Below are 54,474 nucleotides of genomic sequence, written 5' to 3' on the forward strand. Positions count from 1 at the left end.
AAAATACTTCCACAACCAATAATTACTGCTAAAAATCCTAGCGTGCCACCTACTCCATTTTCTATAATAGAGCCGATTTTTGTTAAATCCACACCTGTAACAAGTGCAACAAAAATGCTTGCTAAGCTTAAAGATAAAAATGCGTGAATTTTAAGCTTTGCAATACAAAACACAACAAGAACAATAGAAGCTATTAATACTGAAATTAAAGCAAAATTGCTCATCTTTTCTCCTTTTTTAAAATAATTTAAAATATTTTATATTTAACATCTTTAATTTTTTCTTAAAATAATAAAATTTTTGATTTTTTTTAATAAAATTTTTGAAAAATTGAGAAAAATTGATATTTTTTAAAAAAAAATTATTATTTTTATAAAAATTAAAGAATTATTATTAAATATTTAGATTGTAGTTAAAATGTTAAAATATTATTGTTTTATTTTAATTTTTAATATTATTTTATTAATTTTTGTAATTATTAAGAAAATTTTATTAAAAATGATAAATAATAATTATTTTTTATAGTTTTAATAATTTTAAATAATTTTTTGTTACTATTTTGCAAAATTTTTTTTAAAAAAGGAGAAAAAAATGAATTATCCAAAGGCGATAGGTCCTTATAGTGTATGTGGAGTATCAAACGATTTAGTATTTGTAAGCGGTCAATTACCAATAGACCCAGCGACAGGAGATTTCGCAAAAGGTGATATTAAAGAACTTACAAGACAAAGTCTAAGAAACATTAAAGCTATCTTAAACGAGCAAGGTTTAGATATGAATAATGTTATTAAAACCACAGTTTTACTAGCTGATATAAATGACTTTGCAGCAGTTAATGAAGCTTATGCTGAGTTTTTTAAAGAGCCTTTCCCAGCTAGAAGTGCATTTGCCGTAGCAGCTTTACCAAAGGGTTCAAAAATAGAAATAGAAGCGATAGCTAAAAAATAATTTTCCGGTGAAATTCCGGATTTAAATTCCATAAAATATTTTAACTTTTAAAATCAAGTTTTTATTAATTATTTATAAGCTACAATCAAGTCTTTAATTTTAAGGAGTGTAATATGCTAAACAATTTATTAGTTTTTGATTACGAAGACGTGCAGTTAATCCCTGCAAAATGTATAATCAACTCAAGAAGCGAATGCGATACTAGCGTAAAGCTTGGAAATAGAACATTTAAACTACCAGTAGTTCCAGCAAATATGCAAACAATCATTGATGAAGAATTAGCAATTTCATTTGCTAGAAGTGATTATTTTTATATTATGCATAGATTTGAGCCTGAAAAAAGGTTAGATTTTGTAAGAAAAATGCAAGAAATGGGGCTTTTTGCATCAATTTCTGTTGGAATTACTCAAAAAGAATATGAATTTATAGATGAATTAAAAGCTAATGAGCTTTATCCTGAATATATTACTATTGATATTGCTCACGGACATAGCGATAATGTAATTAAGATGATTAAATACATTAAAGCAAACTTAAAAACAAGTTTCGTAATAGCAGGAAATGTTGGAACGCCTGAAGCTGTAAGAGATTTAGAAAACGCTGGAGCTGATGCAACTAAGGTTGGTATTGGACCTGGTAAAGTATGTATTACTAAACTTAAAACCGGTTTTGGAACAGGCGGTTGGCAATTAGCAGCTCTACGCTGGTGTGCTAAAAGTGCTAAAAAGCCGATAATTGCAGATGGTGGTATAAGAAATCACGGAGATATCGCAAAATCAATTCGCTTTGGAGCTACTTTTGTAATGATAGGCTCACTATTTAGCGGACACGAGCAAAGCCCTGGAAAAACTATTGAAATTGATGGCAAAAAGATGAAAGAGTATTATGGCTCAGCAAGTGAGTTTCAAAAAGGTGAGCGTAAAAACGTAGAAGGTAAAAAAATGTATGTTCCATTTAGAGGAAATATCTTTGATACCTTAAATGAAATGAGAGAAGATTTACAAAGCTCGATTTCTTATGCAGGTGGTAAAGAGCTTCGTGATATTAGAAAAGTTGATTATGTAGTGGTTAAAAACTCAATCTTTAATGGAGATACTATCTAATTAATAAATTTTCCTAATTTAGCGATAAATTAGGAAAACTAATATCCTAATTCAAATTCCAAGCTAATAATTATATTTTTTACAATAAAGAGCAATAATCACATAAATACAAGATATAAAATATAAAAATAAAAAGCTAAAAAAAGCTATTGCATTAACAATATCATAAAACAATCCAATCCTATCAAGGGTAATAAAACTAATATAATAAGTTAGAATTGAAATAACAAAAACAAATCTAAAAAATCTCTTATTTAGCTTAGAAAAATCATTAAAAATATAAAAAATCTCACAATACAAAAACGGAGTAAAAAGCACAAACATAAAAAATAAAAGCGAAGTTGTGATAGAAAGAATCAAAATATATTCTCTTGCAATAAAAGTTATTAAAATAAGCAAAATCGCAAAAAGATTAAAAAATATAAAAAACATAGGTTTGCTTTTAGCATTAAAATCAAAAATAAATGCGTTTGCAAATGAGCTTGAAGCTTTTATTTCGCTTATATTTTTATCCTTAAAACATGATAAAATTAGCATAAAAATTATATTTAAAACAAAAGTTGAAATAAAAAACAAAACAAAGCTACAAATATCAAAAATAATAAATCCAAAAATCACAAAAAACCTTAAATATTTATTAGCAATAACAGTGTTTAATCGTTGAATATTAGTTATTGTTAAAAACAAATTAATCACAAAGGCTAAATATAAATACAAATAAGGATAAATATCATTAGCAAGGTTAAAAAACGGGTCATTATTAAATGTAAAAATAGTGTATTTAGCTAAAATAAAGCGAATAAAAACTCCAAAACATTTTAAAACGAAAAATGACAAAATACATAAAATTATAATATTCATACTTGATAGAATATGGGTTGTAGAACTTATTTTTGATTTTAAATCCATATTAAGTGCAGTTATAACGCTATCTTTCATTTTAATTCCTAATTCAAATTCTTTTAAAATTTCTTAGTAATTTTGATAAAAATATTTTAATACACTAATTTAGTCTTAAAAAATTTTGCTAAGCCTAATTCCTATTTCAAATTCTTTGAAAAAATCGTGGAATTTGAAACAGGAATTTGATTTTTAAAAAAGCTTTAAATACCTAAGTATTTTTTGCGAATTTCATTATTTTCTGCTAGTTCTTCGCCCTTGCCTTCAAGAACGATTTTTCCATGCTCTAACACATAAGCTCTATCGCTTATTTTTAAAGCTTGTTTAGCGTTTTGTTCTACTAATAAAATAGTAATTCCTTCGTTTTTTAAAACCTTAATTATCTCAAAAACTTCTCCAACTATCTTAGGTGCAAGTCCTAAGCTTGGCTCATCTAGCATAAGTAGTTTTGGCTCTCCCATTAAAGCCCTTGAGATTGCTAGCATTTGGGCTTCTCCGCCGCTTAGATTTCTTGCTAGAGTGTTGTTTTTTTGCTTTAGGCGTGGAAATAATCTATACATTTGCTCTTTTAAATGCTCGTAATTATCCGCATTATAAAATGCACCCATTTTAAGATTATCTTCTATGCTAAGATTTGCAAAGATTTTTCTTCCTTCAGGAACTAAACTTATGCCTTTTTGAACTAGAGTGTGGGTTTTATGTCGCTCTATTTCATAGCCTAAGAAATTGATTTCTCCACTTCTTTTTGGAATGTTTAAAATCGCATTTAAAGTGCTTGTTTTACCTGCTCCATTGCTTCCTACTATGCTTACAATTTCGCCTGAATTAATATGAAAACTTATATCATCAACAGCTTTAATAAGTCCGTAATGAACGCTTAAATTTTTTACCCTTAGCATTAAAAATCTCCTAAATAAGCTTTTATAACTTCACTATCTTGCACAGCATCACTTGGCTTTCCTAAAAAAATACTCTTGCCATAATCAAGCACCAAAACTCTATCACACAAGCTATTTACAAACTTCATATCATGCTCAATTAATACTATGCTAAGCTCTTGCTTTAGCTTACAAATAATCTCTGCAAGCTCAATGCTCTCAGTCCCATTCATTCCAGCAGCAGGCTCATCTAATAATAATAATTTTGGCTTTAAAGCTAGTGCTCTTGCAATCTCAAGCTTTCTTTGCTCTCCATAGCTTAATTCTGTTGATTTTGCATTTGCTAGATGAGAGATTTTAAGCTCATCTAAAATGTGATATGCTTCTTCTTTTACTCTTTTTTCTTCTTTTTTGTATCTTGCAAAATGTAAAAAAGCTTCAAAAATATTATAATTTATACTTTGATTTAAGCCTATTAATACATTTTCTAAAACACTCATAGAAGCAAATAATCTAATGTTTTGAAAAGTTCTAGCAACCCCTAATCTAGTAATTTGTAATTGATTTAATTTAGTAATGTCTTTACCATCAAAAATAATTTCTCCAGCACTTGGCTTATAAGCTCCTGAAATTATATTAAATAATGTGGTTTTTCCAGCTCCATTTGGTCCAATAAGCCCAAAAACTTCGCCTTTTTTTACGCTTAAATTAGCATTATTTATAGCTTTTACTCCACCGAAATTCTTATCTATATTTTTAAGCTCTAAAATCATTTTTTAAACCTTTTAAAAATAATATCGCTTAGCTCTTTATCGCCAAAAATACCACGCCTTGCAAATAGCATTACAAGAATTAATGCGATAGAAAATACAAGCATTCTAAGACCTGGCAAGCCTTGTGTTTGATATCCAAATATATTCATAGGCTCATCTAAAAATCTTAGCCATTCACTTCCACCTATTACTAAAATAGCTCCGATAATTGCACCCGTTGTGCTACCTAAACCACCTAAAACAATTATTATTAATAATTGAAATGTGAATAAAAAGTCAAATTGCTCAGGTGTAACGCTAGTAATATAACAAGCTAAAAGTCCACCTGCAATTCCTTCTAAAAATGCACTCGTGCCAAAAGCTAAAGTCTTTATTCTAAAAGTATTAATACCCATAGCAAAAGCTGCGTCTTCATCATCTCTTACTGCTTTCATAGCTCTTCCGTATTTTGAATAAATTATATTTAAAATCAAAATAATGCTAATTATGGTAATGCTTCCAACAATATATAAGAAATTATCAGGTTTTGGGATTTCGTTTAAGCCTTGAACTCCGTTTGTAAATGCTGCAAAATTAAGTGCAATAAGCTTTATGATTATTCCAAATCCTAAAGTTACAATAGCTAAATAATCTCCCCTTACACGAAACACTGCAAAGCTAAGAATTAACGATAAAGCTAAAGCACTAAAACCACCTGCTAAAAGTGCTATTATAAAATTATCACTATGAAAAGCCAAAATAAATGGATGTGGGTCTAGTAAGCTAAATTGATCTTCTTTAGCTTCAACATCTAATAACAATAAAGCACTAACATAAGCACCAACAGCAACGAAACCATTTGGCTCTAGGCTAAATTGTCCTGTTACTCCGTTTATTAGATTGTAAGATGCTGCTAAGATTATAAAAATACAAATATTTATAAAGGTTCTTAAAGCATAATCGCTTAAAAAATATTCAGCTAGAAAAATACTAGCAATTGATAAAATGATTAAAGCAATAGAAAATACCTTTTGCATTAAAATCTACTCCTTTCATAATCTTGCCCCATAATTCCTGTTGGTTTAAACAATAAAACAAAAACTAAGAATATAAACGCAAAACCATCTTTAAAACCTGCTAAATCAGGAACAAAAGCTACTATTAAAACTTCACAAAATCCAATAATAAGCCCTCCAAGAACAGCTCCGCCAACGCTTCCAATACCGCCTAAAACAGCAGCACCAAAAGCTTTAAGACCTATTAAAACGCCCATATTTGGATCAATTTGTGGATATTTGCAAGCCCAAAAAATACCGCCTATACAAGCTAGCATTGAACCTAGAGCAAAAACAAAGGCAATGATTTTATTTGCATCAATTCCCATTAAACCAACGGTTGAAATATCAAAAGCTAAAGCACGAATTGCTATACCATATTTGCTTTTATATAAAATCGTTAAAACACAAATTAAAATTATTATTGTTAAAATCGGAATTAAAATATCTAATAAACTAAGTCTAATCCCATATAAACTAATAGGATTTACTAAAATACTAGGTGCATTAAATGGCTGTGGAGTGCTTGTAAATAATACATTTATTAAGTTTTCTAAGAAAAACGAAACACCTATTGCTGTGATTAATAAAGAAATCCTAGGAGAGTTTCTAAGTGGCTTGTAAGCAATCTTATCTATGCTAATTCCTAAAGCAATGCAAAGCAATACCGCAAAGCCAAATGCAGGAACAAATGGAAAAGTAAAAAGATTAAGAGCGAACAAACAAGCGTAAGCTCCAACCATCATAATATCTCCATGAGCAAAATTTATAAGCCTTAAAACACCATAAACCATAGTATAGCCAATAGCAATTAGCGCATACATTGAGCCTAATGAAAAGCCATTGAAAATCTGTTGAATAAGCAATGATGAACTCATTAAATAACCTTTTTTGAAAATAAAAAGAAATATTAATGAATAAAGCTTAATTTAATAATAATTTTTAAGATTAATTATGAAAATGTTTTGATTTGTAACAAAAGCATTATGAAATTAAAATCCAAATTCCTATTTCAAATTCTTTGAAAAAATCGTGGAATTTGAAATAGGAATTTGATTTTTTGTTTTGTTGAATAGTTAAATTATGAAATAGGAATATATTTTCCTATTTCATTGTTTTTAGATTATTTATTCGCAAATTCAATACTAAATGATGAACCACTTAAATCGCTTGTATTTGAAATATTTACTATTTCTTTTACATATTGTTTATTAGAATGGCTAGGATTTAATGTAACTTCTAAATCTCCTTTTTTATTAGCAAAACTAGAACCATAATCTCCTATAAATTTTAGCTCATCTATAATGTCTTTTGCACTCTTTTTATAAGTTGGAGTTTCTGGAGTAAATTTAACTTTTGAAGCTTTTTTGTTTAGATAAAATAATTCTAAATCGCTTGATTTTAAAGTAATTGTATTAGAATTTTGAATCTTACTATCTTTATAGGTTACTCCTGTATAAATAAAAGAATAATCGTCATTAGGATTAAACTTAGTTTTGCCAACTTCTCCTATGCTTGAACTTCTTAATAAAGAAAACTCTGCAACATCTGGCTTAGTAACCAAACTATTATCAAGAGTTTTATTATCTAAAGTCTTTTTATATCTTGAATAAGCTAATTCTAAATCTACTGAAATCTTATCAGGTTTTGCTCCGTATTTTTCAATAACGCCATTTATATTTGTAGTTCTTGTTTCGTTGTATAGCTCTTCTAATTTTTTATCAAATTCTTGATTTAACTTATCTTTACTTAAAATAACTTTAGTAACTTTAATATTCTTTTTAGCAACATTTACTAAATAACTACTATCAGTATAAACCTCATCAATATTTACTAAATATCTATTTTTAGCAGCGTCATCTTCATTATCAAAATTTAAATCATATTCTAGCTCTAAATTATCATTAAATTTATGATATACATAAAGTAAGCTTGCTGGATTATTTATACCTTGATTGTTTAAAACAAAAGGTATTTTTAAGCTATTTTGATCGCCTATTTCACTTTTGAAGAATACTTTTGTATTTGTATAAGCATTATTTATTATTGCATCTTTTAACACATAATCTCTTGTGCTAGAGAAATTTAATGTGATAGGATTTTCACTAGTAATTAAGCAACCTATTTTACCATCTGAACCTATTGCGTTATTTGCTGAGCCACTATTGCAAAAACCACCTAAGCTATCATCTTTTGTAAATGCACCTTCATACATTTGTAATTTTGCTTCAGTTGATAAAGGAAAATTAACATATATATCATTAATAATATAAGAATTATCGCCTTTCTTATTTATAGCTTGTGGATTAGTGCTAGAAATAGCGCTACGATTTTTGTTATTTAAATCAAAAATATATTTATTAAGCTTACTATTTTCTACAATTAAATCTGTTTTAGTAATTGCGAAATTTTCATTTGTATTAATGTCTTTTTTAGAGCTATCTTTTAAACTCACATTAAACTCGGTTAATTTACCACCGCTTAAAGCATTTTCTCCTGCTACGAAATTAGTCTTTGTTGAATACTCAATAAACGCTGGTCTTATACTAAATTTATTAGTGCAACCACTAGCTTTTCTTGGCAAATCTACAAGAGCTTTTGAGTCTTTATTATTTGCATTTTTATTTATTTCTTCTTGTATTTGTCTTTTACTATAAATGTTATAGCAAACTTCATATTTACCAACTTCTAAATTATCAATCTTTAAAACTCCATTATAAAACGGATATGAATTAATATTATTAGTCGGTTTAAAAATAGGATTTGTTAATAAGTCTTTATTTTCATTACTAACATTAACAATATTTGTTCCTAATTCATAAAAAGATATACTTTTACCTTTTACTAAATTACCATTATTATCTTTAACTTCAAAAGTAATAAAATTATCAAAATTATCTAACTTAAGCTTAGAATTATTATAAATACCCAAATACACTGGATTTGCTGCTATTCTTGTATTTGCTGAACTTGGATCATATCCTGTATTACTATCATTCATTTTAGGTAATTTTTTAGCATCACTCTTATCCCAAATAGAACCCCAGCCTAAAGCACTATCATCAAATTTTATATCACTAATAATTGCATAAAATTTACCTGCTTTTTTAGCTTTAACAATAGTGCTTGAATCTAATTCAAAAAATGGTCTATTATCATCATATTTTCCATTATTTATAGTTACTTCTAATAAAATAGAATCTTTATTTTGATAACCGATTATGTTTAATAAATTTTCATCTACCCTAAATGCCATATAATTAGTAGTATAAGTCCCTGTTTTTTCAGGTTCTTCGCCAACTATTTTATAATGTCCGTCGGTTTTTTCTAATTTATAAATTTTATATTTGAAATTTTCAAATTTAAAACTCATATTTTCACAACCTTTTTTATCTTCTACATTACACTCTTGTTTGTTTGCATAACTTAATCTATTAGGGTCTAATTTTTCACTATCATTCATAAATATTAGCTGAGCATTATTATTTACATCAAATGTAAGTGAGCTTACTTTATCAAACTCATTTATATCTTTTAAATGCGAAGGTAGGTTTTCAACTTTATATTTTAATGATTGTAATTGTTCATCAATTAAGCTCATTTTTGAATCATTCGCATCAGGATAAAAAATTAAATTATATTTAGCTTCTAATCTACCATCTTTTGTATTGCCATATCTGTTTTCATCAGCTCCTCTAAAGCTTGTAGGTCTTGTGTGTAATGAAAAAATACTGGTTTCACTTCCAGGTTTATCGCTTTTATAAATATTTTTTCTATCAATAGAATAATTAGCTATCGCATATTTTCCATCACTAGCTAAATAGTTTTGTAAAAATCTATCGTGATCTCCCCATAAAAACTTATGAGCTGTAATTGCTGGAAATGCAGTAAATGTGTTATCGCTATTCTTTCTATCATAATATTGAAGATTTGTAAAATAACACTTGCCTATACCTTGGCTTGTAAATAAATCCTTGTTAAAATAAGTTCCATTCTCTAAATTATTATTATTAAAAAATAAAAAATCAGATGATTTGCCTAAATCTCTTGTTCCATAAGTAGAAATATTCTTAACAGTCATTTCTTCTATTGCTTGCCTACAAGTCTCATTTCTTCCAATAACTCTATCAAGATTAAAATTTCTAGCTTTTCCTATACGCAATTGGTCTATTTTTGGCTGCCCACCTGTTGCATTTGCATAAGAGCGATAGTATAAAACTCTTTTATCATCAGTAATAATTCCTGCATATAAAGGCCCGCTACTAGCATAAACAACATCTACACCTTCTGAATCCAAATAATCAACCGGTCTAATAGTGCAACCATAATTTTCTAAATCATAATAAAATCTAACATATCTTTCTATTGAATGAAGTTGATTCCAATCGCTTATCCCACAACCATCTGGCTTACCATTTACAAACCCTGTTCCTTTATAAGATTTAATAGCATTACACCCTGTATATCTACTAGCATCACATCCTAAAGGTCTTGAGCTAGTTAAATTTGTAAGCCAACCTTCATAAATTGAAGTTAATTTCCAATGTTGCCTTTCTATATCTGTTTTACTTATATAATCATGACGCATTTTTCCGTTTAAAAGACCTACATAATTATTTACAAATCTTCCAAAATCTCCATTATGACCTGAGAAATTGTTTGTTAAATAAAAACTAAAAGGACTTTTTGAAGAAGCTAATGCTATAAGTCTTCCGGTAGTGCTAGCTTTTAAATTTTTATATGATTCTTGATATTCACCATCTTTATATTTATAAACACTTGTATTGTAGTTTAAATTAACACTATTTCTAAAATTATAAACATTACCATTGTTAAAAATATCTTTTTCAAATTCATTTGCACTTGGGATTTTGCTTGTTCCTAAATCACTATTAGAACTTTCCATACACCATATATTATCTCTAAATCTTACAGGATCTATTCTATAACTTGATTTATTATCTCCATATATTTGACTTAATTCAGCACAATCAGCAAATCCAATAGCATCACTACCGCCTCTATTGTGAAGACATCCTAATAAGGCATTCCATCTTCCATAATAATTTGCATCTTCTTTAGCTTGACCTAAATTTCCAAAATACAATCCATATGTTTCTACGCTAGTTTTATTTTCACTTGCATACAATATATTAATTGTAAGAAGGGATAAAATTATTCCTTTTTTCATTAACTCTCCTTAAAAAATTCTGTAATTTTACATTAATCTAATCAATTAATGTAAAATGATAAAAATATTTCATCTTAAAGGAAGATTAATGTTAAAAGAATGTTTATGTCTAGGCGTAGTTGGTAATGTACCAAACCATTTAAATCAAGCTAATGAAGCAAAAGATTTTTGTGAATTAAATACAAGTGATTTTGCACCAAAAGGAGTTTTTCCTTTTTATTCAAAGGATAGTAAAAAGGAATTTTTAAGAAGATTTTGTATTAGCGAAAATGAACTTATTTTAGATGGAGATTTTGTTCAAATAGAACCTGAATTATGTGTTATTTTTAAAGCTAGTTATAAAGATAATGAATTAAGCTCTTTAAAACCACAATATTTTGCAGCCTTTAATGATGCAAGCAAAAGAGTAAATGAAGAAAAAATTTCTTTAAAGAAAAACTTCTCAAATGCAAGCAAAGGTATAGGAAATTTAATTGCTTTAAATAATCTTGAAGAATTAAATGAATACAAAATACATTGCTATTTAAAAAGAAATAATGAATTAATAAAATACGCAAATGAAGATTATATAAAAAACTATTTTTATTACTCAGATACTCTAATCTCTTGGCTTATAAACACTATAAATAATCAAACCGATATCGCAACACTTGAAAATATTAAACCATTAATTGCAAATAAACCTGAAAATATATTAATTTGCTTAGGTGCTTTATCTTACACTCCTTTTGGAGAAAAACACTATTTAAAATCAGGTGATGAAATTTATGTAAGCGTTACAAATAAAGATGATATATTTAATTCAGGCTCAACCCTAAAACAAATCGTAAGATAATTATTTCTTACGATTTTTAATATAAAAATACAAAATACGCAGTAATTTCTCTAAAACTATCTTTAAAATATCAAATAATTGCTATTAGCTTGTAATATAGCAAAATAAAAGATAAACATAATTTTTTAATAATTTAAATTACATAGTTTTAACAAAATCAAAAGTTAATGATAAAAAAAGGAGGATTTGTTATGCTAAAGCATTCAATTTGTGCTGTTTTGTGTATAGGATATGTCTATGCAGAAGCACCACATACTTTCGCACAAAGTGCAGCAGTTAAAGCATTTTTCGCTTATCAAGAAAAATCAGGACAATGCAATAATGGTTATAAAGAAGAAGGAGATTTTTGCTTAAAGCCAATTTATCGTGCAGGTAGTGGTAAATATAATAGTTGCACCATGAGTGAAGTTACCTATGGCACTGCAAGACAAGAAAAGTTAAACAATCCATTTTGCAGCAATACATTCTATAAACCAATAAAAAATCAAAACGAAAAAACTACGGTAAATGGAAGTGAATTAGTTTTTGGAAATGTTATTAAAAATAATGAGGGTATTTCTATTTTAAATGATGAAAATATTTATTTTGAAATGCACTTACTAAAAGATAATACGCAATTAATTCCTAATGTAAGCAAACCTAGCACTTGGTCAGCTAGAATGAATAAATTTGGTATTCACGGAAACATCATTAATTATGCTTATGATACTTTTAAGCCAGTTGCATACAATCATGATGGATTTAGCTATGCAGGAGATAGTGATAATCGTGGTTTAGGAAAACATTATTATGTATGGGGTTGGAGAGAAGCAAATAGATTAAGATTTAACCTAGTAGATAATTGGAAAAATTTCGTAAATATAAAAGCTTATGTAAAAAATGGAGAATTTAATTATTCAACAAGTCCAAAATTACATAAGGTAAATAATGAAAGTGATTTAAAAAATGACTTTAATTATGGTTTTACTTATTTAAATGAAGATATAGTAAAAAAATATAAAAACAAAAATAGAAACCTACTTGATACTGTAAAACACGCACCTGAGCTTATCACAAATACTAGAGAAGATTACAATATAGATAACTCAACTGCTACCTTTGCGATTAAAACCGTTAAGAATTGTAAGCAAGATATTTTATATGAAATTGATGTAAAAAGAATACAAATCAATGGAACTCAAACTTTCACAATCTATGATGTATATCAAGGAGAAGATGCTAGTATTTGTAAAAACGATCCTAAATGGTATGATTATTTTAAAAATAACAAAACCTGCACAGGCGATACAAACTGGGACAAAGTATCAGCACCAACAACCCCTGAGTCAAAAACAAAAGATTATACTCATAAACCAAGTCTTCCTTTTAAATTCTTTGCAATTCAAAAAGGAAATCCTAATGGAGTTGATTGTTTAGAAAATCAAAAAGCTGATATAACAAGTGCATTTATTTCTAAAGAAAATAGTTTTATCAATGATAAAATAACTTTTGAAGAACCAAAAAATGCTAATACAATTTATGCTTATATGAATAATGAAGATGTGTATTTAAAGCTTGATTTTAATAAAATATCAGGAAATGCTTATAAGTCTAAAAAAGATCCTTTTGTAGCAATTAATAATGCTTTAATTTCTTTAGATATAGGAAATAGAAATGATTTTTCATACTATATTCAATATAATTGCGATAATTTTAACGATAGCAATTGTAGATATAAAAAAATGACTAAACAAACATCATTAAGCCAGATAAATAACGGCTATTTAACTTACAAAGATTTATGCACCGAGCTAAAGAACAAAGGGCTTTCAACTTGCGACCCAAACGAAACTAGTAGGCAAAATGAAGTATTTTTTAAGTTTAATAACGCTCTTATTAATTTTGATAAAATAAACGCAGCTTCTAAAGATAAATCAAGAAGAGAATTTAAACTTAGATTTTATTCTTCACAAGGCAGCATAAATAACATAGGAACTGAATTAACTCATAGACCTATTATAGTAAGACCTGAATATTTTGAAAGCTATCAAAAAGCTTGCGATGTATTCTCTACTAATAATTGCGATTTTAATATACATGTAACAACTGATGAATTATTAGATAATTCTTCTTTATATATAAGTGAGTATAAATTTAAGGTTGATTATGGACATGGATATAGTTTTGATTTGCCATTAGATGATAGAAAGGTAAGCTTTTCAAATCCATTGATATTGAAAAATGGTGATAATATCACAAGAGCTCAAGCGATAATTCCTTTTGATACAGGTAATATTGGCTATATTATTTTTAAAGATGAGCATATAAAACACTTAGTAGAAAGCAAAGGCTATAAAGCAAGTGATATTTGTAGAGATACTACCTACCTTAGCAAAAACGAAGCAAACAAAAGAGTAGCAGGTATGATAGCTTGTCAAACTCCTATGAAAGATGAAATCAAAGTTATTCCAACAGGCGTAAATACTAAAATAATATTAAAAGATAATATTGACAAAGACGGAAGACAATCAGCAGTAATTACAAGCAATAAAACTAGCTCTGATTTTGCTTATAGTTTGTATCCTAAGTTAAACTCAAGTGCTAATAATCATCAAGTAGCAAAATATTATGATAATGATTTAAGTATTGAAATAAATCCTACTTTTGATGATGCAAGTATTGATATGAATGATTTTAATACTACGCTAAATACGCCTAGTTATAATAGAATAAGCAATGCAAACATTGTAAAAGATACAAATAAAATTATTGTAAATATCAATAAAAACGAGCTAAATTCTGCATTTAAGATTGTTTTAGATAGATCTAAAAACTATTTAGATGCAAATTCTAATGCAACTACTAAGGATTTAATCAGTAAAGAAGCTATAAGAAATTATGAAAAATTAAATATCGTTGGAGTTAATAACAATAAGCTAACTTATTCAAGCATAAGTCAAGCTAGCAAAAATAGCAAAATTGCTGAGAGTGAAGAAAATATGTATGAAATACCTATTAAATTAACTTACACTAAATTAAATCCTATGTTTACTCTAAAAGAAATTGAAATAAAATCAAACAATAAGAGTGTAGCTAATCTAGGAACTTCTAGCCTAGGATATGATAAAAAAGGAATTAACTTTGTATATGCAAATCCTATTTTTAAAGATATTAAAGTAGAAGGCTCAAGCAGCGCAATACTTACAAAAGAACATGTAAGATTACATTATTTAAACAAAGGCAATAATTATGATGAGTTTAATTATGTAAATACTATGGATTTTTCAAGTAAAAATTGTCATATTAAACCATGCTATGTAGAAGGAAGTAGCAAAACAATTCCTGGCTTAGATGCTAATAATTTAATAAGCGATTATAATTTCTTAATTCAAAATCAAGCAGATGGAACTGTAAAAGTATCTTTAGACAAAAACATTCAGTATGTAAAAGATACTATTAGATGTATAGGCGGAGAATATAATTGCAATAGCACTTTTACTATTGAGTTTGTAAAATAAGGAGCTAAAAGCTCTTTATTTTGCTACAATATTTATTAATTACACAAGTTCAAGGACTTCCTATGAATAGCTATTTTAGTGATTTAAAGCAAGAGTTTTTAGGCTATAACAAAACAAAATTTTTTCAAGATTTAATGGCAGGCGCAACCGTTGCAGCAGTTGCCTTGCCACTCGCACTAGCTTTTGGGGTTAGTAGTGGAGCAAGTGCTGCATCAGGACTAATTACTGCTATTATTGCTGGATTTGTTATATCGTTATTTGGTGGTGCGTTTTATCAAATCTCAGGGCCAACAGGAGCAATGGCTGCGATTTTAATTAGCATATCAACTCAATATGGACTAAACGGAGTGTTTATTGCTACTATGATTGCAGGAATGTTTTTAATAATTGCAGGTTTATTTCACTTTGGGCGTGTGATTGCATTTATTCCTATGCCTGTTATTACGGGTTTTACTTCAGGAATTGCTGTTGTTATTGCCTTGGGTCAAATTGATAATTTTTTGGGCGTTAAATCAAGTGGCACAACAACATTAGAAAGAGTTATAAACTATTTTAATAGCGATTTTAGTCCTAATATAATTTCAATTTGCTTGTGTATTTTTGTGGTTTTATTTATGATATTTTATCCTAAAAAATATCAAAAATACGCCCCTGCATCATTAATTGCAATAATTTTAGCAACAATTATAAGCGTTATTTTTTCGCTTGATATAGAGCGTATAGGAAGTATTCCTACAAATATATTTTTAGAAAATAGATTTAGCTTTAGTGATTTTGATATTTTGCATATTAAAGGACTTATAACTCCTGCAATTAGTATTGCTTTGCTTGGTATGATTGAAAGCTTATTGTGTGGTGCAAGTGGTGGTAGAATGGTTGGAATTAGGCTTAAATGCGATAGAGAATTAATAGCTCAAGGTTTAGGCAATTTAATAGTGCCTTTTTGCGGTGGCGTTCCTGCAACTGCTGCAATAGCTAGAACAAGTGTGGCTATTAAATCGGGTGCAGTTACAAGGCTTACAGGTATGTTTCATGCAATAATTCTACTAATTTCTATGCTAGTTTTAGCTCCTATTATGAGTAAAATTCCGCTAAGTGCATTAGCTGGTGTTTTGTTTATCACTGCTTTTAGAATGAATGAGTGGCATACTATTAGGTATTTTTTTAAAAAAAGATTTACAAGTGCTTTAATGCAATTTTTTGTAACTATGTTTGCTACGATTGTATTTGATTTAACAATAGCGATTTTAATAGGTGTGATTTTATCATTAATGCTTTTAGTAGTGCAGATTTCAAACCTTAGAATTAGATATGATTATTTTGATAGCGAGAAATTCACCGATTTAAACTCGCCATTTCCTAAGCGTATAAAACAAGCTGAAGTAATTTATATAATGGGTGCAATAATCTTTGCAAATACAGAAAAGATTTTAGAGCTTACAAGTAGATTAAACTATAAAACGGCTATTATTTTTTCAATGCGTGGAACATCTTATATGGATATTTCAGGAGCTAGCGCGTTCTTAGAAGTTATACAAACAATTCAAAAAAGAAAAATCCCAGTATTCATAGCAGGGGTTTCGCCTGATGTTAAAGAGATTATGAAAAGAAGCGGAATTGTTGATGCAGTAGGCGAAGAGAACTTCTACTGGAGCGTTGAGATGACTATTAAATAAAATTAGGACTTAGGTTCTAATTTTATTAAAGAATTTGAAATAGGAATTAAAACAATATTGAGAGCTTATAAAACAAAAAAATCTAACTAAACTTGTATTATTTTTAAATGATTAGTTTTAAATAAGTCTTACGAGTGCTTTAGCTACAAGCTAAATTTCCTATTTCAAATTCTTTTTGTTTTCTAGCTCTAGTAATTATGTTTGAAATAACTTATTTAAAATTTCAAAGAATTTGAAATAGGAATTAAAACAATATTGAGAGCTTATAAAAACTAAAAGTTCTAATTAAATTTATATAATTTAAATTAAAAGCAATTTCCAAACTTCTTAAGAATAATCCAACAGGTATAAAAATAAATTTTAAAGCAAATTCCTATTTCAAATTCTTTTATTTTTAATACTTTTATATTTCTTCTTTTCTAGCTATTGTAAAGTTTGTTCCAAACCTATAATAATCAATAATTTTTGCTTAAACTTTTAAAGAATTTGAATTAGGAATTTGAAAATATTTTTAAATTCTACACTAATTAAAAGTTTAATTTTAGTTTCATAATAATTTTTGTTTTACAAACAACCTAAGTAAAATTCAAACTAAAATTACATTTAGCTTTAAATACCTAAATTAAAAAACTAATTAAAACTTCACCTCTCATTATTTTTAAATTGATTAGCTTTAAAGTATTCTTACGAATGCTTTAGCTACAAGCTAAATTCCTATTTCAAATTCTTTTATTTTTAATACTTTTATATTTATTCTTTTATAACTCTTGTATAGTTTATTCCTAGTATATAATGATTATCAATAATTTTATTCAAAATTTCAAAGAATTTAAATTAAGAATTTAAAAACAATATTTAGAGCTTATAAAACAAAAAACTAAGCAAATACACTCGCATTATTGTTTAAAAATTAATCATTTTGATTAGTTTTAAATAGTCTTATTAGTGCTAAAAATAAAGTTAAAAGCTAATTCCTATTTCAAATTCTTTAAAAGTTTAAACAAAAACTATTGATAATCATTATAAGCTCGGAATAAACCACTCCAACCACTCCAACCACTCCAACCACTCCAACCACTCCAACCACTCCAACCACTCCAACCACTCCAACCACTCCAACCACTCCAACCACTCCAACCACTCCAACCTAGCCTTAAGTAAGAAAGTGTTAGAGTTAAAAATCATAAATATAAAAGCATTAAAAGCCTATGTTTAATTATTAAAAATAAAAAAATTATGAAATTAGAATTTGATTTTTAATTTATGTAAGGTCTAAATATTGTTTTAAATTCCTAATTCAAATTCTTTTATTTTTAAGCTTTAAACTCTTGCTTGGAGTGGTTTAAATAACCTATTTATATTGCTTAGAGTTTTTTGGGTTTGGAAGATTTAGTAGAGTTTGGTTGGGTTGTTCCTAGAATATAATAATTATCAATAATTTTGCTTAAATTTTTAAAGAATTTAAAATAGGAATTTCAAACTCAATTTATTTTGGGTTTTAAAGAAATAAAAAAAGAATTTGAATTAGTAAATTCCTAATTCAAATTCCAAGATTTTAAGCCTTAAATTCATTAAGCTTTTTATTTAGCTTTTCGGTCATATCACTTAAATGTGTTGCAGCACCTGAAATCTCTTCAACACTTCTTAAGTTCTCGTTAGCTGATTGATTTATCAAATCAACGCTTGAAATAATTTTGTTTATCTCTTCTGTGCCATCTATATAATTTTGCACTATTAATTCACTATCAGAAATAACACTTCTCATAACATCACTCATATCATTCATTTTATCTTGCGAAGTTCTTGCTATTTCTGTTAAGCCTTGCATTTGCTTAGAATTGTTATTCATTTGTTCGCTTGCATCTTTTATCTCTTGAACTATAACGCTTATTGTTGCATTTATCTCACTTAAACTTCTTTGCGTTCTTTCAGCAAGATTTCTAACCTCATCAGCAACTACGGCAAATCCACGCCCATGCTCACCTGCACGAGCTGCTTCAATCGCTGCATTTAAAGCTAAAAGATTTGTTTGGTCTGCAATATCGTTTATGATTTCTAAAATACTTTTTACATTATCAGCTTCTTTGCTTAGATTATTCATTCTATGAGCAAGTTCATCTTCAACCGATGAAGATAAATCAATGCTTTTTCCAAGCTCTTCAATATTCTTTCTCATATCTTCAATTAAGCTTGTAGCATTTGTTAGCTCACTTTTGCCTCTATTTGCTTGCTCTATGCCTTGCTCTAATTGTTTTTTAAAGCTTTCTCCTTTTTTAACAACGCCCATTACAACTTCTGAGCCCTCTTCTGCTCTTTTGCCTGTTTGCATACTTGTAAAGCCTAATTCGTTTGAAATTGATGCGTTTTCGTTTGAGATTTCTTTTGCTTGAATTATTAATTCTCTAACTTTATCTATAAATAGATTTATAGCCTTACTAGCTTGTGCTATTTCATCATTGCCTTTTTCTTCTAGCTTTTTGGTTAAATCGCCATCACCTACGCTTAATTCTTTTGATTTATCGGTAAGTAATTTTAATGGTAAGCTTACATATTTATAGATTACAAAAGTAATAATAGTTAATATTATGATAGATAAAATCACGCTAAAACCTATGGTTTTCATACTTGTATTAGAAATGATTTCATCCATTGCTCTATCTATTTCTTTAATATCTTCTTCAGCTTGGTCTAAATCAACAACACTAACATAAATAAAATCTATATGCGGATCTTTTTTAGAATAAGTTACGATGTGCCTTATTTTATTACTTACTTCATCTTTAAATGCAAATTGAGTAAATCCACCGTTTTTTGCATTATTTATGATTTCTTGTAAATAATACTTGCCATCAACATCTTTATCATAAAAATAATTTTTGCCTACTTTTTCCTTATGATAATGTGATATAAAATCGCCTTTTGAGTTTGTGATTAGAAAATTAACTGTCTTGTTTTGTAAGTCAATATTTGATAAAAATATCTTCATACTTCTTTCGTATTCATTAATATCATAGCCATCTTTTGCAAAATCTGTATAAATTTCGCTTGACATAGATATGGTAAGACTTACAGCAGAAATAGCAGTTTTTTTCGCATCTTCTAGTGATATTTTATTTAAACTTTCGTTTGAAAAGGTATTGATTTTTTCCATTGAATTTAAGTTCAAAACAATAATGCTAGAACATAAAAGCACTAAGCCAACTAAAACAGATAAAATAATTCTTGTAGTAATCTTCATTTTCCCTCCGAGATAATACCCCCCCCCATTGAACTAGTATTATTGAAGCAAGAGAGTTAAAATAAAGTTCAATACTAACTAAATAAACTTTAATAAGTCTTAATTATTAATTAAAATAATTTTTAAAAAATTTAAAATATATAATATTTTTATAATTAAAATCTCTAAAATTATTAATATATAGCTAAATTAGGATTTTGATATGTAGTATTAAAAAAATTAAATTGATAAAGAATTTGAATTCGGAAATTAAAATATTTTATGACTTGAAACTTTTGTATTATGAATTATTTTAAATTACTTTTATGGGTTTTTATTACTTGATTTTATAATGTTTGTAGACTTTGCTTGTGTAGAAAATAGGTATTTATTATCATCAAGCATAAAGATTAAAAACATTTATGTTTCTTATAAGAGTTAAATATTTTATGTATTTATAATCATTATCATTACTACAAGTAACCCAAGTAACCCAAGTAACCCAAGTAACCCAAGTAACCCAAGTAACCCAAGTAACCCAAGTAACCCAAGTAACCCAAGTAACCCAAGTAACCCAAGTAACCCAAGTAACCCAAGTAACCCAAGTAACCCAAGTAACCCAAGTAACCCAAGTGAGTAAAGTAAGTAAAGTGAGCCCAAAGAGCCGAAAGTAACTTCAGTAATTTAAATTGCTAAAACACAATAGCAAATAAAATAGCTAAATTATTTGCCTTAAAAACTTCTAACTTTATTTAAAATATATTCGGCAAATTCATCACTATCATTAGGGCATTTGCATACAGCATATTCGCCCTTATATTGATGTCTATATTCTATATCAAGCTCAAGCACGGTTTCAGAGCAATCAATACAAAACGATAAAGGAAATATCAAAACACTTTTATTATCTAGCGTGTTTAATTCATCGCTTAAAGCAGGTTCAAGCCATTTTACAGGGCCTAATTTTGATTGATATGCAAGTCTAATTTCTTCAAATTTATCTTTAAAATGATTTTTTAAAATCTCAAAGTGAGCCTTAATATGCTCTTCATATAAATCGCCATTTTTAATAGTCTTTATAGGTAAAGAATGTGCTGAAATTATCAAAATATCTGCTTGTTTTTGCTTATTAATTTCATTTATTAAAATATCATTATAAGCTTTATCTTCATAAAAATACTCAACTTCTTTTACCTTATTTTTTAGTTTAAAATGTTTATAAAAATCTTGCAAAGAAGAAGTTGTAGTGGTTATAGAATGATGTGGGTATAAAGGAAATAATATAATATCATCATCTTCTTTAAAATCATATTTTGCTAAAACTTCACTTGCAAAAGGAGGAACATAAGTAGAAATAAAATCAAATTTAAATTCGTTTTGCATTGTGTTTAATTTATCACAAAGAGATTTTTGGATTTGAGTAAGCGGACTTTTTTCGCCGATTTTTTTATAATTTTCTTTCATTTGCTTTATACGAGATTTTCTTATCATAAAAGCAACAAAACTTCTAAGTAATTTTGATTTGATACCTAAAATATTTGGGTCGTTAAACATATTTTTTAAAAATACATCACACTCACTAAGCTGATTTACTCCACCCATATTAAGCAAAAATACATATTTCATTATTAATTCCTAATTTTATTCAAGCTAATTTGCTTGAATAAAATCATTTATCTTCGCTATAAGAACCTAGCTTTAAGATTTTTTGCATTCTTTTTGCAACTAACTCATCTACATTTAATAGCTTTAGCTCTTCAATTTTTTCTAAGATATAGTTTTGAATATTATTTGCTGTTTGTTCTTTATTTCTATGAGCAATTCCTTCTTCAATAATATCATCAATCAAGCCTTGCTCTAATAAATCATCTGCACTAATTTTCATAGCTTTTGTTGCAGCTTCACTTTTGCTTGGGTCATTCCATAAAATAGCTGCGCAACCTTCAGGAGAAATTACTGAAAATACTGAGTTTTTAAGCATTGCAAGTTTATCAGCAACACCTAAAGCTAAAGCTCCGCCACTTCCACCTTCTCCTATAACTATTGAAATTATTATAGTTTTTAATGCACTTAATTCATAAAGATTTGTAGCAATTGCTTCGCTTTGTCCTCTTTCTTCAGCACCTACACCAGGATATGCACCTGGAGTATCTACTAAAAATACGATAGGAATTCTAAATTTCTCAGCCATTCTAGCAAATCTTAAAACCTTACGATATCCTTCAGGATGTGGCATACCAAAGTTTCTGTGAAGTTTATACTTAGTTCCACGACCTTTTTGCTCTCCGATAAGCATTACTTTTTGCTCTCCGATATATCCTGCATAACAAACTATCGCAGGATCATCTCTAAAAGCTCTATCTCCATGCAATTCATGAGCATTTTTTAATAAAATTCTAACATAATCAAGAGAATAAGGGCGATCTGGATGTCTAGCTAATTGTAATTTCTGAAAATCACTTAAATTCTTATAAGTTTTAGTTAATTCCTTTTCTAAATTCTTTTTAAGAATTTTAACTGCCTCTATATCGCCTTTTATATTAGCATTTACTATATCTTCATCAAGTTGCTGAATGTTTTTTTCAAAATCTAAATAAGCTGCCATTTTTATTAATCCAATTTTCTAAAAATTACCGATGCATTTGTTCCACCAAAACCAAATGAGTTGCTCATTGCAGTTTTAATCTCACATTTTCTAGCTACATTTGGAACATAGTCTAAATCGCAATCAGGGTCAGGATTTTTGTAATTAATTGTTGGAGGAATTATTCCATCTCTCATAGCCATTAGACAAATTACTGCTTCAATTGCACCAGCTGCACCTAAACAATGTCCTGTTTGTCCTTTGGTTGAACTTACTAAAGGCATATCATCTTTAAATAGTTCTTTCATAGCTGCTGTTTCATTTTTATCATTTGCAGGAGTTGAAGTTCCGTGAGCGTTGATATAATCAATTTTAATTTTATCTTTTCCGCACTCAAAACCTTTTGCCATACACAATGCTTTTTTCATAGCTCTTAATGGACCATCTAATGCTGGTGAAGTTATATGATTTGCGTCTGCACTCTCACCAAATCCTATAAGCTCAGCGTAAATTGTAGCACCTCTTTTGATAGCATCTTCATACTCTTCTAAAACTAAAGCAGCTGCGCCTTCTCCCATAACAAAGCCATCTCTACTAGCATCAAATGGACTACTTGCACTCTCTGGTGTATCATTTTTAGTTGATAATGCTTTCATAGAAGCAAAACCACCAATTCCAACTGGACAAATAGCTGATTCTGCACCAATTACTAGCATTTTTTTAGCTTGGTTGCAAACGATTGTCTTATAAGCCTCTCCTAAAGCATGAGTTCCTGCAGCACATGCAGTTACACAAGATAAATTAGGACCTTTTAATTTATACTCAATAGACGCCATTCCCCCTAGCATATTCACTAGAGCTGAAGGTATGAAAAAAGGCGAAATTCTGCTTGCGCCCTTTTGCAAACATACATTAGAATTCTTCTCAATATTAGGTAATCCACCAATACCTGCAGCACTAACTACTCCAAATTCATCTAAGTCAATATCATTTATAACGCCATCAACCATATTAAATTTAGCATCATTTATAGCTTCTTTTGCTGCGTGCAGACCTAATTGTATAAATCTATCAGCTTTTTTTACATCTTTTGCATTTAAAACTGTTAAAGGATCAAATCCTTTTACTTCTGCGGCAATTTTTACACTAGAATCGCTAGTATCAAAAAGAGTAATTTCTCCAACACCGCTTTTTCCATCACAAATCGCCTTAAACGAACTTTCTTTATCAAGCCCAAGGGCATTTATCATACCAATGCCAGTTACAACTACTCTTCTCAATTTAAATCCTTATTGTTTTTTTGCTTCAATATATTTTACGATATCATCAACTGTTGCGATTTTTTGACCATCTTCATCAGGAATTGAAATATCAAATTTCTCTTCTAAAGCCATAATTAATTCAACTACGTCAAGTGAATCAGCACCTAAATCTTCAATAATTTTTGCATCAGGTGTAATGCTAGCTTCATCAGCTCCTAACTCTTCTACGATAACTTTTTTAACATCTTCAAAAATAGACATTGTTTTCTCCTAAAATAAAATTAAACAAGTATTCTTACAAAAAAGTGTAAATAAATTACACATACATTCCGCCATTAACCTTTAAAATCTCGCCTGTTATATAGCTTGAATAATCACTTAATAAAAACGCTACTGCATTTGCAACTTCGCTAGGTTTTCCAAATCTTGCAAGTGGAATTGCCTTATAATAAGTTTGTTTTATTTCATCACTTAATACATCGGTCATATCGCTTTCAATAAAGCCTGGAGTAATTGCGTTAAAGCGAATATTTCTACTAGCACATTCTTTTGCATAAGATTTTGTCATAGCAATAACGCCACCTTTACTAGCTGAGTAATTTACTTGACCTGCATTACCCATTTCGCCAACAACTGAGCTAATATTTACAACCGAACCAAAGCGTTTTTTACTCATTACTTTAAACGCTTCTTTACAACCTATAAAAGTTGAGTTTAAATTAGCTTTAATAACATCGTTAAAGTCTTCTTCACTCATTCTTAATACTAATTTATCTTTAGTAATTCCTGCATTATTTACTAAATAGCTTAATTCTCCATCACAATCAACAATTGTTTTTATAGCATCGCTAAATGCAGCATCATCACTTGCATCAAAACAAATAATCGCAGCCTTACCGCCGTTTTGTTCAATTTCCGATTTTAAATTCTCTGCAAGTTCTGGTTTTGAGCGATAGTTAATCCATACTTTTAGACCAAAACCAGCTAAAACTCTAGCAATTTCAGCACCAATTCCTTTTGATGCACCTGTAATTAATACGTTTTTTCCACTAAATTGCATATTTTCTCCTAATCTTTAATAATAATTTCTGAATGATTTTTTTCTAAAAAATTATCTTCATAATCTTTTAAATCTTTTTGAAAATTCTTTGATTTTCTAATGACTAGAGCATAATACAATATTAAAGAAAACAAAATAATTAAAGCACAAATCATATAAATGTTTGAATGTCCGTATTTTGGCTCAATTAATCCTAATAAATAAGGACTTACTCCCATACCAACATCTAAGGCTATAAAAAATGTTGAATTAGCAAGACCCATTTTATCTTTATGTGCTAATTTTATTGCAAGTGATTGAAGGCTTGAAGTTGCATTTCCATATCCTAAAGCACAAAAAATAGCTGATAAATACATCATAAAAGGATTATTAACATAAGCTAATATCGCAAAACTTGCAACGAAAAACAATAAAGATGGAACTATTACATAATTTGCACCGATTTTATCAAATACTTTTCCTGAAATTGGTCTTGAAAAAACCGAAACACAAGCATAAATGATAAAAAATACCGAACCAGCCTTGATTAAGTCAAGCTCTTTTGAATATGAACTTATAAAAGCTAATATCGCACCATAAGTAAAACCTAAGCAAAACACAACATAAGCTACACCTAAAACTGATTTTTCAATATAATTAAATATAGAAAAAGATTTTTTAACATTATGAATATTATGCTTTTTAAAACGCTTTACCTTTATTAATATACTTGAAATTAAGGCTAAAAATATAGTAGATAAAGATATAATAAAACATAAATCAAACTTATTTAAACCAACCAAATAAACAGCTAAAAACGGACCTATTGCTGAGCTTAATACCACGCTAATTGCATAATAACCTATCCCTACTCCTCTTTTGTTGCTAGGCACAAGTCTTGCAACTGCAGCTCCACAAGCACAAGAGCAAATCCCATAAAAAATCCCTGCAAAAAATCTAGCTACTATTAATTCAATATTAGTTGATAAAAACAAATAATATAAATTAGGTATAAAATAAAGTAATGTGCTTATAATCATAACTTTTTTTATGTTTATATTATCAATAATTGAGCCAAAATAAAGCCTTGAAAGTAAAGCTCCTATTACAAAAATACCATTTGCAAGTCCTGCCATTGAAGTGCTAGAATTAAGAACACTTTTAGCAAAATCAGTGCTTGCAACGGTGCTTATGTAAAATACTAAACAAATTACAAAATTGATAATAAAAACACAAATAAAGTTCTTATTCCAAATATTATACTTTTTGGATAATCCCATGAAAACTCCTTATAATTTTTTATTGATTTTATCAAGTATATTTATAAACATTCCAAATTCAGCATAATCTAAATCCATGCTAACTTGCTTTTCGTATTCACTTATTAATAAATGTGCATCAAAATATAATTCTTTGCCTTTTAAACTAAGTGAAATTATCTTTTCTCTTTTATCGCTTGAGCTTGAATACTCAATATATTCAAGGTTTTCAAGTTTTTTGCAAACTCTTGAAACAAGCGCTTTATCCATTTGATAAAACTCACAAATTTCACTAAGACTTGCACTCTTAGTAGAACTAAGATAAGCAAATACTCTCCAATCAGTTGCATTTACATTAAATGGCTTTAAAATTTCATTTAATTTACTTACTATTTTTCTGTTTGCATAAGTGATTTTTTTAAAAAACATAAATATTCCTAATAGTTGATAAAGTCAATTAAGTGAGATTTTATATTTTCTTTTTTAATTTGTCAATACAATTAGCTTTAATTTGCTAAGCTTAAAATAAAAAAGGAAGTAAAATGATTATATTTTTTGATTTAGACGGAACTTTGATTGACTCAACCCAACCTATTATCACAAGTCTTAGAAAGGCTTTAGAAAGCTATGATTTTAAATTAAGCGATGAGTATATTAAGTCTTTAATAGGAATGTCTACTGAAGGAATGTTTGAAACAATTGGAGTTTCAAAAGATAAGGTGGCTGATATTGTTAAATTATATAGACAAAATTATAAGCTTTATTATAAAGATGGAACAAGTCTTTTAGAAGGTGCAAAAGAAGCCGTAAAACTAGCTAGCAAACACGCAAAAGTAGGATTGGTTACTACAAAATCTGTTTATTTTGCTAAAGAAATTTTAAAAGATTTTGATATATTTGATGATTTTAGCGTTGTTGTAGGCGGAGATGAAGTTAAATATTGTAAGCCAAATCCTGAGCCAATATATAAAGCTCTTAGTCGTTTAAAAGGCTCTGAAATGCTTGAAATTAGTGAGCTTAAAAAAGAATTTGATTTTAGTAAAATCTATATGATAGGAGATACACTAAATGATACTGAAGCTGCTAAGGCTGCTGGGGTGAATGCTTATGTGACTTTATTTGAATATACGGATATGAATACACTTAAACAAAGCTGCGATAAGATATTTAAAACTCCACTTGAATGCGTTCAAGATATTTTAAAATAATCCTAATTCCTAATTCAAATTCCAAGATTTTTTTAAAGAATTTGAATTAGGAAAATACTTTATAAAATTTGCCTTTAATTATGTATATCAAAAATATCAAGCAAGGTTGTTGTAACTTCTTCTATACTTTTATTTGTGATATTTAAAAAAGGAATATTGTTTATTCTCATTAAAAATTCTGCATTTTTTACTTCATTTTTACAATTAATCAAACTTGAATAATTTGAATTAGGCATTCTTTCGTTTCTAATCTCACTTAAGCGATAAGCATCAATACTAAGCCCAAATAATTTATGCTTATAAGGAAGCAAAGCACTAGGCAAAGCACAAGCCTTAAAATCATCAGGAGTTAATGGATAATTTGCAACCTTAATTCCATATTGCATAGCAAGATAAAGGCTAGTTGGCGTTTTTGCCGACCTTGAAACACCTATTAAAATAATTTGAGCATTATCTAAGGCATATACAAATTGTCCATCATCATGCTCAAGAGTAAAATTAATAGCTTCAATTCTATTTTGATAGTTTTTATTACTTGAATGCGATAAGCCATATCTAATGCTAGGTTTTACATTTAATTTATTTGAAATTAAGCTAACAAAAGGCTCTAATAAATCTATAAAAACACAATTTGAGTTTTTAATATGTTTTGCGATATTTTCATTTATTAAAGTGCTAAATGCCAAAGGAATATCATTAATTGCTAATTCATTTATTTTTTCGGCTACTTTTAAAGCTTTTTCTTCTGTATTAATAAAAGGCTCTCTAATCTGAACGAATTCGTATTCTTCTTCAAATTGTGCTAAAACCGAATGCGCAAAAGTCTCAGCCGTAATTCCAGTGCCATCACTTATAAAAAATACAATTTTCTTTTTTATCATTAGCTTATCCTTACTTGTTAAAATAAAATGATTTTAACAAAAAGGAGTGTGGTTATGGAATATGTTATAGCTTTTTCTAAGCTTAGAATGAGTGATGTAGAAATTGTTGGCGGCAAAAATGCTAGCTTAGGAGAAATGATTTCAAATCTTAGCGGAAGTGGTGTTCGTGTGCCTGATGGCTTTGCAACTACTGCTAAAGCTTTTAAAGATTTTTTAGCTTATAATAATTTAGATGAGATTATTAATAATGAGCTTAAAAGCTTAAATCCTGATGATTTAAATGCCCTTGCAAAAAGTGGGGAAAAGATTAGAAATTTAATAACTAAAGCTAATTTTCAACCTTTATTTTTAGAACAAATCAAAAAGTTTTATAAAGAATTAGATAGCGATGGTTTAGGAACTTTTGCCGTTCGCTCATCTGCTACGGCTGAAGATTTGCCTGATGCTTCTTTTGCAGGACAACAAGAAACATTTTTAAATGTAAGCGGAATTGACGATGTATTAGACAAAATCCGTTTGGTTTTTGCATCACTTTATAATGATAGAGCGATTTCTTATAGAGTTCATAAAGGCTTTTCTCATTTTGATGTGGCATTAAGTGCGGGTATTCAAAGAATGGTAAGAAGCGATAAGGGTAGCTCTGGTGTTATGTTTAGCTTAGATACTGAGAGTGGATTTAGTGATGTTGTATTTATAACTTCATCGTATGGTCTTGGCGAATGTGTAGTGCAAGGTGCTGTAAATCCTGATGAATTTTATGTATCAAAAACTTGCCTAAAAATGGGTCACAAAGCAATAATTTCAAAAAAAATCGGCTCAAAACTTATAAAAATGGAGTTTAAAGAAGAAAGAAAATTAGGCGAAAACGCTGTAAAAGTCGTAGATGTTGAAAAACACTTACAAGATAGATTTAGCCTAAACGATGAGCAAATAAACGAACTTGCAAAATACGCTCTAATAATAGAAGAACATTATAAAAGACCTATGGATATTGAATGGGGGCTTGACGCTTTAGATAATAAAATCTATATTTTACAAGCAAGACCTGAAACAGTGCAATCACAAAAGAAAAAAGATGTAAGTTATGAGCTAAAAGAAGAATCAAAAGTATTAATAACAGGTAGAGCAATAGGTCAAAAAGTAAGTGTTGGAGTAGTTAAGGTAATAAATGATATAAGCGAGATTAATCTAGTAAATGATGGAGATGTAATAGTAACTGATATGACTGATCCAAACTGGGAACCTGTAATGAAAAAGGCTGCAGCTATTGTTACAAATAGAGGTGGTAGGACTTGTCATGCGGCAATTATTGCAAGAGAATTAGGAATTGGTGCAGTTGTTGGCACTGGCAATGCTACAAGCGTATTAAAAAATGGTGAAATTGTAAGTGTAAGTTGCGTGCATGGAGATGAAGGTAGGATTTATGAAGGCGCTTTAAAATACGAAATAAAAGAGCAAGAAGAAATTGAAGTTAAAAATTGTGATGTAAAAATTATGATGAATATAGGCAACCCTGCTCTAGCCTTTAAATTCGCTCAAATACCAAATGATGGAGTAGGACTTGCTAGACTTGAGTTTATTATAAATAATCACATAGGAATTCATCCAAATGCTATTTTAGATTATGACAAAATAGATAATGAATTAAGAGCTAAGATTGATAATGCTATGAAAGGTTATTTAAATCCTAAAAGCTTTTTTGTAGAAAAATTAGCTGAAGGTATTGCTACAATTGCAGCTGCTTTTTATCCTAAGCCTGTAATTATTAGATTAAGTGATTTTAAAACTAATGAATATAGAAAATTATTAGGCGGAGAGCTTTACGAAATGCACGAAGAAAATCCTATGCTAGGATTTAGAGGTGCAAGTAGATATTTAGCACCTAATTTTGCTGAATGCTTTAAGCTTGAATGCGAAGCTTTAAAAATCGCAAGAGATGAAATGGGTCTCACAAATATTGAAATTATGGTGCCATTTGTAAGAACTCTTTCTCAAGCAAACTCAGTTATCAATCTCTTAGCAAAAAACGGCTTAAAGCGTGGAGAAAAAGGCTTAAGAGTTATTATGATGTGCGAAGTTCCATCTAATGCTATTTTATGCGATGAGTTTTTAGAATTCTTTGATGGCTTTAGCATAGGAAGCAATGATTTAACCCAGCTTACTTTAGGGCTTGATAGAGATAGTGGAATGGATATTTTAGTAGCTGACTTTGATGAAAGAGATGAAGCTGTTTTATTTATGATAGAAAGAGCAATTAATGCATGCAAAAAAGCAGGTAAATATGTAGGCATTTGCGGACAAGGTCCAAGCGATCATATAGATTTAGCAATTTGGCTAAAGCAAAAAGGAATAAGCTCAATGTCACTTAATCCTGATAGTGTGATTTCTACATATAAACGCTTAATGAGTATGTAAAAAGAATTTGAATTAGGTTAAATTCCTAATTCAAATTCCACAATTTTTTAAAAAATTACGAAATAGGAATTACAAAAAATAAAGAAAATTACCTTTAAAACTCATTTAGCTTTTTTGTAAATGACATAAAACAAAAAGATTATTAGGCAAAATTTCGCTTAAGTATCGTTAGAAAAGTTTAAAAAGAGATATGTAAAAACTATCGTAAAGTTTGTCCCTACTTTTTTTAAAAAAGCTTTTTTAAAATATGAAATTCCTATTTCAAATTCCTTTAAAGTTATTTAGAAATTACATTAAAAATTAAAAGAATTACGAAATAAGAAATTAAATTCCTAATCAAACTATGATTTTTTTAATATTTGGATTTAATCTAACTAAGGCTTCATAAGGATTTGTATTAAAATAATTTGCATATTTTAAAGCATCATCAAATACACAAACTTCATCTTCTAAATCATAAGTGCTAAAGCTATCCATTGAGATTTTGCCTAATATCTTGCTTTTATCATCAGCTAAATAAACTTCGCCTTCGCCTTTATAATAAAGCAAACCATCAGCATAACCTAAATCATAATTAGCAGCCACAAATTCATCATCACTAACAAAAACCTCATCATATCCTATGCTATCATTTTTATGGATTTTTCTTGAGCTGATTTTTTCTGCCCAAAGGCTTAAAACAGGTTTTAAATTAGCCTTAACATCACAATAACCAAATTGAGCTAAGCCAACACGAGCAGCACCATCAATGTCATTTTCGCCTAAAAACAAGGTGCTAGAATTTGCCGAATGAAAAAATAATTCTTCATCATAATTTTGCTCTAAATATTCTTTCATTTTTATATAATTTGGCTTTTGAAATTTTATATTATTTGGGCTTGAATAATGCGTAAATGCTGAAACTAGCTTAAGATTTTTATCTTTAATAAGCTTTAAAACATCTTCAAGATTATGAGTATTTATCCCACTTCTATGCATTCCGCTATCTAATTTTAGGGCTATTTTATCGCCCTTTTTTACATAATTTAAATAATTTATATCATTTATTGCTAATACATAATTATCTTTTGCTTCATAATATTTTGGGATTTGAGAAAGGATTAAAATGTTTTTAAATTTATCTTTGATTTTTTGTGCTTCTTCTTGATTTTTTACTGCTGCATAAGTTACATTAAACTCTAATGCAAAATCGCTAATAATATTTATATCATGCCCGTAAGCATTGTCTTTTAGAATAATTATTAGCTTATTTATATCCTTAACTCTTTTTAAGCATTCGTTTAAATTATAAAAATAATTATCTTTATTTATCTTAATAAAAGCCATTATTGTTCCGTTAAAATTGACATTTTGTTGTTTAGCAATTCAACATATAAAGTTTTTTCTCCGTTAAAATTATATGTTGATGTTGCATAGTTTTCATAAAATGTAATTTTAAATATTTTTCTTTGCTCTAAATTAGGATATGGAGCTATATTTATATCTTTAAACTTTATTGTTTTTTGCTGATTTCTGCTAAAAATAGCTCTTTTTTGCTCTTTGAATTGAGCCATTTTAACTCCATCATATTTAATAAAATCATCATTGTAATAACTTAAATATGTATTAACATCATTATTCGTCCAAGCATTTTTCCAATCAAATAAATCAGCTAAAAGAGTTGCTATTTCATCAGCATTTGTAGTCATTATGCCTTTTTCGTTTATTAAAACATAGGTTTTATTTGTCTTTACGATAGCTTCAAAATCAAGAAGCACATCATTTGTCATAACAACGCAGCCCTTTGTTTTATAAGCATCATATCTTACATCGCCTTCAAGTGGAAAGCCGTGTATCCAAATTCCCGAGCCAGTTTTTTTACGAACTTTATCATATAAATTTGGATAATTTAAAACAAAAGCCCAAGGTCCATAATAAGTATCAGGTGGAACCATTTTGTTTAATACTTCATAAAAACCTATCGGAGTTTTTAAATCTCCTTCTTTATTTTTATTGCCCATTAAGCCTGTTATTACGCTTTGCTCAAATTTTGGGGTTAGTTTATTGTTTTTTTGCTCAAATAAAACTAATTTTTGCTTATCTTTATCTACAACTACTATCATAGAATCATTACTATAATAGCCATATTTTAAATCTAATCCTTGTAATTGTGTTTTCCAAAAACTTGCATCAGCTAAACTAGCTTCTAATTTTGCTTCAACTGCTTTGATTCCATCTTTTAAATAAAGTTGCAATAAGTTATCGGCATATAAAGATATTGATAATAATAAAATTATGATTTTTTTCACTATTTGCTCCTAATAAAGTTAAGAACTAATTATAAAAATTAATTTTAAAGCTAAGTTAATATTTTGCATTTTCTTTTTTTGATTATAACTTTCAATTAATATAGCTTATTTATAATCTTAAAAAATTTTTAAAAAAGGAAGTTAAAAATGAAGAAGATTTTATTAGCATTAAGCCTTGGCGCAAGTTTATTTGCAGGTAGTATTGAAGTAAATGAACCTTATGTAAAAATCACACCACCAAATGCAAAAAACTCTGCTATTTTTATGAAGATTAAAAACAATTCAAACGAAGATGTAAAATTAATTGATGCAAAATGTGATTTTGCGCAAAGCACAGAAATTCACACCCATATTCACGAAGATGGAATGATGAAGATGATTAGAATACAAGATGCGACAATTCCTGCGAATTCTAGCCTAGAACTTAAACCTAAAAGCTATCATGTAATGCTTATGGGGATTAAAAATAGTGTTAAAGAAGATACAAAACTTAATTTAGAACTAAGCTTTAGCAATGGAGAGAAACTAAAATTAAAAGACATTCCTGCAAAAGCAGTAGTTCCTATGCATCATTAATGAAAAAGATAATTTTAATAGCCTTAGTTTTGCTAGGGCTTTTTTTTCTAATTCCTAATTCAAATTCCAAAAAGCGAGAATTAATAAAAGAGCTAAGCCCATTAGCTTGTGATTTAAACCAAACAGAATGCGTTGTAAATTATAAAGGTAAAGATATTTCATTTAATATTGAGCCAAAACCTTTAAAAGTTTTAGAAGAAAGCAAAATAATCATAAAAAATTTAGATGAGATAAAGGATTTAAACGCAAGGCTTTATGGACTTAATATGTATATGGGCGATATTGTTGGAGAATTTGAAAGAATTGATAATGAATATTTAGCAAATATTGTCTTTAGCACTTGTGCTGAAAATACTATGAGATATAGACTTGAGCTGTTTAGTAAAGATAAAAGCTTAGGTTTGTTTATTGATTTTGATGTTAGGAGATAAGATGAAAAAATTATTAATAGTTTTATTAACTTTATTTTTAAGCGCTTGTTTTAATAACAAATACGACTTTAGCATGAAAGGACCAAATGATAAAACTTATACTTTAAATGATTTTAAAGGCGAAAATTTATTAATATATTTTGGTTACACATTATGTGCTGATGTATGCCCTACTTCTATGGCGATTGCTTCAGAAGCTATTAAACAATTAAATAGAAATGATATAAAAATAATCTTTATTAGTCTTGATGTAAAAAGAGATGAGCCAAATGATGCGAGTGAATTTGTTCAATATTTTTATAAAAACTCAATAGCCTTAGTGCCAAGCGAAGATGAGCTTAAAAAAGTTGCTAAAAACTATGGAGTTAAATACGATTATATTTACCAAGATAGTGCTGCAGAATACACAGTAGCTCATAGTTCAAGTTTTTATATTATTGATAAAAATGGTAAATTTAAAGGAGAAATAAGCAACCTTGCTATGTCTAATGTTAAGAAAAAAATTAACGAATTTTTAGATAATAATTAACCTTTTGCCTTTACAATTCGGATTTTAAATATATAAAGGAGAAAAAATGGCTACTAAAAAAACTAGCGAAAAAGAAACCAAAAAAACAACTAAAACAACTGCAAAAAAAGAAAGCACTAAAAAACCTGCCACTAAAAAAGAAGAGGTAAAAAAAGAAAGTGCAAAAAAAGAAAGCGTAAAAAAACCAGCTGCTAAAAAGCAAGAAAAAGTTGTAGTTGAAGAGGTTGCAAAATCTACTAAAACAAAGGAAACTACATTGTCAAGTGAAGTAAATAAGATTGAAGATTTACAAAACGAAATAGAAAAATTAAAAGCTGAATTAAATATAATCAAGCAATTTAACACAAATCGTGATAAAAACTCAAGCGATAAGATTTTCACAGAATTAGAAAAATTAAAGCAAGATATCTATGAATTAGGCGATAGAGTAGAAGAGCTTGAATATCAAGTAAGCGAAAAAGACGATTATTAATATTCATTCCGTTTTTCGGAATGAATTACACTTATGTTACTTACATTTATACTTTCATTAATTAGCTTTGTAATTTTAATAAGCTTTAGACAAATTGATTATTTAGAATATTTTAATTTATTATATGAGTTTATAAGCTTTAAAACTTTAGCTTTATTATCTATGTTTATTGCTGTTAATAAATCCTTAGAATTAATCGGTGCGTTTAAATTGCTTGCATTTTTTATATTAAACAAAATCAAAAGTCTAAGGGCAATTATTAGTTCTTTGGTATTTATATGCTTTTTTACTTCAATGCTAATTACTAATGATGTAGCATTAATTTGCTTTGTTTCTTTTGGTATTTATTTATTAAAAGAGTTAAAGGTTGAAAATATAACAATGCAAGTTGTAATCTTGCAAACCCTAGCTGCAAATCTAGGCTCAATGCTAACTCCATTTGGAAATCCACAAAATTTATTTATATTTACGCATTTTAAATTAAGCATAATTGATTTTATAAATACTATTTATATTTATTGTTTTGCTTCTTTTTTATTATTAATATTGTTTATTTTAAAGATTAAAAATCAAAATATTAAAATCAAATCCTTAGAAAAAAATCAAATTAATAACAAAATCTTTTTATTAAATATAATATTTTTTATCATTTCAATTGCTTGTGTTTTAGATATTTTTAATATTTATTTTGGATTTTTAATAGTAATATTAGGTTCATTACTAGCTAACAAAAATTCTATTTTTAAAGCTGATTTTGGAATTATTATTATTTTTATTAATTTATTTATTTTTGTAAAAAATATAAGCTTTTTTATAGAATTTAATAATATTGATATTTTTTATTACAGCATATTTTTATCATGGTTTATTAGTAATGTTCCTGCTTGTGTATTTTTGGCTAATTATACAAATGATTTTAAAGAATTGTTAATAGGCGTAAATATAGGCTCTTTAGGAACTTTGATAGCTTCAATGGCGAGTTTAATTTCATATAAATATTATTTGGCTAGCTATAAAAATCATGCTTTTAAATATATTTTTCATTTTACTTGGATTAATATTGTTTTTTTAGTAGTTTTATTAGGTATAAAAGAATTATCCCGACTTTAATCGGGATAAGATTATTTAGCGTTGAATATGAAATCTTCTTTAAAGTCAATTTCAATTTCCGATTTCAAATTCCCTTGCAAAATCAATTCACTTAGCCTTGAATCTATTTCTTGATAGATTGTTCTTTTTAATGCTCTTGCGCCATATTCATCACTATAACCTATATTTAGAAGTTCTAGCTTAGCATTTTCGCTTATTTTAAAACTAATTCCAAGCTCAGCTAATTTATTGCTAGTATTTTTTAGCAATATATCAACAATTTGCAAGCATAAATCTTTATTTAAAGCATTAAAGCCTACTATTTCATCAAGTCTATTAACAAATTCAGGCTTAAAGTATTTTAATAATTCTTTGTTTATTAATTCATTTCTTTCTTTTTCATCTTTAATTTCTACAAACTTAGCCGCTCCAATATTGCTTGTAAAGATTATTAAAGTATTTTTAAAATCTACTCTAAAGCCTTTGTTATCAGTTAAAGCCCCTTCATCAAGCATATTTAAAAATATATTAAATATCTCAGGATGTGCCTTTTCTATCTCATCAAAAAGTAGTACCGAATAAGGTCTATTCTTAACAGCTTCAGTAAGTTGTCCGCCCTCATCACTTCCAACATAACCAACAGCTGAACCTATTAGATTGCTTACTCGGTAACTTTCAGCATATTCATTCATATCAAAACGAATTAAAGCTTTTTCATCATCAAAAAGCTCTTTTGCAATAGCTTTTGCAAGCTCAGTTTTTCCTACCCCAGTAGGTCCAAGGAATAAAAAGCTTCCAATAGGACGATTAGAATCACTTAACCCTGCTTTATTTGCCCTAACTGCACGAGCTAAAGCCTTAATAGCCTTATCTTGTCCTACAACTCTTTCTTCTAAACTTTTTTCTAAATTTAGATATTTTTCTTTTTCATCACTTAATAATTTTGAAGCTTTAATTCCTGTCATTTTTGCCAAAATTAATGCAACTTGCTCATCATCAACTTCGTTTTTAAGCAAGGTTCCGCTTTCTTTTAATTTATTCCAATTTTCTTTAGCATTTTCTAGCTCATTTTTAGCTTGTGGGATTTTGCCATATTCAATCTCACCTGCTTTTTGATAATCGCCTTTAGATTTTGCTATGTTTGCTTCGTTTGTTAATTCGTTAATCTCGCTCATTTTTTTAGAAATTTCTGCAAAAACTCTTTGTTCGTTTTCAAATTTCATTTTTAATTTTCTTTCATTTTCGCCTAACTCACTAAGCTCGTTTGCAATTTCTGCTAATCTTTCTTTATTTTTATCTTCACCTTCCATAAGCAATGCTTCTTTTTCAACCTTTAGCCTAACTATATTATTATTTACATTTCTAAGCGCTGCTGGTTCGCTTTCAATTTGCATTTTAAGTTCAGCCGCAGCCTCGTCTATTAAATCAATTGCTTTATCAGGCAAAAATCTTCCTTGAATATAGCGATTACTAAGTTTTACAGCAGCTACCAAAGCTTTATCATTAATGCTAACATTATGATGAGCGCTAAGTCTTTCTTTAAGACCTCTTAGCATTGCTATTGCATCATTTACGCTTGGCTCATTTACAATAACGCTTTGAAATCTTCTTTGCATTGCAGCGTCTTTTTCAAAGTATTTTTTATACTCTTTTAAAGTTGTTGCACCAATAGTTTTGAACTCACCCCTACTTAAAGCAGGTTTAAGTATATTAGCTGCATCCATACTTCCTTCGCTAGCACCAGCTCCTAAAATAGTATGTATTTCATCAATGAAAATTATAATATTTGGATTTGCCTTTACACTTTCAATTATGTTTTTAAGTCTTTCTTCAAATTCCCCGCGATATTTTGCCCCAGCTACTAATGCTGCTAAATCAAGGCTTAGGATTTGTTTATTTGCTAAGCTACTTGGAACTTTTTTATTAGCAATTGCCTGAGCTAAAGCTTCTACGATAGCAGTTTTACCAACCCCAGGTTCGCCTAATAAAATAGGATTGTTTTTACTCTTTCTAATTAAGATTTGCATTACGCGCTCAAGCTCACTATCTCTTCCTGTAATTGGATCAAGCTTACCAGCTCTAGCTAGCTCAACTAAATTAGTGCAATATTTTTCTAATTCTTTATTACTTATATCATCTTGCTCTTTTTCAGTGATTTTTCTATCGCCCCTTAAAGCATTTAATTCGCTTTTTAAAACTAATAAATCACAATAATCTTTTAACAACTCACAAATGCCACCTTTATCACACTCACTTATAATCCACATATCAGTGCTTAAATAACTATCACCCTTACTTAGTGCATAACCTATAGCCTTTTCAAGCGAATTTAATAAGGCATTACTAGGTTTAATATTATTAGCATTAACTCCATCTACTTTAGGTAAATTATCTGCTTTGCTTTTTAGCATTAGTGATATTGCAGTTTTATCAATTCCCATCTTATTAAATACTTGATTTAGTATCGAAGTAGAATCATTTGCAATGGTCCATAATATATGAAATGGCTCTAAATTGCCGTTTTTATTAAATACACATAAGCTTACAGCTTGGCTTAGAGTTTCGTTAAATTGATTAGTTAATTTTTCTTGTATATTCATAATATCTCCTTTAATTGATAATGAACGCATTATATAACTTTAGTGTATCATTGTCAAGTATAAAATAAATTTTATCACTTAAATAGTTAAAGTGCTAAGTATTTTATTAAAAATTACAGATTTACGCTTACTTGTATTTAAAAAATTGCGTTAAAATCACAGCTTTATCTTAAATCTTATTGGAGCTATCGTGAAACTTAATAAAAAAATATTTTTATGTATTGCACTTGGAATTTCGTTGTTTGCAAAAACCGATGAAGAAGCAGAAAGACAAGCTTTTTCTAAACTAATTAAAACTTTTAGAATGATAGAGGCAAACTATGTTGATGAAATAACAATAGAACAATTAGTTGATAAATCATTAGAAGGTTTACTTAGTAATCTTGACGCTCACTCAGCGTTTTTAAACGAAAAAAATTTCAAATCTCTTCAAGAAAGCACGAACGGAGAATTCGGTGGTCTTGGAATGACATTATCAGTAAAAGATAATGCAATAACAGTTATTGCGCCGATAGAAGGAACACCTGCTGATAAGGCTGGAATTAAAGCAGGAGATGTTATTTTAAAAATAGAAAATGAAAGCACAATAGGAATGAGTCTTGATGATGCAGTTTCTAAAATGCGTGGCAAACCAAATACTAAGATTAATATTACAATTTATAGAAAAGGCGAGAAAAAGCCATTAGATTTTACGATTACAAGAGATATTATAAAAGTTGAAAGTGTTTATGCTAAAAATATTGAAAATACTAATTATTTGTATTTAAGAATTACTAGCTTTGATAGAAATGTTGTAGGAAAAGTAAAAGAAGCTTTAACTCTTAATAAAAATATAAAAGGAATTGTAATTGATTTAAGAAACAATCCAGGTGGCTTATTAAATCAAGCTACTGATTTATTAAACTTATTTATAGATAACGGCGTTTTAGTATCTCAAAAAGGAAGAGATGAAAATGCTAAAATAGACACAATTGCAATTAAAAAAGCTGCGATAAATACTACAATTCCAATTAGTATCATAGTAAATGGCGGAAGTGCAAGTGCAAGCGAAATCGTAAGTGGTGCAATGCAAGATAGAAAAAGAGCTATTATTGTAGGTGAGAAAACTTTTGGTAAAGGAAGTGTTCAAATGATTAGAGAAATCAATGCAAAAGAAGGTGTAAAACTTACAATTGCAAAATACTATTTACCAAGTGGAAGAACCATTCAAGCAGTTGGTGTTACTCCTGATATCATCGTTCATCCAGGAAAAGTTACTATGGAAGAAGAAGGCTTTAGTATAAAAGAAAGCGAACTTAAAAAACATTTAGAAAATGAATTAGAAAAAATTGATGGCAAAAAAGAAAATAAAAACGATAAAAACACAATGACCCAAGAACAAATCAATAATGACGCTCAATTAAAATCAGCAATTGATGCTCTAAAAATATTAGAAATTAAAGGAAATTAATGAAAAAATTAATCTTTTTAATATTTGCTATAACACTTTTTGCAGCTCCTTCTAAGGAGCTTAGCGTAATGGATGCTCAAGTTTATACAAACCTTAATCAAAATGAAGAAGCTAGTAGTTTTAATAGCAATATTAAAGAAGAATTTAAAGATTTTGTTGAACTAGCAATAGAAGCAAATTTTTCAAAAAGTGAAGTAAAAATTAAAGAAGTTTTTTATGCAGATATAACCATTAATTCAAACCATAAAACTAATTTTACTCCGCAAATAGAATTTGAAAAAAGCATTGATATGCAAGTTCTTACTAAAGATATAAAATTTAGTAGCGAAAATGGTGTGTATAAAACTCGTGTTTATTTTCAAGCAAATACAGCAAATGCTAAATTAAACTCGATTAGTGCTAAACTATTTAGAAATACGCAAGAAATCGGAAATGCTAAAATTAGTCTTAATAATATCAGTATAAATGAATTAAAATTCAATAAAGATTATTCGCAATTAGTTGCAAGTAATTTAAAAATAACTAATCTAAAATGCACCGAATACGATGAAACAAGCACAATTTGTGGAATGGATGCAAAAGCAGAAAATACAAACTTTAATAACTTTTCTTTAAAAAATGTAAAATCTCAAAGCATTACAAATGTAGGCAAAGATTATGAGAATGCAAAATGCTCTATTGCACTAATTTTTCCAAACAATTTAAAAAGTTTTTCGTTTTCTTATTTTGACCCAATTCAAAATGATTTTATAGAATATTCAAATAATATAATTGTAGAATCAGAAGAAATTAGCACACAAACTGACTTAAATCCTATTACAAAAGAAATTAATTTTTATTTACAAATAGGAAGCTTGATTTTAGCTGTAATTTGTCTTGTAATCGTTGTTATATTTAAAAGATTTTTTTCTTTAATAGCTGTTGCTTTAGTATTTATTGCTTTTGCATTTATTGATGGTGGAGAATTTAGCAATGCTAAATTAAAAGCAGGTGCTAATGTTAGGATATTACCTACAAATAATTCAACAATTTTTTATAAAAACACAAGCTTAAAAGAAGTAAAAGTTCTAGCGAAAAAAGATGATTTTGTTAAAGTTGCTTTAGATGAAGATACAAGTGGCTGGGTAAAAAATGAAGATATTGAATAAAATCATTACTATTTTTTTGGCATTAATTATTGCAATAAGCATTGCTATTGTAATAATTTTGATGTTTTTATTTCCTAAAAAAAATTATATCATTAGAAAAACATGGGCTAAATTTATTAAAAAACTATGTTTTTACAAAATAGAAGTAAAAGGCGAATTTGATAATAATGCTAGAATGATTATTCTAAATCATCGCTCAATGCTTGATATTATCGCACTTGAAGATGTTTATCCAAAAGATTTAGCTTGGATAGCAAAAAAACAAATTGAAGAGATATTTTTCTTTGGAAATATTATTAAATTACCTAAAATGATTTCAATTGATAGAGAAAACGCAAGAGATTTTGTAAGAGTAATTAACGAAGCAAAAGATAGACTAGAATCTAATAGAAATATTTCAATGTTTCCTGAAGGAACTAGAAATGATGGCTATGAATTATTAAGATTTAAAAAAGGTGCTTCAATGCTAGCTACTAAGCTTGATGTTGTGGTTCAGCCTATTGTAATTATAGGCTCAAAAGAGATTTTAGATAGCAAAAAACTATCAATTCACTTAGGTAAAAAGCTTACAATAATACCTTTAAAACCTTTGCAAGCTAACGAATTAGACAATGCAAGAGATTTAATGCAAGAAGCTATTAATGAATATTTCAAGGAAAATAAGTGAATATATTAATGGTAGCTTTAGGCGGCTCTTTTGGAGCAGTTTTTAGGTATTTATTAAGCACTTTTATAAATCGTAATTCCGAATTCAAATTCTTTGTCGCAGGAACTTTAATTGTCAATGTATTAGGGTGTTTTTTGATAGGATTATTTTATGCACTTGCTAAAAATTATGAGAGCTTAAGTAATTTTAGATTATTAATAGTTGTTGGTTTTTTAGGAGCTTTTACTACTTTTTCATCTATATCTTATGAAAGCATTGAGCTTTTTAAAAGATTTGGTTTCGTTGCCTTTAGTGCAAATATTATTTTAAATTTAATATTTGGACTAATAGCAACTTATGTTGCTTTAAACTATATCAAATAAGGAGAAATTATGGAATTTAAAACCGAAGTAAATCAATTACTTAATTTAATGATTCATTCACTTTATTCAAACAAAGAAATATTTTTAAGAGAACTTATATCAAACTCAAGCGATGCAATCGATAAGCTAAATTTCTTAAGCCTTAGCGATGATAAATATAAAGGAATTAGCTTTAGTCCTAGTATTAAAATTAGCGTTAATAAAGACGTAAAACTTCTAATTATTGAAGATAATGGTATAGGAATGGATGAAGCTGATTTAAACAATAACTTAGGAACAATAGCTTCAAGTGGCACTAAAAAATTCTTAGAAAACCTAAGCGATGATGCTAAGAAAAATAGCGATTTGATAGGTCAATTTGGTGTTGGATTTTATTCAGCTTTTATGGTTGCAAGCAAGATTGAAGTATATACAAAAAAAGCTTTATGCAATGAATCATTTTTATGGAGTAGCGATACAAACGGCTATGAAATAAGCAAAACAAATAAAGAAAACATAGGAACAAAAATAGTTCTTCATCTAAAAGATGATGAATTTTTAGATACTTATAAAATAGAAAGTCTAGTAAGCAAGTATTCAAATCATATCTCATATCCAATTTTCTTGGAAAAAGAAGTAAGCGTTGGCGAAGGAGATGATAAAAAAACCGAACTAAAATTTGAACAAATTAATAAAGCAAAAGCTTTATGGAGAGAAAACAAAGCAAGCCTTAAAAAAGAAGATTATTTAAAATTCTATGAAGGCATAAGTTATGATAGCAAAGAGCCACTTATATATGTGCACACAAAAAGCGAAGGTGGTTCATTAGAATATTCAAGCTTATTTTTTATACCTGCAAGCGCTCCACATGATTTATATAGAGTAGATTATGAAAAAGGCATAAAACTTTATGTAAAAAGAGTTTTAATTAGCGAAAAAGAAGAGATTTTACCAACTTATTTAAGATTTGTTAAAGGTGTGCTTGATGTTGAAGACTTACCTTTAAATGTTAGCCGTGAGATTTTACAAGAAAATGTAATTTTGAAAAAAATTAAAGAAATAAGCACTAAAAAAATCTTAAATGAATTAGAAAAATTACAAAAAAACGATGCAGAAAAATACAACGAATTTTATAAATTATTTGGAGCTGTTTTAAAAGAAGCTTTATTTGACCCAAGCGCAAATAAAGATGAAATATTAACATTATGCAAATTTGATAATAGCCAAGATGACAAGCAAATAACACTTGAAGAATATTGTGCTAATTTAGGCGAAAATAAAACTATTTATTATCTAATAGGCGAAAACAAAGAATTACTAAAGCACTCTCCACTACTTGAAAGCTACAAAAAAAATGGCATAAATGTATTATTATTAAGCGATAAGATTGATCCAATTGTAATGCCAATGGTTCATAAATATAAAGATTATGATTTAAAAGCAATCAATGAAGTAAGCGAAATCAAAAAAGATGATTTAAACGAAGAGCAAAAAAGCTTTTGTGAAAAATTAAGCGAAATCTTAAAAAGCGATGTAAAAGAAGTGGTATTATCAAATAGCTTAGAAAGCTCATTATCAAGCCTTGTATATGATAGCAACGATCAAGAATACATGATGGCTAAAATGATGGCTCAATTTAGCGGAGAAAAAATGAATGCTAAAGGCGTTTTACAATTAAATGCAAAACATGAATTAGTAGAAAAATTAGTAAGCAATAATGATGATGAAAAGCTAAAAGATTTAGCATATCTTGCATACGGCACAGCTGCACTTGCTCAAGGATTAGAGTTTGCTAAAGTTGCTGAGTTTAACGAAGCTGTAATTAATCTTGCTAAAAAAGCATTTTAATGAAAGAAAATAAAGCCTATTTAAGCGAACAAATAATTACTTATTTAGGCAACAAACGCTCCTTGCTAGATTTTATTAGCACGGGCGTTGAATTTGCTAAAACCGAGCTTAAAAAAGATAAATTAAGCTCGGTTGATTTGTTTAGTGGAAGTGGCATAGTAGCAAGGTTTTTAAAACAACACTCAAGCTATTTAATAGCAAATGATTTAGAAAGTTATAGCAAAGCAATAAATGAATGCTATTTATCAAATATAAATGATGATTTTTATAAAGAGCTTTTAAAAGAACATGAATTATTAAGCCAAAATATCATAAATAATTTAAACGAAAATGGCTTTATAAGAGAGCTTTATTCTCCAAAAGATGAATTAAATATAAAAAAAGATGATAGAGCTTTTTATACAAATTATAATGCAGGTTTTATTGATACAACTAGAACGCTTTTAGAAAATCATAAATACAAAAAGTATTTTTTAGCTCCACTTTTATATATTTCAAGCGTAAATGTAAATACAAGTGGGGTTTTTAAAGGCTTTTATAAAAACAAAAATGGCATAGGACAATGGGGTGGCGAAGGCAAAAATGCACTTAGTAGAATTACTACGAAAATGACTTTGCCTATGCCAATTTTTTCAAATTACAATGTGCCTTTTAGTGTATTTCAAAAGGACGCTAATGTTTTAGCTAATGAACTTGATTGTGATTTATGCTATATTGACCCACCATATAACGAACATCCTTATGGCTCAAATTATTTTATGCTAAATCTAATTACAAATTATGTAAAACCACAAGATATTTCAAAAATCTCAGGCATTGCACAAGGCTGGAATAAAAGTGCTTATAATTCTAGAAATAAAGCTAGTGAGAGCTTTTTTGATTTAATAGATAAATTAAAAGCAAAAATTATTCTAATCTCATACAACAACGAAGGAATAATTAGCGAAAACGAGTTTAAAACTAAACTTTCAAAAATGGGCAAGCTAAAAGTATTAGAGCAAAAATACAATACTTTTAGAGCAAGCAGAAACCTAAATAATCGCAAAATTCATGTAAAAGAACTGCTGTTTATACTAAAAAAATATTAAGCAAATTCCTATTTCAAATTCTTTAAAATTTTCCCAGTCATATCTAATAATAAACTTCATATTATTTTTTAAATTAGAAAATTATTTGCAAACCATGTTTTGCTAGAATTAGGTTTGAAAGACTACAAAGCATAGTTTTTAATTATATTGAAAAGAAGTTTCAAACCATGTTTTGCTAGAATTAGGTTTGAAAGGTGAGAATTTGGATATGGATAGAGATATGAAAACCAAGTTTCAAACCATGTTTTGCTAGAATTAGGTTTGAAAGAACTGATGAAAATGGTAATGAAATGAAAACCAAAAAGTTTCAAACCATGTTTTGCTAGAATTAGGTTTGAAAGACTCGCTTAGCTATGAAAAAATTATATGAGTTAATGTTTCAAACCATGTTTTGCTAGAATTAGGTTTGAAAGTTTCTATTCTGCTGCTGGTGCTGTTGTTGTTGCTAGTTTCAAACCATGTTTTGCTAGAATTAGGTTTGAAAGAATACTCATTCTTTATTTTTCTTTTTTTTACTTCAGTTTCAAACCATGTTTTGCTAGAATTAGGTTTGAAAGAGAAGAAGGTACTGATAGTCGTTGGAATGGTAACTGTTTCAAACCATGTTTTGCTAGAATTAGGTTTGAAAGCATCTACTTCGTGGCGTTCATCTCCAACCCACAAAGTTTCAAACCATGTTTTGCTAGAATTAGGTTTGAAAGTTAAATCCTTTCAGCTCATCGGTTGCGTTGCTTTTGTTTCAAACCATGTTTTGCTAGAATTAGGTTTGAAAGTAAGCGAAGTTTTAGCCGATTTTGGGAAATTAAGGGTGTTTCAAACCATGTTTTGCTAGAATTAGGTTTGAAAGTCAATGTTTCAAACTGAATACCCTTTTAATATTGAAAGTTTCAAACCATGTTTTGCTAGAATTAGGTTTGAAAGTTAGGTTATTTTAATCATTGCGAAAAACTTATAGAAGTTTCAAACCATGTTTTGCTAGAATTAGGTTTGAAAGCTTCTAAATTAGTTTTTAACTCATCCATGTTTTTAGAGTTTCAAACCATGTTTTGCTAGAATTAGGTTTGAAAGACTACAAAGCATAGTTTTTAATTATATTGAAAAGAAGTTTCAAACCATGTTTTGCTAGAATTAGGTTTGAAAGAAGCTTAGTATAAGTTCTATTTGGGCTGTATCAAGTTTCAAACCATGTTTTGCTAGAATTAGGTTTGAAAGCTAATAGTTTCATTGGGGTTTTGTTCGCCCACTCCAACGTTTCAAACCATGTTTTGCTAGAATTAGGTTTGAAAGTTTATATTGAATGATTTTTATTTGTTTGATAGTTATAGGTTTCAAACCATGTTTTGCTAGAATTAGGTTTGAAAGAATTTATTTGCTGTTGTTTGTTGTAAATTGCCAGCTGTTTCAAACCATGTTTTGCTAGAATTAGGTTTGAAAGAGCTAGGCAAACTTGTCTAGCTTGTAAGGATTTGAGCTAACTTAAAGTTTGCTTATTTTTCCACTTTGAAAATTTCGGCAAAAAACAGCCGTTTTGTGGAAAAATAAGAAAACTTTAAGCTTAAGGTTAAGGTTTTTAGCCTAAAATATCAACTCAAACCTAATTCTAGCAAAACGAGCGTTTGAAATCATGAGTAGGTAGAAATACCGAAAAGTTAGAAAAATATCGGGCAACTGGCTTAGCCACCCCGATAAACCTTTACATAAACAAACGAAATTTACTCCCTATCATCACAATAGTTAAAAAACTCACATTGATTACAAGCGTTAAGACTAGCACTGCTGTTTGGGAAAACTCCATTATCTAAAAGACTTTTCATATCTTTTATAATCTTGCTAAGCCTAGCAAAATCATCATCAAAAATCTTAAAAACTTTATGCTTTAGATGATTTGATGAGCATAAAATCACTCTTTTGCAAGGTTTAGCGTAAGTTTTGCTAGCCATTTTTGCGTATGCGAGTAGCTGCATTTTCGCCCCATTGCTAAGATTTAGATTATCGCTATGCTTAAACTCAAGCACCACCACTTCATCATCTCCAATAAAAAGCATATCACAAATCCCACAAAGCTCATCATCTTCTAAATATTGATTTTTATAGGCTTTGTATTCGCTTAGACCGAGTTTAGCAAATGTGCGACTTTTAAAAAGCTCATCTTGAATTACATGAAATTCATTGCCAAAATCCACATGCTTTGGATACTTTGGCGCAATATCACAAAAATTATAAAAATAAAAAATTCTAGGACAAAAGACAAACTGCCTAATCAAACTAGCCTTTAAAAGTTTCATCAAATTCCTATTTTAAATTCCAAAATACACAAAATAAATTCCCTAAACAAACGAAATTTACACAAAATCAAACTCCACCTGCTCTAAATCAGCCTTTTTATATCCGTGCGTATCATCTAAATCTATCTTGCATCTACATAAAAAACGCCCTATCCCCATCATCACAGAGTTTTTTAGAAAGCTCTTTTACTACCTTTATCTCGCTTTTGCTAAGCTCTCCGTAAAAGACTGATTTTTGGATATTTAAAAGCCCTAAGTCTTTTAACTCTTCAAAAAGCTTTGTTCTTGACTTATTATCTTCTATATCATAACTTATAAGATGCATTTACCACCTAAACACATAAGAATGATAATTATTCGCACCACACAAAAACCCACTAAGCTTATAAACTTGCCTTTGCATGATACTTTCTAGGCTTAATTTTGAGTGATTGTAGTTTAGCTTTTTGGCTAGGGAACTTATGATTTGCTGTGCTATGAGTTTTTTGTGTTCGGCAAAATCACCTTTTAACTGATTACTTAGTTTAATTACATTTCTATCTACTACAAAGCTTCTATACTCTTCCATGATGTCCAAAACCAGCGATGGTTTAGCACTTCTTAGACTATGAAGCACCCCAAAGTATGGGTTTAGCCCTGCGTTTATCACGCATTTGTAAATGTGATTTTGAAGTATCGCATAACCATAGTTTAGGGCTTTGTTTATATTATCTTCTGCGTATCTGCCCGTGCGATTTATAAACTCATCGCCTAAAAGTTCGCACTCGCTAAGGTATTTAAAATACATCGCCGCAGCACTTCCTTCTATGCCAAAAATCTCATCTTTGCTAAGTTTAAATCTCTTAAGCTCACCTATTAAAAGTGAGAGTTTGTTTGAGATGAGCTTGGCTTTTTCTTGGTTTTTATGTCTTGAAAAGTATAAAATAGTGGAGCGTTGATTTTTAATCTTGCCTATGATTAGCTCTTTTGCTAAGGCTAGGTCTTTGCCATTTTGTTCGCTTAAAATCTGGTGTTTTATTACATTTACGCTTTTATGCTCATGCAATGTATGTAGGGCTAAATGAGATTTAAAGTCGTTAAAAAATATCTTAACCCCACGCACCCCACAAGCGTAGGCTAAGTCACTACTAAGCCCCTACACCACGAGATTTTATGCTTATAGTTTTTAGATTTTTAAGTGGATATTCTTTTAATAAAACTCCATCTTTTTTGACTACTAATCTTGCCGATTTTAACCCCAAATACACCCCGTAGCTATCTACTACGAGATGTTTTAGCATATATTATCTTTCATAATCTCTCTATTTGCTTTTGAAGTTTGGTTTGCTGAGTAGCTAAAACCCAAAACACTAGAATTATCACAAATAATACTAGCTTTATAATCCCTTGGCTTACCTAAAAACTCTGCGAATTCGCTTATTAAGCACTCATTACAAAACTTTACCCATTCTTCGTTTTTTAAACCCAAATCGCCCTTAAAAATATTTAAATCATAGCCTAATTTAGCCTTATCAAAATATACTTTAACAGTATGCCTATCAGCTTGGCTTACTTCATACTCAAGTTTAATTATCTTTGGTGGCAAGTCTTTAGTAATACTAAGTTTATAAATCTCAGTAGCGTTATCACTAAGTGATAAAATCTTAATAACATCCTCTATCTTGCAAGGTAAAACATTCTTGGTATGGTATTTTATACCCACTATTTTATCTTTATCAAAATAATTTTTAGTAGCGATATTTTCATTTGCCAAGCCCTCATAACCCGTATTTCTACGCACCACAAAACTAGCCCCACTTGCAACACTTAGCGAGTATGTAACACGGCGTTTATTTCTAGCTCTTTTTATATCTTTTTGATTGCCTGTGTAAAAACTATCTATATAAAGTTTTTGGATTTTTTCCACTTCGCTTTTATCTTTTACGGCATTTTTTACTAAGATTTCATAGAATTTTTCTATATTTTTATTCTTTTGGTTTTCATTTAAAAAATCATCAAATGTTTTTGACTTATTTTTGGCTAATTTTTCATCTTTTGAAAATATTTTATTTGGAGTATTTGAAATGCTTTTATCGCTATTATGAAAATATATATCTAAAATATCTTTTCTCACACTTGATACCAAAAATTTATCCAAAAATTTGATTTTTTCTAGTGTTTTTATATCTTTTGCCTCAAAACTTGCAAATATTAAATCAAAAACTTTTTTGGTGTTTATGTAAAATTTCGTTTGTTTAGACTTTTTAACCTCTATTAACAAATCAAGTTCTTTTAAAATACCCAATTGCTTATCACTTAAAGCCTTAGCATTTTCATACCTAAGCGAGTAAATCGTATCTTTAAAAAGCTGTTTTCTTGAGATTTTATCTTGACTTAATTCTAAGTATTTTTGGCTTTGTATATTTTTTATCTCGCTTTCTTTTAGGTAAATCTCGCTAAACTTAAACTTTGGTTCAAACTTCACATTCTCATTTATAGCTACCACCTTTTTATCCTTGATAGCACTAGCTATATAAAACACCACACTAGCATCTATACAATGGCTATGGCTTGATTGTTTTTCTTCTTTTGTTATCTCTGGCAAATCAATGCTTAACTCACGCCTGATAGCACTTGTTAGCTTGCTATCAATAAAATTAACCTTGATATCTAGCTCATTATTTTTTGTCATTGCATGTTTTACGATTAGCCTTGCTAGGCGTTTTTGAGTTCCATTTGTGCTAGTTTTGCGTTTATCCTTTTTTAAAAGTTCTAAAGCTATCTTAAAAAAGCTTTCATCTGGCATAAAAAGTGCGTGTCTAAAAGCGATTTGCTCTTTTGCTTTTAGGTTTTTATAATTTGTATATTTATCCATATCAATGCTATTTAAGGTATCATTTATAAAGCTTTTTAACTCAATTTCGTTTGTTGCGCCACACTTCTTAAAGATATCTTTTTTATAATTTTCGTGCAAGTCATCAAAATACACGCAACCATTGCTTTTTCTAAGGTTTTCGTATGATTTTACAGCTATTAAATTCGCTTCTGAGTTATATTCACATTTACTTCTTGGTAAGATATGGTCAAACTCAGCATTTTTTAGATTTAACAGCTCCCCACTATAAGGGCATATCACAAAATGTTCTTTTGGCTTTCTTTTTACTTTAGTTTTTGTAAGCTCTTTTGCCGCCGTTTCAAAGGTAAAGGCATTTTGTTCTATATTTATACTCAATTCTTTAGTATTGCTTAAATCCAAATCACTCACTATTTCATAAGCAAGCCTATCAATATACATCTCCATTCTACCATTTATAAGCCTTGCACTATCACTTCCTAGTACCGAACACATAGCCTTTTCGCCACTAATTCTAAGAAGATTTTGGATAGCATGAGTTTGGCATAATTTGTGAAAGCCTTTTTGCTCGTCAAAAATTATATTTGCAGTTTGTAAAAGCAAATTTATTTTAGCGTTTAAATCAGTAGCGTTAATTCCGTTTTTAAATTCTTTAAGGTTTTTAAGCATTGTATAAGCTAACTCATAGCCTTTTAAAATACTTGCTAAATCCTTATCATTTGGAATTTCTTGTTCTTCTTTTAATGCTTTATAAAAGCCATTTTGATAGTCTTTAGCACTTTCGCTAATACGACCTAAAAAGCCTTTTAAGGTGCTTTTGCCTATTTTATTTTCTTTATTATTTATAAAATCACTTATATTTTTTACATCATCTTTGCTAAGCCCTGATTTTACGCCCCATAAAATGCTTAAATGTATATGTTTTGAATTGTTTTTATATGGAGTGTGGCAGCCACAAGACTTAAGAATTTTGCCCTTTAAAATACCTTTTTTAGATAAAAGCAATTCATCATAATAATTAGTCACAAAATCCTTTAAAACCTTAAAATCACTATCATTTAAACAAATTTGCTCTTTAAAATACGCTCCATAATTATCAAAATCTCTTGGATATAGTTTATCATCATCTAAACTAGCCTTAGAAACATCTAAAAATCTTTGAAATATAGTCTTTAACTCATCTTCATCTAAATCATCAAAATCTTTTATAACCCCGTATTCATCTATGTTTAAATGTGAAAAATTTGGATTGTCTAAAATATGCTTTAAACAATTTTTAAGACTTTGGCTTAAATTATCCTTTAAAACTAAAGCATAGCAAGTTTGTGGGTTTTTATTATTCATTCTCTCATAAGGTGGGATACTTGTTATAGGGTCGTTTTTACATAAGTATTCATAGCTTGAGTTTTTTAGATTTTTTAACATGGTGTGTTTATTTTCTAACTCTTTTTCGCCTTTAAAAGAAAGAAAATTTATATTTTTTATGCTTACTTTTTTAAGTTTTTCATCATCAAAAACATCATCAAATTTATTATTAAAATATTTTCTTAAAACCCTTGTTTGATAGTTTGAAATATTGCCGATTAAATTTATAAACTCATCTTTTTTTATATTTAGTTTTGAAAATACGCTTTTAAATTCCACGCTTTCACAAATGTCTTTTATGTCTTTTAAGTATCTTTCTCTATGCTTGTTGTTTTTAAGCATTTCATTTCTTAAAGCCTCAAACATTTGTAAAATTGATTTTTTATCAGCTATCTTATAAATATCTTTACCATTCTCATCTTTTTGAGTTATTAACTCTACTTGCTTAGCTAAAAACTCGCAAAACTCACTCTCATCACAATCATTTGCTAAACTTGAAAGCCTTAGCTCATAATCATCTTTATTTACACAACCCTTAAACTCATAGCCATCAATTTCATTTAACACTTCCAAGCTTTCATCGCTTAAATCATTTTCAAACTCTATATTTATATAGTTAAATCCACGATTTTTAAGTAGTCCGTATATTAGCTCAAGTTCATTTTGGCTTAAATCTTTGATTTTGATTTTATTTAACAGTTCATCTAAAAGTCTTCTAGCAAATTTTGCTCTTTTAAAAGCTCTTCTTTGATGTCTTTTAGCAGTTCTATCTTTTTTAAGGAAATTGATATCGCCATCTTTAAAGATATAATTAGCAGCGCTTTTGCTTACAATCTCATCGTTTTTTATATCTACAATATAAACACCGTTATTTTTAGCACCCATATCAATACTTACAACTTTTTTCATATTATTTTCCCCTTATGATTTATTGTAAATATAGTAGCATGTTTAACTAAAAATAAATGATATAAATCAAAAATAGTGGGGGTGGCTAAGCCAGAGCCCCATTTGTAATACCCCTTTGGGTGATTTCAAACTCGTAAATGTTTTGCTAGAATTAGGTTTGAGTTGATATTCTAAGCTAAAAATCTTAACTTTAAGCTTAAAGATTTCTTATTTTTCCACAAAACGGCTGTTTTTTTGCCATAATTTTCAAAGCGGAAAAATAAGCAAACTTTAAGTTAGCTCAAATCCTTACAAGCTAGACAAGTTTGCCTAGCTCTTTCAAACCTAATTCTAGCAAAACATGGTTTGAAACCTTTAGCTTTTTTAATAAATACGCTTGACCTTTAGCTTTCAAACCTAATTCTAGCAAAACATGGTTTGAAACTATTTATTGTGAAGTTATAATTAATCGTTTTTGTACTTTCAAACCTAATTCTAGCAAAACATGGTTTGAAACTTTCTTAAACACTCTTTAACATATTTATTTATGGCCTTTCAAACCTAATTCTAGCAAAACATGGTTTGAAACAACGCCGACAATTTTATAAACATTTTTAAAAGTTTCTTTCAAACCTAATTCTAGCAAAACATGGTTTGAAACCTTTTTATAATCTTTACAGCTTCGCTCATATAAAACTTTCAAACCTAATTCTAGCAAAACATGGTTTGAAACCTTTTTATAATCTTTACAGCTTCGCTCATATAAAACTTTCAAACCTAATTCTAGCAAAACATGGTTTGAAACGTCTTTTCACGATGAGCTTCAATCTCAAGCTGAACTTTCAAACCTAATTCTAGCAAAACATGGTTTGAAACTACGAACACGATATAATCTATGAAAAATTAAAAATCCTTTCAAACCTAATTCTAGCAAAACATGGTTTAAAACAAACAGGTAATAAATGGGTCACTCGTAAAGCCTAATAAAAAGCTTTAGTAAAATTTTTATTTTTTTATATTATTAAAATTTTGGTAGTTCTTTTATATTTTTAATAACATAAGAACAAACTCAACACGTTAATTCTTTAAAGTTGTAAAATTAAAATGTTATAAATAAACTATACATTCTATTAGATTAATTATATTCATTACAATAAGATCAGTTTTAAGATTTTATTTTTTATAAAATTAAATTACTAAACCAATTAACTTTTTTTTGTAAATCCATTACCCCATTTGTTATTTTTGCTATTAATTCAAAGTTTTGCGTATTATCATAAATTAAAACTTCATCACATAATGGTATAACTTTTAAAAGATTTTGCATACTTTCATAATATCTTTTATCTATTAAATGTGGTTCTACATCGTGTCCACCTTTGCTAACCCGTATTTTTACACGCTCTTTTGCTATTTTTGAGCTATCAAGTCCTATAAAATGTAAATTTATTTTATAATTATTCTCTTTTAACTCTTTAAATAGGTTTAATATAGCTTTTCCACAAAGCGTAGTTTCTTGATTAAAATTAAGTCTGTCATTCATATAAACCTTACGCATTGTTAAAGCTATTTTAGAAGCACGAATAAGAGTTTTCTTATCTTTATAATCTCCAATACTTTGAGCTATCTCATCCACATTTATACGATAACCTAAATTTATTCCTTTCTCTTGTGATAAAAAATATAAAGTCGTTTTTCCAGCACCATTTACACCAGCAAAAATAGTTGCAATTGGTTGATTTATCATAAAATTTCCTATATAATTTTCAAGCAATTATAATAAAATAAAGTATTTATATTTGTTTATAATGTTTATATTGATTTATTAATTAAACAAAAAACTTAATTCTTCATCTATTACAATATCCCAATCATA

At 28.5% G+C, this 54,474-nt stretch carries 44 protein-coding genes, 1 pseudogene and 2 CRISPR repeat arrays (1 of these 47 cut by a window edge); of the genes and pseudogenes, 18 read left to right on the forward strand and 27 right to left on the reverse strand.

Annotated elements, in window-relative coordinates:
* Positions 1–224, reverse strand: the 5' portion of a protein-coding gene (locus tag AVANS14531_RS02475; RefSeq protein WP_336611205.1) for a GntT/GntP/DsdX family permease. 1,075 nt of this gene lie to the left of the window's left edge; the window shows 224 of its 1,299 coding nt (coding positions 1–224); the start codon lies at positions 222–224; its stop codon lies beyond the left edge, outside the window.
* A 367-nt stretch (positions 225–591) separates the two neighbouring features.
* On the opposite strand from AVANS14531_RS02475, the gene AVANS14531_RS02480 reads away from it, so the two are divergent.
* On the forward strand, positions 592–948 hold the full coding sequence (locus tag AVANS14531_RS02480) for a RidA family protein (RefSeq protein WP_336611206.1): 357 nt from the start codon (positions 592–594) through the stop codon (positions 946–948).
* Positions 949–1,061: 113 nt separating this feature from the next.
* The gene (locus AVANS14531_RS02485; protein WP_239818105.1) at positions 1,062–2,051 is read left to right on the forward strand and encodes a GMP reductase; all 990 of its coding nucleotides are present in this window, start codon (positions 1,062–1,064) and stop codon (positions 2,049–2,051) included.
* A 63-nt stretch (positions 2,052–2,114) separates the two neighbouring features.
* Here AVANS14531_RS02485 and AVANS14531_RS02490 read toward each other — a convergent pair whose 3' ends face one another.
* The 6 genes from AVANS14531_RS02490 to AVANS14531_RS02515 form a co-directional block, all read right to left on the reverse strand.
* Entirely contained in the window at positions 2,115–2,990 is an 876-nt protein-coding gene (locus tag AVANS14531_RS02490; protein WP_336611207.1) for a hypothetical protein, read from the reverse strand.
* Positions 2,991–3,154: 164 nt separating this feature from the next.
* A complete protein-coding gene (locus AVANS14531_RS02495; RefSeq protein WP_336611208.1) occupies positions 3,155–3,850 on the reverse strand; it encodes an ABC transporter ATP-binding protein in 696 nt (231 codons plus the stop codon).
* Positions 3,850–4,602, reverse strand: coding sequence for an ABC transporter ATP-binding protein (locus AVANS14531_RS02500; protein WP_336611209.1), 753 nt, complete (start codon positions 4,600–4,602; stop codon positions 3,850–3,852). Before AVANS14531_RS02500 ends, AVANS14531_RS02495 begins: the two co-directional genes overlap by 1 nt.
* The gene (locus tag AVANS14531_RS02505; RefSeq protein WP_336611210.1) at positions 4,599–5,618 is read right to left on the reverse strand and encodes a branched-chain amino acid ABC transporter permease; all 1,020 of its coding nucleotides are present in this window, start codon (positions 5,616–5,618) and stop codon (positions 4,599–4,601) included. The genes AVANS14531_RS02500 and AVANS14531_RS02505 overlap by 4 nt, the downstream gene beginning before the upstream one ends.
* Entirely contained in the window at positions 5,618–6,514 is an 897-nt protein-coding gene (locus AVANS14531_RS02510; RefSeq protein ID WP_239818100.1) for a branched-chain amino acid ABC transporter permease, read from the reverse strand. The genes AVANS14531_RS02505 and AVANS14531_RS02510 overlap by 1 nt, the downstream gene beginning before the upstream one ends.
* A 245-nt stretch (positions 6,515–6,759) precedes the next feature.
* Positions 6,760–10,827: a hypothetical protein gene (locus AVANS14531_RS02515; protein WP_336611211.1), complete on the reverse strand. Its 4,068-nt coding sequence runs from the start codon at positions 10,825–10,827 to the stop codon at positions 6,760–6,762.
* Between the two features lie 88 nt (positions 10,828–10,915).
* On the opposite strand from AVANS14531_RS02515, the gene AVANS14531_RS02520 reads away from it, so the two are divergent.
* The 3 genes from AVANS14531_RS02520 (at position 10,916) to AVANS14531_RS02530 (ending at position 16,835) form a co-directional block, all read left to right on the forward strand.
* Positions 10,916–11,662 carry a DUF5718 family protein gene (locus AVANS14531_RS02520; protein ID WP_336611212.1) on the forward strand — a complete coding sequence of 249 codons (747 nt, stop codon included), beginning with the start codon at positions 10,916–10,918 and terminating at the stop codon, positions 11,660–11,662.
* A gap of 191 nt (positions 11,663–11,853) precedes the next feature.
* Positions 11,854–15,159: a hypothetical protein gene (locus tag AVANS14531_RS02525; RefSeq protein WP_336611213.1), complete on the forward strand. Its 3,306-nt coding sequence runs from the start codon at positions 11,854–11,856 to the stop codon at positions 15,157–15,159.
* 62 nt (positions 15,160–15,221) lie between these two features.
* Positions 15,222–16,835, forward strand: a complete 1,614-nt coding sequence (locus AVANS14531_RS02530) for a SulP family inorganic anion transporter (protein ID WP_336611214.1) — start codon at positions 15,222–15,224, stop codon at positions 16,833–16,835.
* A 988-nt stretch (positions 16,836–17,823) separates the two neighbouring features.
* Here the strand turns inward: AVANS14531_RS02530 and AVANS14531_RS02535 are convergent.
* The 10 genes and pseudogenes from AVANS14531_RS02535 to AVANS14531_RS02575 form a co-directional block, all read right to left on the reverse strand.
* Positions 17,824–17,976 carry a hypothetical protein gene (locus AVANS14531_RS02535; protein ID WP_336611215.1) on the reverse strand — a complete coding sequence of 51 codons (153 nt, stop codon included), beginning with the start codon at positions 17,974–17,976 and terminating at the stop codon, positions 17,824–17,826.
* Between the two features lie 414 nt (positions 17,977–18,390).
* Positions 18,391–18,936: a methyl-accepting chemotaxis protein gene (locus AVANS14531_RS09205; protein ID WP_442862389.1), complete on the reverse strand. Its 546-nt coding sequence runs from the start codon at positions 18,934–18,936 to the stop codon at positions 18,391–18,393.
* Positions 18,937–19,293: 357 nt separating this feature from the next.
* Positions 19,294–20,073, reverse strand: a pseudogene (locus AVANS14531_RS09210) (cache domain-containing protein); the annotation flags it as partial.
* Between the two features lie 711 nt (positions 20,074–20,784).
* Entirely contained in the window at positions 20,785–21,678 is an 894-nt protein-coding gene (gene hemH / locus AVANS14531_RS02545) for a ferrochelatase (RefSeq protein ID WP_336611217.1), read from the reverse strand.
* 43 nt (positions 21,679–21,721) lie between these two features.
* Positions 21,722–22,657, reverse strand: coding sequence for an acetyl-CoA carboxylase carboxyltransferase subunit alpha (locus AVANS14531_RS02550; protein ID WP_239818092.1), 936 nt, complete (start codon positions 22,655–22,657; stop codon positions 21,722–21,724).
* A 5-nt stretch (positions 22,658–22,662) separates the two neighbouring features.
* Complete coding sequence (locus tag AVANS14531_RS02555) at positions 22,663–23,916, reverse strand: beta-ketoacyl-ACP synthase II (RefSeq protein WP_239818091.1); 1,254 nt, start codon at positions 23,914–23,916, stop codon at positions 22,663–22,665.
* 9 nt (positions 23,917–23,925) lie between these two features.
* Positions 23,926–24,159: an acyl carrier protein gene (acpP, locus tag AVANS14531_RS02560; protein WP_239818090.1), complete on the reverse strand. Its 234-nt coding sequence runs from the start codon at positions 24,157–24,159 to the stop codon at positions 23,926–23,928.
* Between the two features lie 55 nt (positions 24,160–24,214).
* On the reverse strand, positions 24,215–24,958 hold the full coding sequence (gene fabG / locus AVANS14531_RS02565; RefSeq protein WP_239818089.1) for a 3-oxoacyl-ACP reductase FabG: 744 nt from the start codon (positions 24,956–24,958) through the stop codon (positions 24,215–24,217).
* A gap of 8 nt (positions 24,959–24,966) precedes the next feature.
* Positions 24,967–26,217 (reverse strand): MFS transporter, encoded by a 1,251-nt coding sequence (locus AVANS14531_RS02570; protein ID WP_336611218.1) that lies wholly within the window; start codon positions 26,215–26,217, stop codon positions 24,967–24,969.
* A gap of 9 nt (positions 26,218–26,226) precedes the next feature.
* A complete protein-coding gene (locus AVANS14531_RS02575; protein ID WP_239818087.1) occupies positions 26,227–26,625 on the reverse strand; it encodes a MarR family winged helix-turn-helix transcriptional regulator in 399 nt (132 codons plus the stop codon).
* A 113-nt stretch (positions 26,626–26,738) separates the two neighbouring features.
* Here AVANS14531_RS02575 and AVANS14531_RS02580 point away from each other — a divergent pair, with 113 nt between their 5' ends.
* The gene (locus AVANS14531_RS02580; RefSeq protein WP_336611219.1) at positions 26,739–27,404 is read left to right on the forward strand and encodes an HAD family hydrolase; all 666 of its coding nucleotides are present in this window, start codon (positions 26,739–26,741) and stop codon (positions 27,402–27,404) included.
* Positions 27,405–27,478: 74 nt separating this feature from the next.
* On the opposite strand, the gene ppsR is transcribed toward AVANS14531_RS02580, so the two are convergent.
* Positions 27,479–28,285, reverse strand: a complete 807-nt coding sequence (gene ppsR / locus AVANS14531_RS02585; protein ID WP_239818085.1) for a posphoenolpyruvate synthetase regulatory kinase/phosphorylase PpsR — start codon at positions 28,283–28,285, stop codon at positions 27,479–27,481.
* A gap of 54 nt (positions 28,286–28,339) precedes the next feature.
* Between ppsR and ppsA the strand changes: the two genes are divergently transcribed.
* Entirely contained in the window at positions 28,340–30,700 is a 2,361-nt protein-coding gene (gene ppsA / locus AVANS14531_RS02590) for a phosphoenolpyruvate synthase (protein WP_336611220.1), read from the forward strand.
* A 336-nt stretch (positions 30,701–31,036) separates the two neighbouring features.
* On the opposite strand, the gene AVANS14531_RS02595 is transcribed toward ppsA, so the two are convergent.
* Together AVANS14531_RS02595 and AVANS14531_RS02600 are read right to left on the reverse strand one after the other, a co-directional pair.
* On the reverse strand, positions 31,037–32,026 hold the full coding sequence (locus tag AVANS14531_RS02595) for an alanine racemase (RefSeq protein WP_336611221.1): 990 nt from the start codon (positions 32,024–32,026) through the stop codon (positions 31,037–31,039).
* Complete coding sequence (locus tag AVANS14531_RS02600; RefSeq protein ID WP_336611222.1) at positions 32,026–32,988, reverse strand: L,D-transpeptidase family protein; 963 nt, start codon at positions 32,986–32,988, stop codon at positions 32,026–32,028. The genes AVANS14531_RS02595 and AVANS14531_RS02600 overlap by 1 nt, the downstream gene beginning before the upstream one ends.
* A 147-nt stretch (positions 32,989–33,135) precedes the next feature.
* Between AVANS14531_RS02600 and AVANS14531_RS02605 the strand changes: the two genes are divergently transcribed.
* The 5 genes from AVANS14531_RS02605 to AVANS14531_RS02625 are packed head-to-tail and all read left to right on the forward strand — an operon-like array spanning position 33,136 to position 36,106.
* Positions 33,136–33,564 (forward strand): copper chaperone PCu(A)C, encoded by a 429-nt coding sequence (locus AVANS14531_RS02605; RefSeq protein ID WP_336611223.1) that lies wholly within the window; start codon positions 33,136–33,138, stop codon positions 33,562–33,564.
* Positions 33,564–33,995, forward strand: coding sequence for a hypothetical protein (locus tag AVANS14531_RS02610; RefSeq protein ID WP_336611224.1), 432 nt, complete (start codon positions 33,564–33,566; stop codon positions 33,993–33,995). The genes AVANS14531_RS02605 and AVANS14531_RS02610 overlap by 1 nt, the downstream gene beginning before the upstream one ends.
* Position 33,996: 1 nt before the next feature.
* Positions 33,997–34,524, forward strand: a complete 528-nt coding sequence (locus AVANS14531_RS02615; RefSeq protein WP_239818078.1) for an SCO family protein — start codon at positions 33,997–33,999, stop codon at positions 34,522–34,524.
* A gap of 46 nt (positions 34,525–34,570) precedes the next feature.
* Positions 34,571–34,996: a hypothetical protein gene (locus AVANS14531_RS02620; RefSeq protein ID WP_336611225.1), complete on the forward strand. Its 426-nt coding sequence runs from the start codon at positions 34,571–34,573 to the stop codon at positions 34,994–34,996.
* A gap of 33 nt (positions 34,997–35,029) precedes the next feature.
* Positions 35,030–36,106 (forward strand): SLC13 family permease, encoded by a 1,077-nt coding sequence (locus tag AVANS14531_RS02625; RefSeq protein WP_336611226.1) that lies wholly within the window; start codon positions 35,030–35,032, stop codon positions 36,104–36,106.
* Positions 36,107–36,117: 11 nt separating this feature from the next.
* On the opposite strand, the gene AVANS14531_RS02630 is transcribed toward AVANS14531_RS02625, so the two are convergent.
* Positions 36,118–38,688, reverse strand: a complete 2,571-nt coding sequence (locus tag AVANS14531_RS02630) for an ATP-dependent Clp protease ATP-binding subunit (protein WP_442862390.1) — start codon at positions 38,686–38,688, stop codon at positions 36,118–36,120.
* A gap of 163 nt (positions 38,689–38,851) precedes the next feature.
* Between AVANS14531_RS02630 and AVANS14531_RS02635 the strand changes: the two genes are divergently transcribed.
* From AVANS14531_RS02635 to AVANS14531_RS02660, 6 genes are read left to right on the forward strand one after another with little or no spacing between them, the layout of a single operon-like run.
* Positions 38,852–40,135 (forward strand): S41 family peptidase, encoded by a 1,284-nt coding sequence (locus AVANS14531_RS02635; RefSeq protein WP_442862391.1) that lies wholly within the window; start codon positions 38,852–38,854, stop codon positions 40,133–40,135.
* Entirely contained in the window at positions 40,135–41,283 is a 1,149-nt protein-coding gene (locus tag AVANS14531_RS02640) for an SH3 domain-containing protein (protein WP_336611228.1), read from the forward strand. Before AVANS14531_RS02635 ends, AVANS14531_RS02640 begins: the two co-directional genes overlap by 1 nt.
* On the forward strand, positions 41,267–41,950 hold the full coding sequence (locus AVANS14531_RS02645) for a lysophospholipid acyltransferase family protein (protein ID WP_336611229.1): 684 nt from the start codon (positions 41,267–41,269) through the stop codon (positions 41,948–41,950). The genes AVANS14531_RS02640 and AVANS14531_RS02645 overlap by 17 nt, the downstream gene beginning before the upstream one ends.
* Complete coding sequence (gene crcB, locus AVANS14531_RS02650; RefSeq protein WP_239818071.1) at positions 41,947–42,312, forward strand: fluoride efflux transporter CrcB; 366 nt, start codon at positions 41,947–41,949, stop codon at positions 42,310–42,312. The genes AVANS14531_RS02645 and crcB overlap by 4 nt, the downstream gene beginning before the upstream one ends.
* 9 nt (positions 42,313–42,321) lie before the next feature.
* A complete protein-coding gene (htpG, locus tag AVANS14531_RS02655; RefSeq protein WP_336611230.1) occupies positions 42,322–44,139 on the forward strand; it encodes a molecular chaperone HtpG in 1,818 nt (605 codons plus the stop codon).
* Positions 44,139–45,227, forward strand: a complete 1,089-nt coding sequence (locus AVANS14531_RS02660; protein ID WP_336611231.1) for a DNA adenine methylase — start codon at positions 44,139–44,141, stop codon at positions 45,225–45,227. Before htpG ends, AVANS14531_RS02660 begins: the two co-directional genes overlap by 1 nt.
* Positions 45,228–45,311: 84 nt before the next feature.
* Positions 45,312–46,662: direct repeats of the CRISPR family, unit length 37 nt; unit sequence GTTTCAAACCATGTTTTGCTAGAATTAGGTTTGAAAG.
* 277 nt (positions 46,663–46,939) lie between these two features.
* Here the strand turns inward: AVANS14531_RS02660 and cas4 are convergent.
* The 6 genes from cas4 to AVANS14531_RS02690 all read right to left on the reverse strand — a co-directional run bounded on the left by cas4 (position 46,940) and on the right by AVANS14531_RS02690 (position 54,345).
* A complete protein-coding gene (gene cas4, locus AVANS14531_RS02665) occupies positions 46,940–47,512 on the reverse strand; it encodes a CRISPR-associated protein Cas4 (RefSeq protein ID WP_336611232.1) in 573 nt (190 codons plus the stop codon).
* 133 nt (positions 47,513–47,645) lie between these two features.
* Entirely contained in the window at positions 47,646–47,837 is a 192-nt protein-coding gene (gene cas2 / locus AVANS14531_RS02670) for a CRISPR-associated endonuclease Cas2 (RefSeq protein ID WP_336611233.1), read from the reverse strand.
* On the reverse strand, positions 47,838–48,614 hold the full coding sequence (gene cas1 / locus AVANS14531_RS02675; RefSeq protein ID WP_336611234.1) for a CRISPR-associated endonuclease Cas1: 777 nt from the start codon (positions 48,612–48,614) through the stop codon (positions 47,838–47,840).
* A 25-nt stretch (positions 48,615–48,639) separates the two neighbouring features.
* Positions 48,640–48,792, reverse strand: a complete 153-nt coding sequence (locus AVANS14531_RS02680; RefSeq protein ID WP_336611235.1) for a hypothetical protein — start codon at positions 48,790–48,792, stop codon at positions 48,640–48,642.
* On the reverse strand, positions 48,786–52,619 hold the full coding sequence (locus AVANS14531_RS02685) for an HNH endonuclease domain-containing protein (protein WP_336611236.1): 3,834 nt from the start codon (positions 52,617–52,619) through the stop codon (positions 48,786–48,788). The genes AVANS14531_RS02680 and AVANS14531_RS02685 overlap by 7 nt, the downstream gene beginning before the upstream one ends.
* 315 nt (positions 52,620–52,934) lie before the next feature.
* A CRISPR array of direct repeats spans positions 52,935–53,547; the repeat unit is 37 nt; unit sequence CTTTCAAACCTAATTCTAGCAAAACATGGTTTGAAAC.
* Between the two features lie 231 nt (positions 53,548–53,778).
* Entirely contained in the window at positions 53,779–54,345 is a 567-nt protein-coding gene (locus tag AVANS14531_RS02690) for a zeta toxin family protein (protein ID WP_336611237.1), read from the reverse strand.
* Between the last annotated feature and the right edge of the window lie 129 nt (positions 54,346–54,474).

The organism is Campylobacter sp. Cr9 (assembly GCF_020138295.1).
GTDB lineage: Bacteria > Campylobacterota > Campylobacteria > Campylobacterales > Campylobacteraceae > Campylobacter_E.

Coding starts and splice junctions, on each gene's coding strand:
- AVANS14531_RS02685 (WP_336611236.1), bottom strand. CDS start 52,619: ATGAAAAAAGTTGTAAGTATTGATATGGGTGCTAAAAATAACGGTGTT.
- htpG (WP_336611230.1), top strand. CDS start 42,322: ATGGAATTTAAAACCGAAGTAAATCAATTACTTAATTTAATGATTCAT.
- ppsR (WP_239818085.1), bottom strand. CDS start 28,285: ATGATAAAAAAGAAAATTGTATTTTTTATAAGTGATGGCACTGGAATT.
- AVANS14531_RS02525 (WP_336611213.1), top strand. CDS start 11,854: ATGCTAAAGCATTCAATTTGTGCTGTTTTGTGTATAGGATATGTCTAT.
- AVANS14531_RS02625 (WP_336611226.1), top strand. CDS start 35,030: ATGTTACTTACATTTATACTTTCATTAATTAGCTTTGTAATTTTAATA.
- AVANS14531_RS02515 (WP_336611211.1), bottom strand. CDS start 10,827: ATGAAAAAAGGAATAATTTTATCCCTTCTTACAATTAATATATTGTAT.
- AVANS14531_RS02640 (WP_336611228.1), top strand. CDS start 40,135: ATGAAAAAATTAATCTTTTTAATATTTGCTATAACACTTTTTGCAGCT.
- AVANS14531_RS02610 (WP_336611224.1), top strand. CDS start 33,564: ATGAAAAAGATAATTTTAATAGCCTTAGTTTTGCTAGGGCTTTTTTTT.
- AVANS14531_RS02605 (WP_336611223.1), top strand. CDS start 33,136: ATGAAGAAGATTTTATTAGCATTAAGCCTTGGCGCAAGTTTATTTGCA.
- AVANS14531_RS02490 (WP_336611207.1), bottom strand. CDS start 2,990: ATGAAAGATAGCGTTATAACTGCACTTAATATGGATTTAAAATCAAAA.
- acpP (WP_239818090.1), bottom strand. CDS start 24,159: ATGTCTATTTTTGAAGATGTTAAAAAAGTTATCGTAGAAGAGTTAGGA.
- AVANS14531_RS02680 (WP_336611235.1), bottom strand. CDS start 48,792: ATGCTAAAACATCTCGTAGTAGATAGCTACGGGGTGTATTTGGGGTTA.
- fabG (WP_239818089.1), bottom strand. CDS start 24,958: ATGCAATTTAGTGGAAAAAACGTATTAATTACAGGTGCATCAAAAGGA.
- AVANS14531_RS02580 (WP_336611219.1), top strand. CDS start 26,739: ATGATTATATTTTTTGATTTAGACGGAACTTTGATTGACTCAACCCAA.
- AVANS14531_RS02510 (WP_239818100.1), bottom strand. CDS start 6,514: ATGAGTTCATCATTGCTTATTCAACAGATTTTCAATGGCTTTTCATTA.
- cas2 (WP_336611233.1), bottom strand. CDS start 47,837: ATGCATCTTATAAGTTATGATATAGAAGATAATAAGTCAAGAACAAAG.
- AVANS14531_RS02660 (WP_336611231.1), top strand. CDS start 44,139: ATGAAAGAAAATAAAGCCTATTTAAGCGAACAAATAATTACTTATTTA.
- AVANS14531_RS09205 (WP_442862389.1), bottom strand. CDS start 18,936: ATGAATAATCTAAGCAAAGAAGCTGATAATGTAAAAAGTATTTTAGAA.
- hemH (WP_336611217.1), bottom strand. CDS start 21,678: ATGAAATATGTATTTTTGCTTAATATGGGTGGAGTAAATCAGCTTAGT.
- AVANS14531_RS02595 (WP_336611221.1), bottom strand. CDS start 32,026: ATGGCTTTTATTAAGATAAATAAAGATAATTATTTTTATAATTTAAAC.
- AVANS14531_RS02550 (WP_239818092.1), bottom strand. CDS start 22,657: ATGGCAGCTTATTTAGATTTTGAAAAAAACATTCAGCAACTTGATGAA.
- AVANS14531_RS02520 (WP_336611212.1), top strand. CDS start 10,916: ATGTTAAAAGAATGTTTATGTCTAGGCGTAGTTGGTAATGTACCAAAC.
- AVANS14531_RS02615 (WP_239818078.1), top strand. CDS start 33,997: ATGAAAAAATTATTAATAGTTTTATTAACTTTATTTTTAAGCGCTTGT.
- cas4 (WP_336611232.1), bottom strand. CDS start 47,512: ATGAAACTTTTAAAGGCTAGTTTGATTAGGCAGTTTGTCTTTTGTCCT.
- AVANS14531_RS02645 (WP_336611229.1), top strand. CDS start 41,267: ATGAAGATATTGAATAAAATCATTACTATTTTTTTGGCATTAATTATT.
- ppsA (WP_336611220.1), top strand. CDS start 28,340: ATGGAATATGTTATAGCTTTTTCTAAGCTTAGAATGAGTGATGTAGAA.
- AVANS14531_RS02570 (WP_336611218.1), bottom strand. CDS start 26,217: ATGGGATTATCCAAAAAGTATAATATTTGGAATAAGAACTTTATTTGT.
- AVANS14531_RS02530 (WP_336611214.1), top strand. CDS start 15,222: ATGAATAGCTATTTTAGTGATTTAAAGCAAGAGTTTTTAGGCTATAAC.
- AVANS14531_RS02495 (WP_336611208.1), bottom strand. CDS start 3,850: ATGCTAAGGGTAAAAAATTTAAGCGTTCATTACGGACTTATTAAAGCT.
- AVANS14531_RS02500 (WP_336611209.1), bottom strand. CDS start 4,602: ATGATTTTAGAGCTTAAAAATATAGATAAGAATTTCGGTGGAGTAAAA.
- AVANS14531_RS02575 (WP_239818087.1), bottom strand. CDS start 26,625: ATGTTTTTTAAAAAAATCACTTATGCAAACAGAAAAATAGTAAGTAAA.
- AVANS14531_RS02485 (WP_239818105.1), top strand. CDS start 1,062: ATGCTAAACAATTTATTAGTTTTTGATTACGAAGACGTGCAGTTAATC.
- AVANS14531_RS02620 (WP_336611225.1), top strand. CDS start 34,571: ATGGCTACTAAAAAAACTAGCGAAAAAGAAACCAAAAAAACAACTAAA.
- AVANS14531_RS02505 (WP_336611210.1), bottom strand. CDS start 5,618: ATGCAAAAGGTATTTTCTATTGCTTTAATCATTTTATCAATTGCTAGT.
- AVANS14531_RS02480 (WP_336611206.1), top strand. CDS start 592: ATGAATTATCCAAAGGCGATAGGTCCTTATAGTGTATGTGGAGTATCA.
- AVANS14531_RS02690 (WP_336611237.1), bottom strand. CDS start 54,345: ATGATAAATCAACCAATTGCAACTATTTTTGCTGGTGTAAATGGTGCT.